Genomic DNA, 57671 nt, shown 5'->3' on the forward strand with positions numbered 1-57671 from the left:
GGGCTGCGGGTGGGGCTGGCAATTTCTTTCTACACTGCGTTAGTGGCGGCTATGCTTCTGTTTATATTTCTGTACTTTTTTGGGCATGAGCTGGTAAAGGAGTACATAGCCGAGATGCAAACCCTGCTGGAGGCCACCCGAGAAGAAAGCATTAGCCTCTACGGGGAGGAGCTGTACGAGCAGAGCTTTAAGGAACTGGGTTCCATGAGCCTGAGTCGCTTAGCCTCCTTCGATTTTATTGCCCGCTTGCTGGTCGGCTGTCTGTTTTCTGTAGTTGCTGCCGTATTTTTCAGGAAATAACTTCATACTTTACGCTATAAATAACCATAACTATGATCGAAAAGCAACCTTCTGTAGCCAGTGTGGCTCTTAAATACGGCCTTGCCGGTGGCGTAATAGCCGTCCTGTATTCAGCCATACTCATGATTTTCGGGCAAAGCACCAACAAGTGGCTCGCATTTCTATCTTACTTTATTTTGGTAGGAGCCATGGTTGTAGCCATGCAACAGTTTAAAAAGGAAAACCAGGGTTTTATGTCGTATGGGCAGGGTCTTGGTTTGGGCACGCTGGTTGCAACTATCATCGGAGTTTTAAGTGGCGTATTTACAGTTATTTACACAACGTTTGTAGATCCTGACTATATGGCGAACATCATGGATCAGCAGCGCATGGAGTTGGAAGACCGGGGAATGAGCGATGAGCAGATAGATGCAGCCCTGGCCATCGGAGAAAGTATGTCAGGACCTTTTATGACCTTGGTTATGAGTATTTTTGGCTTTGCTTTGATCGGTCTTTTGCTATCATTGGTTATTTCGGCCATCATGAAAAAAAACAGGCCACAGTTTGAATAAATACATGCAATACGCTTACGATATTTCGGTAGTAGTACCACTTTTTAATGAAGAAGAGTCGTTGCCGGAACTGGTGCGGTGGATTAAGCGTGTGATGCATGCCCATGGCTATTCTTATGAAGTTATTTTAGTAGACGACGGCAGCACCGACCGCTCCTGGGATGTGGTAAACGAGCTAAGCGCCGAAGATAACACCGTGAAGGGCCTCAGCTTTAACCGGAACTACGGCAAATCGGCTGCGCTGAACGAAGGGTTTAAACGCTGCTCCGGCGAAGTGGTCATAACCATGGATGCCGACCTGCAGGACAGCCCGGAGGAGATACCGGAGCTTTACGACATGATCAAGCACCAGAAATTCGACCTGGTGTCGGGCTGGAAGAAAAAGCGCTTCGACCCGGTTTCTAAAACTGTTCCCTCTAAACTGTTTAATGCAGCCACCCGGAAACTGTCTGGAATAAACCTGCACGACTTTAACTGTGGCCTGAAAGCTTACCGGCAACTTGTGGTGAAGACCATTGAAGTTCATGGCGAGATGCACCGTTACATTCCGGTTATTGCCAAATGGAACGGGTTTAAAAAGATTGGGGAGAAGGTGGTGCAGCACCAGGAGCGGAAGTATGGCAAAACCAAATTCGGAATAGAGCGCTTTATTTTCGGTTTTCTGGATCTGCTTTCCATCTCCTTTGTATCAAGGTTCCGGAAGAGGCCCATGCACTTTTTTGGTACGCTGGGTACTTTCTCCTTTCTATTCGGGTTTCTGGTAACGCTTTGGCTTATCCTGCAGAAGGTGTTTCGGTTGTACTCCGATGGGCGCATTCGGGATGTGGTCGATCAGCCGCTTTTCTTTCTGGCGCTGGTGGCTGTTGTAGTGGGGGTGCAGCTGTTTCTGGCAGGTTTCCTGGCCGAAATGATTACGCTTTCAGCCAAAAACAAAAACGAGTACCTGATAAAAGAGCGTGTAGGCGTGCTTAAAAAGTAATATGGCAAGGCGGGTGGTTATTGTGGGGCCTGCACATCCTTTGCGGGGCGGGGGCATGGCTACTTTTAACGAGCGCCTGGCACAGGCATTCCAGCAAGCTGGCGATGAGGTGGAAATCGTGACCTTCAGCCTGCAATATCCTTCTTTTTTGTTTCCCGGCAAGAGCCAGTTCACCAACGAACCTGCTCCGGAAGGCTTAAGCATTAAGGTGCTTATGAACTCTGTAAACCCGATCAGCTGGCTCAGAACCGGCCATTACATCCGTAGTAAAAGACCAGATCTGGTTATTTTCCGGTTTTGGTTACCCTTTATGGGACCCTGCTTCGGTACTATCGCCCGGATTATCAGGGGAAACAAACACAGCCGTATATTGGCCATTACCGACAATGTGGTGCCGCACGAGAAACGCTTTGGCGATGTGCCGTTTACAAAATATTTCCTGAGTGCCTGCCATGGCTTTGTGTCTTTGTCGAAGGCGGTGCTGCAGGACCTCCAATTGTTTGAACCTGGCAAACCTTCCATCTACCTGCCACATCCGTTATACGATAATTTCGGGCAACCAGTCTCTAAAGCAGAAGCCTGTGCAGCGCTCGGGCTAGCGCCTGCTACACCCTATCTTCTTTTCTTCGGATTTATTCGGGCATACAAGGGGCTGGACCTGCTGTTGCGTGCTATGGCCGAGGAGCCGTTAAGGCAGTTACCGGAGCTGAAACTCATAATAGCCGGAGAGTTTTATGAAGATGCTGCACCCTACCAGGAGCTGATAGCGGAGCTAGAACTGGAGGAACGGCTGGTACTGCGTACCGATTTTATTCTGAATGCGAAGGTGCGTTATTACTTCTGTGCAGCCGACCTGGTGGTGCAGCCATACAAACACGCCACGCAAAGCGGTGTAACCCAGGTTGCCTACCATTTCGATAAACCCATGGTGGTTACCAACGTAGGCGGGCTGGCAGAGCTGGTGCCCGACGGTGAGGTAGGGCACGTAGTAGAGCCGGAGCCTACAGCTATCGCTAATGCTATCGCCGAATTTTACGGGCAAAATCAGGGAGAGGCTTTTTCCAGGAATATACAGTCTTATAAAGCCCGTTTTAGCTGGAGCAACTTTGTGCAGCAGGTGCACGCACTAGCCGATACCCTACGCACTTAGGCGTAACCACTCTTTCTCCCTTACTTACCCTTGAATCAAAAACAGCCAAAAACCTTCTGAAGGGTATTTTGATTAGCATAATTGGGTTCGGGCCTTCTCAGACTGCACCTTAAATTTCCAGAATTTCAATGTTGTAGGTCTTCGAGATATAGGAAACAAGTATTAAGATACAGGACGTAAGATTTCTCCTTCTAAAAAAGAGCAAGGACTTCAATGGCAAAATTTAAGATTTAAAGAGCAGTTTTGAAGCGTGCCGCTGGTAGAGGTGAGGCGTATCTTCGATCGTGGTTAAAAGTTATTTAGCGTTGACTTGAGAAAATAAATATTGCAGAGTTTTTATAATATTTTTCTAATTTAATATAGAATTCGAAAGTTAATTTGTTCTTTTGTTTAAACAATAACCTTGCTTTCTGCTATATGCGTGTATCCTTAGCTCGTGTGGTATTTCTGCCGTTGGTATTTTTTATACTTGTTGTTATAGCTGCTGTTCAGCCGGTACAGGCACAGGTAGTGCAGCACGATACAGCATTTGTAGGGCTTGCTACTACCCAGGCCATTCAGGTTTACCGAAATGCCGTCGAAATTAATGCCCACCTCTACACTGGCGTTGAGTATTTCGATTACCGGAAGTTCCTGCGTGAAGGCCATCAGTTCTGGGAGACAGATGAGGTTCGGAAAGGAAACATATTGTATGAAGGTATCTGGTACGAAGACGTGCCCATGCTCTACGATATTGTGAAAGACGAGGTAGTGATCAGGTTAGAGAACCGGGCGGTTCATCAGAAGCTCATCTCTGAAAAGATAAAACAATTTGAGCAGAACGGACATACGTTTGTGCGCCTTACCACCGATAGCCTCCAAACGTACCGTGCTGGTTTTTACGACTTGCTGATCAATAATCAGGTGCAGGTGCTGGTGCACAGGGTCAAAATAATTGAAGAGGTTCCGGAGAATAACCTGATAAAAATGGTGTTCCGACCCGCCGATACTTACCTCATTTTTAAAGAACAACACTACCAGCAGGTTACAAATAAACGATCGTTCTTCGCTGTTTTTAAAGATCGGAAAAAGGAGCTTCAGAGATATTACCGGACCAACAACCTGAAATTCAGAACCGATAAAGAAAGAACGATTGTAGCCTTAGCTGCCTTTTACGAAACACTTTAGGTAAGGCCATCGCTAATTATTTGAATGAAAATGCCCTTCCGAAGTAAAAATGGCATTTTGGTGCCAAGGGTAAAACCAGCGTAATGCTGAATGTGCGTAATCGTAACAACTTCCAATACAGGTCTTATGATGCAATTTTACAGGCTGTGCTTTTTAGTACTGGTCTTTTTCTGGTTCGTTGTTCCGGGAGGGCATGCGCAGACAGGCCATAGCAACCTGGTTAATGGCGATTTCAGGAACAGCAGGTTCGGTGAGTTTGTAGAGGCCGTAGAGGCCGCAACGGCTTACCATTTTTATTACGACAATGCCGCCCTCGATACCATGGCTGTAAACCTGCAGGTGCAGAACCAACCCTTGCAGGATGTACTGCAACAGCTGCTCCAGCAACAGGACTCAGCCCTGAAGTTTACCATAACGGCACAACAGGAAGTTTTTATTTCGAGCGGGAGGCCCTTTCGGGAGAACCTTCCGGCAGATTTCTTTGACCGTACGGCACCAGATCAGGTCGAACCGGCACTTGCGGACGTGCCTTTTCTGGCCGAAGAACAAACCCGGAAAAAAGCCTCTTCTGACATAAAGCTCTATGAAATAGGGCTGAAATCTGAGAGAACGACCGGAAAAGCAACCTTAGCCGGGCACCTGCGCGATGCCAAATCCGGAGAACCGATTATTGGTGCCTCTGTGTATATCGAATCGCCGCTAATCGGCACTACCTCTGACCAATACGGCTACTATGCCCTCACCTTGCCACTAGGCAAACACGAACTAAAGATTAAAGGCATCGGCATACAAAACTCCCGCCGCCTGCTGCTGCTGCACGCCGATGGCAAACTGGATATTGAGATTCTGGAGGATGTGCGGACGCTGAAGGAGGTGCTGGTAGAGGCGGAGAAAGACCGTAACGTTTCGGGGCTGCAGATGGGCCTGGAGCGCCTCGACATCCGGACGATAAAGCAAGTGCCCACTGCCTTCGGCGAAACCGACATACTGCGTGTTATGCTTACGCTGCCCGGCGTAAAGTCTGTAGGAGAAGGTAGTACCGGCATGAACGTGCGGGGCGGTTCCACCGACCAGAACCTGATTCTCTTTAACGATGCCACTATTTACAACCCCTCGCACCTGTTCGGCTTTTTCTCAGCTTTTAACCCCGATATTATTAAGTCGGTAGAGTTATACAAAAGCGCAGTGCCAGCCAGGTACGGCGGGCGCTTGTCGTCGGTGCTTGAAATTACGACCCGCGATGGCAATAAGAAACAACTGGCTGGCTCAGGTGGTATCGGGTTGCTGACCAGCAGGCTTTCGCTGGAAGGCCCAATTGTTAAAAACAAATCATCATTTCTGCTTGCCGGTCGCACGACCTACTCTAACTGGTTGCTGCGGGAGTTGCCAAACAAAGACTACAACCAAAGCACCGCCTCCTTTTATGACCTGAATGCCCAGATTACGCATGAGTTCGACAGCAAAAACACTGTTTACCTGACCGGCTACACCAGCAACGACAAGTTTAAGCTAGGCTCCGATACCCTCTACAGTTTTTCGAACTACAATGCCAGCGTTAAATGGAAGCACATTTTTCAGAATAAACTCTATAGTGTGCTTACAGGTGCCTACAGCCACTACGATTACACCATCTCCAGCGATCGGAACCCTGTAAATGCCTCTGAACTCACATTTGGTATAAACCAGGCAAACTTCCAGGCCGATTTTAACTATTTCCCGAGTTCAAAGCACACGATTGATTTTGGCGGAAGTACTATTTTATATGATGTTGACGCTGGCAGTTTGCAGCCACTCGGGCCCGAGTCACTTATTATGCCAGACAGGCTGCAACAGGGGCGGGCTTTGGAGAGCGCACTCTACATATCGGACCGGTACGATATAAGTCCCCGGCTTTCGGTGTCGGTGGGGCTGCGCTATTCTTTCTTCCAGGCCATGGGGCCGCGGCAGGTGCTGGTATACGCACCGGGCATACCGAAAACAGAATACACCATACTCGATACCTTGCAATATGGCCGCAGCGATCGGTTTGCTAATTATCAGGGGCCTGAGTATAGGGTTTCGGCGCGTTTAGGTGTTTCCGATAACTCATCTGTTAAAATCAGCTTTAACAGAATGCGCCAGTACCTGCACATGCTCTCAAACACCACGGCCATTTCGCCAACAGATATCTGGAAACTGAGCGACTCCAATATTAAACCACAGGTCGGTGACCAGTTTGCATTGGGTTATTACCAGAATTTCAGGGCGAACACAGTAGAGTTCTCGGTGGAGGGCTACACCAAAACCATGCGCGATTTCCTGGATTATAAAAGTGCCGCTACGCTCTTTATGAACCACGACATAGAGCGGGATGTGGTAAATGCCGAAGGCAAAGCCTATGGCGTGGAGGTGATGCTGAGAAAACTGACTGGTAAGTTAAATGGCTGGATAAGTTACACCTACTCCCGTACCCTGGTGCGTGTTAACAATCCTACTCTTTCGGAGGTTATTAACAACGGCGACTACTATCCCAGCAATTTCGACAAGCCGCATGATCTTACGCTTATCGGAAACTACCGCTTTAGCCAGCGCTTCAGTACCTCGCTTAACTTTACGTATAGCACCGGCCGCCCTATAACCTTACCCATTGCCAAGTACTTCGACGAAGGCGGTGTGCAGCGAATTTTCTACTCCGACCGAAATCAATACCGCGTTCCAGATTTTTACCGGGCAGATGTGGCTCTTAACATAGAAGGCAACCATAAAGTGCAGAAGCTTGCCCACAGTTCCTGGACCCTGGCTGTGTATAACCTGACTGGCCGCAAGAACCCTTATTCTGTTTATTTCAGGTCGGAGCAGGGTCGCATAAACGGGTATAAGCTTTCTATTTTCGGGCGGCCTATTCCTACTATTACCTACAATTTCAGATTTTAAGGATGATGCGCAGACAATATTCCGCTTATAACTATTTTTTCTGGCTTCTGCTCTTCTTGTTCCTGAGCAGTTGCGAAGAGCCTTACATGCCCAAAGAGATTGTTGCTCCTAACAGGTTTCTGGTGGTAACCGGTTTTATAAATACCAATGGCGCCACCCGCATTAATCTGTCCAGAACCCAGAACCTTTCCGATGCCAGTGCTCCACTGGCCGAAACTGGCGCAACCGTTTGGGTAGAAGGCGAAGGCGGCGGCACCTTTACATTAGAGGAAACAACAGCTGGCACATACGAGCACAGCGGCTTCGATGTAAGTAGCTTCAGGCAATGCAGGCTCCGTATTAGGTTACGAAACAAAGAGTATGCGTCGGAGTACATCTCTATTAAACAAACACCTCCTATAGACTCTCTTACCTGGCGAGCAGACGCAACAGGCCTTGATATTTTAGTGAACACCCACGATCCGCAAAACCAGACCCGCTATTACCGGTGGGAGTATGACGACGCCTGGGAGTACCTGTCGCAATTTTATGCCGATCTGGAATACGTAGATGGTCAGGTAAGAGCCCGGGACCAGAACAGCCCTGAAATTTACAGATGCTTCCAGTTTGGCAAGTCTACAGATATAAAGCTGGGCAACACCATAAAGCTAAGCGAAGACCGGGTGCATGAAGCCTTGCTGCTGCGGCTGCCCTCTAACTCGGTAAGGCTAAGGTCGAGGTACAGTATGCTTGTGCGTCAATATGCGCTTACGAAAGAAGAGTTTGAATACTACGATATTCTCAAACGTAACACAGAGAACCTTGGCACCCTGTTCGACCCACTGCCATCGCAGCTAACCGGTAATATCAAAAGCTTATCGGACCCCACCGAAATTGTGATCGGGTATATAGGGGCGCATTCGGTGCAGGAAATGCGGCTTTTTATAAGTGCTCCGGAACTACCGGGGCGGTGGCGAAGGCCACCGTCTGGCTGTGTCTTGGATACTATCGGCGTGAGTGAGGTGCCTTTTTTCCTGGATCGTGGCGTTAACTTACCAGTGGCGGAGTTTGTGGAGTTTGGTAGAGTTTCCGGCTATACCATTGCCGATGCCCCGTGTGTAGATTGTCGTTTTTATGGTACAAATGTAAGGCCGTCTTATTGGTAATGGGCATGGCAAAAGAACAACATCAGGAAAGAGCGAAGATTAAACCGGCTGTAGTGCGTTATCTTGTAAAGCTGACCCTTCTCTGCTGCCTTTGGGCCGTAGCAGTTTCTGCTGCGGCCCAATCTGGCGGTCTGGCAAGCCTGCTAACTAGTTTTAAGCAGTACAGGCAACAGGCACTTCAGGAAAAAATATTTCTGCACCTCGACAGGCCCTTTTATACAGCGGGCGAAACCATGTGGTTTAAGCTTTACCAGGTAGATGCTACGCTGCACCGCCCGCACCACATGAGCAAAGTAGCGTATGTAGAAGTGCTGAACGAGAAGCAGCAACCTGTTCTGCAAGGTAAAATACATGTAGCAGAAGGAATGGGTAAAGGTTCTTTTGTACTGCCGCTTACGCTAGATGCAGGGCAGTATGTGGTACGAGCTTACACTAACTGGATGAAAAACTTCAGCCCGGATTTCTATTTTGAGCAGCAGGTAACCATTCTTAACACTTATAAAAAGCTTGACCTGAAATCCGAACCGGAGGCACCTGCCTACAGTCTGCAGTTTTTCCCGGAAGGTGGTAATCTGGTGCATGGCTTAGAGAGCAAAGTTGCTTTTAAGGTTACAGATGCCAAGAGCGGCAAAGGACAGGCAGCAACAGGAGAAATCAGGAACAGGGCAGGGCAGGTGGTACAAACTTTTCAGCCAGCCAACAAAGGTATCGGTTACTTTACCTTCACCCCCGATCGCACCGAAAAATATACTGCTGTTATAACTATTGCGGACCAACAGGTACTGACGCAGCAACTCCCTATGGTGCATGAGCAGGGGTATGTCCTGCAAGTACAGCAAACAGCACCACAAAACCTGAACGTAAGCATCCGGAGCACAGGCCAGCAAGCCGAACAGGTGTACCTGCTTGGCCACGCACGACAAATGGTTTCGGTAGCAGCCACCGGTACACTGGTGCAGGGCAAAACGCATTTCTCTATCTCTACCGATTCGCTGGCAGAAGGCATTACACATTTCACACTTTTCAGCAGTAAGAACCAGCCGGTGTGTGAACGGTTGTATTTTAAGCGGCCAACTCAAAAACTGGATATAGAAACGGTTGTAGCAAAAGACGCTTTTTCGCAGCGGGAACAGGTAGAACTGCAGTTACAGACCCGATCAGAGGCAGGGAATATGATACCTGCCAACCTGTCGTTGGCAGTGTATCGCCTCCACGAAGGCCAGGCTGCACCTGTTGCAGATATCAGTTCGTACTTGTGGCTAACATCAGAACTGGCAGGTGAGGTAGAAGATCCGGGTTATTACCTACACCAACCCGAAGCCACTGCCGATGCAGGCCTCGACAACCTGATGCTGACGCATGGCTGGAGCCGGTTTAAATGGGAAGAAATTCTAGAAAATGAACCCTTTTCCCACACCTATACACCCGAATATGATGGCCACCTGATCAGGGGAAGGCTAACACATGCAGTTTCAGGTCGGGCTGCACCGGGTATAACTACCTTTTTAGCGTCTCCTTCCAAATACATCCGGCTTTACACTTCCGAAAGCGACTCAAACGGGGAGGTGCAGTTCGAGGTAAAGAATTTTCTGGGGTCAAAGGAGATTGTACTGCAAACCGATTTCAGGAAAGACAGCACCTATCATGTCGAGGTGTTCAATTCTTTTTCTGAAAAATACGCTGCCCGTCCGCTTCCTGCCTTCTATGTGCCGGAGCCGTGGCAGCCTGCTCTCGCTTTACGGCATCGCGAAGTAGAAGCCCAGCAATTATACTTTGGGGCCTACCGTAACCTGTTTAGGGCAGCAGGCGCAGATAGCATTGCTTTTTATGGCCAGCCAGACCAGCAGTACTACCTGGACGATTACACACGGTTTAAGGTGATGGAGGAAGTAATGCGGGAGTATGTGTCTGGCGTTATGGTACGGAAACGCAGAGGCAGTTTCCATTATCTGGTGGTGAACAAACCTTACAAGACCTACTTTAAAAACGATCCGCTGGTGCTGCTCGATGGAGTGCCTGTTTTCGACATTGACAAAATAATGGCTTTTGATCCACTGGCGATAAAACGATTAGATGTTATAACCGGTACCTTCTTGCAGGGAAAAAACTTACACGAAGGCGTGGTGAGTTACGCCACCTATAAAGGCGATCTGGCAGGTTTCCCGTTAGATACCCGTGCTTTGCTTTTGGAGTATGAAGGATTGCAAAGAGAACGAGAATTTTATGCACCCACCTATATTACTCCCGAACAAAAGCAAAGCCGGTTACCTGATTTCAGAAATCTGCTGTACTGGAACCCGGAGATCGAAACCAAAGCAGACGGAAAAGCACAAGTGTCTTATTTTACCTCCGACAGCGCGGGTTCCTATGTGGTGGTGGTGCAGGGCATAACCAGCAACGGACTTTTTGGAAGCAAAACCATCAGGTTTGAGGTAAAACAGCCGTTGTAAGTTAAAAAATAATAAGCACGCACTTCCTGCTTTTGTACTTGCAGATTAAACTGAGAAACCCGCTGCATCTGTTGGTAAGCGAGGTGCAACGAGTTTTTAAAGTTATCAGGGCCTTGAACCTTTTTGACCAAAATGGCTTCTGAAGGCTATTTTCATTTAAATAATTGGTTTCAGGAGCGAAAGAACTTAGCGCTCCTAAGACCAATTTATACAAAAAAATGGTGGTAGCGTGCCTGATGTACAGCTACCACCATTTTTCAATTCCAGTTTAACAAAGCACTACCGGCCGAAGTCGTCTTGCACCCGTACAATGTCATCTTCATCAGAAGGCAGTTCTACATCGGTGTGTTGCCAGATTTCTGCTAAAATGCCCCAGCCTTTTAAACCAACCAGACGATGACGCTCGCCCTGATTTAAAGTGATCAGCTCACCAGGGTTCAGGGTTCTAACGTCACCTTCTTCGTCGGTGTCGCTGGTTACTACGCCAACTGTTCCTTTAACTACTTTCCAGATTTCGGCACGGCGGTGGTGGTACTGCCACGACAAACGTTTCTCTGGCGCTACCACCAATATTTTAGGGCTCAGTTTACCCGAAATGCGCAGGCTGTCAACAGACAGACCATCGAAGTAGGTATCGGCAAATTGCTGTGCCTGTTCTTCATTAATCACAAAAAAACCACCCCAGGGGCGGGTCGGGTCTTGCTTGTCGATGGTAAACCCTTGCTCGGTGAGCTGTTGCTCTATTTCTTTAAAAATGGATAGCTTCTCAGTTTCTAATGTCATTGTATTTTCAGTTTAGTAAATACTGGTTTTTGCCTACTCGAAATAGGCATTTTTAGGTGCAGCAATATAGCTATATTTTAGAAATGTAAGGAGGGTAAGGGCGTGGAATGAGCAAAGCAAGTAGGTAATCGGGCTGCAAAGGTGTATATTCGTTAGGGTGATAACGTGCAGGAGGCAGTATATGTGCAAAGAAGGATAACAATTCTGAGTCTACTGATAACGCAACTAACCACGTAATTATGCGTCCTAAAATCTCCTTATGGCTTGCGATAGTTGTTTGGTTTGCAGTAATAACGCAGTTCTGCCTAATGCTCGAAAACAGAACGGCCTCTACTGCCGAGACTATTATCCGGTTCTTCAGCTTTTTCACGATTCTTACCAATTCACTGGCAGCGATTTATTTTACGGTTCAGGCAGTTAAACCGAAGCTATTACACAAGGCAGGTGCTCTTACGGCCTTAACCGTTTATATTACCATTGTGGGTGCTGTATACCAGTTGTTGCTGCGGCATATATGGGAGCCTACCGGGTTACAGAGGCTCGTAGATGAGTTGCTGCACACCATTAACCCGTTGCTGGTGATTGGGTATTGGTATGTTTACGAAAAAGCAGGAGAGCTCAGGTTTAAACAGATCGGCCTCTGGCTGCTGTACCCTATGGCATACCTGATCTTTATTCTGGTAAGAGGTTCCTTCTCAAACTTTTATCCTTATCCTTTTATACATGTGGCAGAAATAGAAATAAGACAGGCCTTAACCAACAGCTTTATGCTGTTGCTGGTGTTTATAGTCACAGCAGCTGTATTTATTTTTGTAGGCCAGCGTACTAGCCGTAAACACTTGTGGAGGGAAGGTTTTTAAGAGCACTATCTGGTTTTAAAACACTTTTTAAAATTTTGTCACTAAATAATTCTATTAAGGTTAATAATTGAATAAAATATTTTATATTGTTTTACTCTATAATATAATTGAAAATTGCTGGCTGGTACAACTGGCACCTCCATCTATCATACAACATCGGCTATGAAGACAATTTTAACCTCTATAGTTCTGCTCACCTTACTTGTAGCTCCTTCTGCTGTTAAAGCCCAGGAAGCCGATAGCAATATAAAACGTAATACTGTTTATGTAGAACTTCTAGGAAATGGTGGCTTTTACTCCCTTAATTTTGATCGGATTTTAGTAAACAGAGAAAACTGGAAAATAGCCGGGCGGGTAGGCGTTACGTACTTTAACCATTTCGATAACTACAGCTCTCAAGTTGCTGGAGTTCCATTAGAACTATCTTACCTGCGAGGTAAAGGTAACCATTACTTTGAAGCGGGTTTAGGTCTTAATCCGGTTTACAGATCGCGGTATAACTTTAACAAAGAACTCGGTAAACAGCATGAGTTAAATATTTGGGCCAATGCCAGGCTAGGCTATAGGTATCAGAAGAGAGAAGGTGGTGTATTTTATAGGATTGCCTATACACCTATACTTAGTAAAACCATATTTTCTAAAAATGAGTCTCATCCGTCATCCACTAGTTGGGCGATGCCTGTTTGGTTTGGTCTGAGCATTGGTAAGACATTGCAATAACAGAAGGAGGCTAATTATTCTAATGAAATCAGCCTTCCAAAGCCTTTTGAGGCACTGAAGCCTCCAGGGTATAACATTCCTGGAGGCTTCAGTGCTTTTAAATTAAACCTACTCCGGTGTAGGAATATGGTGTAATTTGCTTCAGTTCGGCCTTTACCTCATCGCTCACCTCCAGTGTTTCTATAAAGCTGCTGATGGTTTGTTCTGTTATTTTTTCGTTTTTACGGGTCAGGGCTTTCAGGGCTTCGTATGGTTGTGGGTAGCCTTCGCGGCGCAACACCGTTTGAATGCCTTCTGCTACTACAGCCCAATTGTCTTCCAGGTGCTGCTTCAGGGCGGCTTCGTTCAGTTCTAACTTGCCGATGCCTTTCTCCAACGATTTTATAGCTATAAGTAAATGTGCCAGTGGCACACCCACATTACGCAGCACCGTAGAATCGGTGAGGTCGCGCTGCAGCCTCGAAATTGGGAGCTTAGCCGACAGGTGCTCCAGCAGCGCATTGGCAATGCCTAAGTTCCCTTCGGCATTTTCAAAATCTATTGGGTTTACTTTGTGCGGCATGGCAGAAGAACCTACTTCGCCGGCCTTAATCTTCTGCTTAAAATAGCCCATCGACACATATTGCCACACATCGCGTGCGAAATCCAGCAGAATAGTGTTCAGGCGTTTGAGACCATCGAAGTAAGCAGCCAGGTTGTCGTAGTGCTCGATCTGGGTGGTGTATTGGCTGCGGCGCAGGCCCAGAACCTGCTGCACAAACCGGTTGCCGAACTCAGGCCAGTTAGTGCCGGGGTAAGCAACATGATGGGCATTAAAGTTACCGGTAGCCCCACCAAACTTTGCCGAAAATGGCACCTGGCGCAGCAGGTCCAGCTGCCGCTCCATGCGTTCGGCAAACACCATTATCTCTTTGCCAAGGCGGGTAGGGGAGGCAGGTTGCCCGTGCGTGTGTGCCAGCATAGGTATGTCTTTCCATTGCTGCGCCAACTCCACCAGCTTCTGGTGCAAGCCTTGGTAAGCAGGGCTGATCACACGCTCATCAGCCTCCTTTAGCGTCATCGGGATGGCCGTGTTGTTAACATCCTGCGAGGTAAGCCCGAAATGTATAAACTCTTTCTGCTCGCCTAAACCCAGAGCATCAAACTTATCTTTTAAAAAATACTCAACAGCCTTAACGTCGTGGTTCGTGACTTTCTCAGTCTCCTTAATTGTTAAGGCATCCTGCTCTGTAAATTGCTCATAAATAGCCCGAAGCTTCGGGAAGATGGCAGGAGAGATACCCTGCAGCGAAGGAAGCTGCTGCTCACAGAGCGCAATAAAATACTCCACTTCTACCAGAACTCGATAGCGTATCAGGCCAAACTCAGAAAAATAGCCGGCGAGTTCAGTGGTAAGTCTGCGGTAACGGCCGTCAACCGGCGATATAGCGGTAAGTGTGGTTAAGTTCATGCAAAAATGGTCTTTGACTCAAATATAAGCATGATTCATATACGAAGGAAAAAAAACATAGCACAGCTATATGCGTACGTCAGCGGGCAGCAAGACGATGTGCAGCAGAAGGAGGTAAAGGTTAACACCTAAACCAGCAAAATCTACAGCAGATAAGTGTGCAACAGAACAGCCTGATACCCTGCTCGCTGCAAAATGGCAGGTTTACAAAACTTGTACACATCAAATCCAGGCTTCTGCCGTATGTAGAGGAGATTATAGCAAAGAACTTATATTTGTGCCTGCCATACTGCCAGGGCTTGTATATTGCAGCTTGCTTTAGTATTATGGTTAGTGGCAAAAGCAACTGAGTATGCTGCATAGTGGTAGGCAGTCTAATGAATAGAAGACCATTTTAGGAAGAAATTAAAACGTATTATCTACATAATTTATTTCGTCGAGAAATAATTTGAACCCTTGAATTTTGGACCCTCGTTTAAAAAAAAGAATTTTATGGGGTGCTGGTGGTATACTGGCCCTCTTTTTTGTTCTGATTATTGCGCTGCTTATTTTTAGAGGTAAGCTTCTGGAATATTCTATTGCCCGCGTTACCCAGAAAGTAGAGCGCCGTTACCCGGTAGACTTTACCATTGGCAAAGCTGAATTTACAGATTTGCGCTCTGTGGTGCTGAGCAACATCACACTGGTGCCACACGGCCGCGATACACTATTTACCACCGACTCGGTGAGAGCTTCGGTTAGCCTGCGGTCAATTTTTAAAGGACGAATCGTGTTCAGGCGGCTGGAGGTAGCCAATGGCTACATTACTGCCCGCCGCGACTCTACAGGCAACAACTTTTCATTTCTTTTGAAAAGAGACGAGAGCTTGCCAGCCGATACCTCAGAAAAAACTACCCGAAATTACGGTAGGCTACTCAATAACCTCATCGAAACTGCCTTCGACAACGTGCCGGACCAGGTGTTTTTCCGGAACCTGAACGTATCCTATGTATCGACAAATCGCACCATAGATGTACGAATGCCTTACCTGACCATAGATGATGGCGAAATAGATTCGCAGGTTTCTATTCAGGTAGACACACTCCGCAACAACATGCGCGTACACGGAGCCATAAACCCCAGATCTTATGTTATTTCAGCCAGCTTGTTTGCTTTCGATGAAAGAGGAATTAAGGTGCCGTACGTGAAGTCAAAATTTGGGGGCGAAATTTCCTTCGATACGCTCTATGTGAGCCTCACCGATAAAACGTTTAAGCGCGATATACTGACCGTGAAAGGTGCCGCCATGGTAAACGACCTGTTTGTGAACCACGAAAGGCTGGCTACAGAAGACATACATGTAAACGAAGCCGCTATCGATTATTCTGTTAGTATCGGCCCGAACCTGTATGTGATTGATAGCCTGACAGAGGTGCGGGTAAATAAAGTAAAAGCCAATGTTTTTGCCTCGTATAACAAAGGTGAGCCCAACATTATCGATCTGAAAGTAAAAACAAAAGATGTGCCGGCCAACGACTTTTTCGAATCGTTGCCGACTGGTTTGTTCGAAAACCTGGAAGGAATAAAGGCAGAAGGCTTGTTGAAATATAAAATGAGCTTCCATCTGAACATGGACAGCGTAGAGGCTGTGCGGTTCGACTCTGACCTGGATGCCTCCAAGAACTTTAAAATTGTAGAATACGGCAGCACCAATCTCGAAAAAATTAACGGCTCTTTTTCACATACGGTTTATGAATATGGCAAACCTGTCAGAACATTTACCGTTGGCCCGGCCAATAACTTTTATACGCCCATCGATCAGATTAGCCCGTATTTGCGCAATGCCATTTTAACTGCCGAAGATGCCTACTTCTACAGGCACAAAGGGTTTCATGAAGAGGCTTTCCGGCAGGCTATTGCCAAAAATATCCAGGAGCGCGACTTTAAGCGCGGAGGGAGCACCATCTCCATGCAGCTCGTTAAAAATGTGTTTCTGACGAGGCAGAAAACAGTTACCCGCAAAGTGGAAGAAGCCATAATTGTTTGGCTCCTAGAGAACCAGCGCCTTGTGTCGAAGCACAGAATGTTTGAAGTATACTTAAATATAATAGAATGGGGCCCCGAGATTTATGGTGCTAAAGATGCCTCCAGGTTCTATTTTGGAAAGCAACCTTCCGAACTCACACTGGCCGAAGCTATTTTTCTTACCAGTATTATTCCGAGCCCAAAGCGGTACCGCTCCTCTTTCGATAGTGCCGGCAACCTGCGAAGTTATAAAGCAGGCTATTACCGTTTAATTGGCGGGCATATGGCACGACGAGGTTTAATAAGTCAGGAAGAGTACGATAACCTGTACCCGAACGTGCGGCTAAGCGGACGGGCAAGAGACATTATCGTGACTGCTCCGGATACCACTGAAGAAGACCCACGCGATTTTGAGCTCGAAACCATAGACATGCTTGGGTTTTAAGTAGGCACTATAAAGTAATAAGAAGCGACTTTTGTAACATGTTTACAAAGGCCGCTTTTTTCGTTTAGCCAAGGGTTGCTTTGTAAAAATGGGCTTTCATTTATTCTCTGAATTTCTTCTATACAACCATTACATATTACTTATTTTTGACATGGCGCAAACATAGCGTCAGGAAGTTAAACAAACATTACCTATGCAAAAAGAAAAGGCAGAACACGAAGCACAGAAAGCAGTTGGGTTAGTACCACGTGTAGGCGCTTTGGCAGCCAGGGTAGGCTTAGATTGGTTTTTGCTGGCCCTGTTGGCCATGATTGGTTTGGCTTACCTGTGGCCCGAGTTTGGCATAGACCGAGAACCAGTTTCTTTAGGAGATGTGGCGGGGTATGGTGTTTCGCTTATCTTTTTCTTCTATGGGTTGCGGCTGAGCTTAGAGAAACTGAAGGCTGGCCTTAGTAGCTGGCGTTTGCATATGGTGGTGCAGCTTAGTACTTTTCTGCTTTTCCCCTTGCTGGTGCTGCCCCTGCACAGTTTTTTTGAAGGTACAGAGTATGAACTGCTTTGGCTGGGTTCTTTTTATGTGGCAGCACTTCCTTCTACGGTGTCATCGGCTGTGGTGATGGTAGCCATAGCAGGCGGCAACATGCCAGCGGCCATTTTCAACGCCAGTATTTCGAGCATTTTAGGCATTTTTATTACACCGCTCTGGATGGGCTTGTTTCTGTCGGCAAGCAACACCGCTGATTTTGAGATGGGAGATGTGCTTGGCAAGCTGGTACTGCAGGTGCTGGTGCCTGTTATTTTAGGTATTTTGCTGAATAGCCGCTGGGGAAGTTTCGCTGAAAAACACAAAAAAAAGCTGCGTTACTTCGACCAGATCATTATCCTTACTATTGTCTACACCTCCTTCTGCGAATCGTTTGAACGCGATATGTTCAGTGCCTTTGGCTGGCAGGATATCTTGTTGTTGAGCATCGCCATGCTCCTGCTGTTTTTCCTGGCCTTTCTGTTAATTAACCTCCTGAGCCGCCTCTTTGGCTTTAAACGCGAAGACAGAATTACAGCTATTTTCTGCGGCTCCAAAAAGTCGCTGGTGCACGGCACCGTTATGTCGAAAGTGCTTTTCCCAGATGCCAACATGGTCGGCATCATACTGTTGCCGATAATGGTGTACCACGCGCTGCAGTTGCTAGTTTCGAGTATGATGGCACAACGAATGGGTAGGGCGGAAGTTAGAGAGTTAGAGAGTGGCTCCTAACCCTTGACTTAAAAACTTTGAAATAGCTTTGGAAGGGCATTTTGATTAGAATAATTCGACTCTCCTTAAGCTGATTTTCTGCTGTGGCTAAAAAGCAAAAGCGCGGGCAGATTTGCCCGCGCTTTTAAAAGTACCTCTATAAAGTATAGTCTTCACTTAAAAAAACTGAATGTTTAGACTAAATACAATTCCTGCAGGTTGAGTCTTACATATATTGTCAGAAAGGGACTAAGCAACTTTCTTTACCGCCTCCCTATTAAGGGCTTGCTCTTCCTCTTTCAGTTTGCCATCTATCAGGAAAGGCCCGAAAGGGAATAATGAAGCCAGAAGTGAGATAACGATCTTTTTGAAAGACCAATTATGCTCCATGGCAGCCTGCATGACAGCTCCTATGTAAAGCACGAACAGCAAGCCGTGTGCCCAGCCGGTGTATTTAACAGCCTCCGGAATACCAGCCATATATTTTAGTGGCATGGCAATGCCCAGCAACAGCAGAAACGAAAGACCTTCCAGAATGCCCACTGCACGCAGGCGACCAATTGGCGTGTTCGAAAAATTGTTTTTCATTATTGAAGTGAAATTAAGTAGCTATAGAACATGGACAATCTCAATCCCGAAACTGTTCCCGCTTAGTAGTATTTACTTTAGACTTAGCCAGATTCCATGGGAGTTTCAGGAGTTGTAAAGGTAAGCCATCAGGGCATACTTCCCAAACCTCGGTATTGCTGTTCTGATGTTAGATTCCTAAATAGTGGAGGAAACAAACTGAAAAACAATTTATCAATCAGCAACAGACAATCAGCAATTATTCTAATGAAAATGGCCTTCTGAAGCTAAAATCCTGTTTTTGTGCCAAGGGTTAAACAAAGCATACTCCAAAAAAAAGCGAAGCACCTTTCCAGAAGATGCTTCGCTTTTTAAATAGAACCAGGCTAAGCCTAAAAAGGATTTACTAAGAAAGCGACTCTGCTTTAGATTTAGTAGTGTTCGTTGCCAGAATCTCATTCTGAACACCCATAGAGTGCTGGTGAATGGCATCGAAAATAGCTCTTACAAAACTCTCTTCCAGACCTGTTTCGCTGGCTACACGCATTCTGTTTTCTACCATCTGGTTCCAGCGGTCTGCCTGAAAAATATCGAGTTTATTGGCTTTCTTGTACTCCCCAATTCGCTTAGAAACGTCTGAACGAAGGAACAGCACATTAATCAGGTCTGTGTCCAGCTTGTCGATGAGGTTACGCAGTTCCTGCAATTGCTCCGGGCTGGCGACGTGCTCCGTGTCTAGGTCGAGCGAGGTGAGCAGCGTATCGAGGCCGGCTGGTGTTACTTGCTGGGAGGCATCACTCCAGGCAACGTCCGGGTTGTTGTGTGTTTCGATCATCAGACCATCTACACCTAAGTGCAGGGCCTGCTGGCTTACTGTCTGCAGCAAATCACGACGACCAGCTACGTGGCTCGGGTCGCAAAGCAACGGCACACCTGGCAGCAAAGCTTTAATTTGTTTAATAGTTTCCCATTTCGGGTGGTTGCGGTAAGGCTTGTTGTTTGGCGTAGAGAAACCTCTGTGAATCAGGCCAAGGTCGGTAATACCTGCCTGGTTCAGGCGCTCCAGCGCACCCACCCACAGCTGAATATCAGGGTTCACCGGGTTTTTAACCATCACCGGAATATCAACACCACGCAGTGCATCAGCAATTTCCTGAACTGAGAAAGGGTTTACTGTGGTGCGGGCACCTATCCAAAGAATATCCACACCATATTTAAGAGATTCTTCTACGTGGTTGGCATTCGCTACCTCGCAGGTAGTTAACAGACCCGTTTCCTGCTTCACAGTATTAAGCCACTCCAGACCAACTGTGCCGATACCTTCGAACATACCAGGGCGCGTACGAGGTTTCCAGATACCTGCTCTGAAAACAGATACTCGGTGATCTTTCTTTAACTCACGCGCAGTCTGGAGCATTTGCTCTTCGCTTTCTGCGCTGCACGGACCAGCGATAACCGTTGGCAGTGGGCCTCCATTTAAAATCTTGGTCTTAGTTGCTAGCTGAAGGTTTGGATTGTTTGAACTCATGGTTAATTTAAAATTATGGTGTGTTGTTTTATTCTTTTAATTGATTCTTCTAATTGAGCTACCGGAACGCACAGCGATACACGTAAGTAGCGGTCTCCCTGGCTTCCGAAAATTTTACCCGGTGTCAGAAATACGCCTGCCTGGTACAGTATATCGTCCAGAAAAGCTTCTACGTCGGGTATGGAGTCGGGCACTCTGGCCCATACAAACATGCCAACTGTAGCAGGGTTGTAGGTGCAGTCCAGCATGTCGAGTAGCTGGTGCGCTACCTGCTTGCGTTCGGCATACACCTCGTTTCGTTCTGCATGCCACTCATCAGAGTTCCGAAGTGCCTCAATGGCCGCATGCTGTACTGCCTGGAACATACCTGAATCGATGTTGCTTTTCACTGTCAGGATCGTATCGAGGTAATCTTTACGGCCCAGGATCATGCCTACGCGCCAGCCTGCCATGTTGTGCGACTTGCTCAAAGAGTTAAGTTCGAGGCAGCAATCGAGGGCGTTTGGTTGCCTTAACAAACTGATTGGCGGTGTATTAGGTAAAACCAAACTGTATGGGTTATCGTTCACCAGCAGAAACTTATGTTTGCGTGCAAGGGCTACAAGCTGTGCAAAGGTATCGGCGGTAGCCTCTGCGCCGGTAGGCATGTGCGGGTAGTTCAGCCACATCAGTTTTACCCCCTGGCTTGCATGCTGCTCCAGTTCCTCCATGTCGGGCAGCCAGTTATTTTCGGCGGTCAGGTTATAGAAAACAGGCTCGGCACCAACCATACGGGCGGTGGTGGCATAGGCAGGATAACCTGGGTTGGGCACCAGCACTTTATCGCCTGGGTTCAGGAATGCCATGGTAATATGAAACACACCTTCCTTCGATCCCATCAGGGGCAACACCTCTGTATCCGCATCGAGTTGCACCTGGTAGGTGCTGCTGTACCAGTCGGCCATGGCTTTGCGAAGCGTTGGCAGCGAGCGGTATGGCTGGTACCCATGGCCCGAGGCCTGGGCAGCCGAAGCTGTAAGTGCAGCAGTGGTAGCTTCGGAGGGAGGGAGGTCCGGGCTTCCGATACCCAGGTTTATCACCTGCTTCCCTTGCGCATTCAGGGCAGCTACCTCAGCCAGCTTTTTGGCAAAGTAATACTCCTGAATCTGGGCCAGTCTATCGGCCTTAGGTATAATCATGGTTTTATGAGTTAACAGAAGTGGATAGTTCGCCTTCGCGGCACTCTTCTAATTGCTGTGGCGTCAGGGCCTTTTGGTACAGCCCGAGCAGTTGCAGGTCTTCCACCATCGGCTTTAGTTCTTCTATGGCATGCAGCAGCCTGTAGTAATCGTCACACTCCAGGTCTATAGCTACGTTGTGGCTCGTGTTACCTGCCGGTGCCGGAATAGATTGGATGAGCGGAATATTGATATCTTCGGTATACAGTTTATTGATCACAGCTCCGAGCCAGCTGCCCACATGCGGAATCTGTACGATAAGCGAGGCCTTGTTGGCTGTTGGCTTAGGTGCTTGTGCCTGTGGTTGGCTCGATAGCACCAGGAAGCGGGTATAGTTGTCTTTTCGGTCGGCAACGTGCTCCTGCAGCATCTCCATGCCATACAGTTCTGCGGCCTGGCTACTGGCAATGGCGGCTACACCTTTCAGACCTTTAGCGCTGATTTCGCGGGCGCTGTCGGCGGTGTCCTGGCGTTCTTCGGTAGGCAGGTGGTGCTGGCGCAGAAAAAGCCCGCACTGCAACAGCGCCACCGGATGCGAAATAACGGTTTTAATGTCTTCCAGCCGCTGGCCTGGCAATGCCATCAGGTTCTGATCTATCGGCAGCCACAGCTCCCCGATAATCTGGAAGTGCTGGTACTCCTGCAGCAAGGTGTAGTTCGTCAGGATGCTGCCCGCCAGTGCATTCTGAATGGCCATTACGCCGTAAGTTGCTTCGCCCAGGTGCAGTTGCTCACACAGCTGATCAAACGAACTGCAGGGCAGAATCTCTGCCTTTTCAGGTGCGAAATACTTACGGGCTGCTGTATCGTGGAAAGAGGCAGCGCCACCCTGAATTGCGATTTTAATTTCTGTTGCCATAGTATATTTAAACGAAAAGCCCCGCTTGCGGCGGGGCTTTCAAGATTTTGCTGTATGTTTTATAAACGCAATAGCATTACCTCCGGAGCCCCTAGTGGGTACCAAAAAAGTAAAAGCTAAAGTAAAATGCGTTGCTTAAAATCATGTTTTTATTATTATGCTGTAATATTAAGGAAACTCTTAATAACCGTCAAACTTTTTTGCGAAATTTTTTTTCCAAATCTTTTTAACGAAGAATTCAAAGGTATTTAATTTCTTGTTTAATGAGGTTATTGCCCATGCAGCCTGGTACTACATATAACTTTTCTATATAAGCTAGAACACTGGTTGGGAGGAGGAGGTTCAAAAAATGGCTGCTTAACTAAAAAAAACTTTCGAAGCTGCTGCTCGCCCTTACTTCCTGCTGCTGATATAGGCAATTCTACTTCGGGGTTAATTACAAAGCGAGCCGGCTTTACATCACCGGCTCGCTTTATCGTTAGTTACAAATTCAGTATCAGGAGCCCATATCGGCGTACAGGTGAGTTTGTGCATACTGTTTGCGCACCTCCTGAAAGACTGTTTTTACAAAGTCTTTGTTTATGCCGAACGAGTTAGCCTGCTTCAGCAGTTTCTCCAGCACGTCGTCCCAGGCTTGTTGTCTGTCTAAGCTGCATTCGTCGGCTTTTAAATCTCCGATCTGGGCAGAAACCAACGAACGGCGCGCCATCAGGTCGAGGAGCTGGTCGTCGAGGTGCTCAATTTCTTTGCGCAGTTCTTCCATCATCACACCTTTTCGGGTTATATCTTCATCGGTATGGTTCAACTTCAGCGATTGCAGGAGCATGTCTAACTCCTGCGGCATAAGCTGCTGTTGCGCATCGCTCAGGGCCATTACCGGGTTGTGGTGCGATTCAACCATTAAGCCATCGTAACCCAGGTCGAGTGCACGCTGGCTAACCGGTCGTAACAGGCTTCTGCGGCCCGCTATGTGGCTGGCATCGCAGTAAACTGGCAGGTCCGGCAGCATGTTCTTCAGTTCTACCACATGGTCCCACTTCGGGTGGTTGCGGTAAGGTGCATTGTCTATGGTAGAGAAACCTCTGTGTATAACCCCCAGGTCGGTTATGCCATTCTGGTCGAAACGCTCCAAAGCACCCAGCCACAGCATAAGTTCGGGGCTAACCGGGTTTTTTACGAGTACCGGCACAGAGGCACCTTTAAGCGAATCTGCTATTTCCTGCACCATAAAAGAGTTAACGGTGGTGTGGGCTCCAATTATCAGAATATCTACTCCCTGTTTCATAGCTTCGGCTACATGGCTGGTGTTGGCTACCTCGCAGGCGGTACGTAAACCGGTTTCCTGCTTTACGGTGCGCAGCCACTCGAGGCCAATACTGCCAACACCCTGGAAACTACCCGGACGGGTACGCGGTTTCCAGATGCCAGCCCTGAAAATAGTAACACCCTGCAGCTTTTTCAGCCCCTGGGCTGTTAGCAGCATTTGTTCCTCGTTCTCAGCACTGCAAGGGCCGGCGATTACAACAGGGCTCGACGTTTTGGCCAAGGTGCTGGTTTCTTTGGCCAGGTGCAAGCTAGGTGTGGAAGTTCTCATAATTTACTTTTTTAATCTATTAAGTAAGTTTTGTCAAAAATAAGAAAGCCCCGCTTGGGGCGGGGCTCTTCTGGTTTATCTTTCCATTACTATTAACGCAAAGCTTCTGCCATTAGCCCCTTATACAGGTGCAAATAGATTTCAGATTTTGGGCTTGTACGCAGACTAATAACATGGTTCTTTCTTTTTAGGATGTGTAAATGTAATCTTAATTATTTAAATACCAAACGTTTTTTAATTAAAATATTGTCAACAAAAACAATTTATTATTGTGAAAACTAATATAACTTCTAAATTTTAATTCTAAATATGCAACGTTATGCTGTTGTTGCTATTGATTTGGTTATTTTAGTAATTCTGTTTTAAATACTTAGCTATTAACGCTTTACCCTGTTATACCAGGTCAGGTGGCGGCGGCAGCGAAGAGTCTTTTTTGGGGTACAGCAGCGAGGCTACAACAGATATTGTCAGTATAGCTCCAACTACCAGTAGGGCATAGCGCATGTCTATTTCAATAATATCGCTCAGGAGAAGTTTGGCCCCAATAAATACTAATATTAAGGAAAGCCCATAATGGAGGTAGTGGAACAGTTGCATTATGCCGGCTAGTGCAAAATACAGCGCCCTTAGCCCGAGCAGCGCAAACACGTTGGAGGTGTACACAATAAATGGATCTTTTGAGATCGCCAGAATAGCCGGAATAGAGTCTGCTGCAAACACCACATCGGTGCTTTCTACCATTATCAGCACCAGAAACAAGGGCGTGGCATACATTTTACCATCTATTTTCACAAAAAACTTACCACCTTCAGCTTTTTTGGTAAACCGAAGTTTCTGGGTTATCCACACAATAAGCGAGTTCTGCTCGGGGCGCAGCTCGTTGTCTTCGTGGCTGAAGGCCATTTTTATTCCGGTGTATACCAGAAAAGCTCCCAGAATATAAATGATGAAGTGGAACTTAGCTATAAGGGCTACGCCTATTACAATAAAAAGCGCCCGAAGCACCAGTGCTCCTATAATGCCCCAGAACAAGATTTTGTGCTGGTACATGAGGGGCACCTTAAAGTAGTTGAATATCAGGATGAAGACAAACAGGTTGTCGACACTCAGCGATTTCTCGATGAGGTAAGCCGTCAGGAACTCAAGGGCGGGAGCAGGGCCTTTCCAGAAATAAATAATACCGTTAAAACACAGTGAGAGCACCACCCAGAACAAACTCCAGAGCAGCGCCTCTTTTATTTTTACCTCGTGCGCCTTTCTGTGAAACACGAACAGGTCGAGCCCCAGCAGCAACAGCACAAACGCATTAAACAGAATCCAAAAGACAATAGAATTATCCATAATCAAGCCTGATGACTTATTTTTTTAAATGCCAAAGGTAAAGATACCTGAATAATTATTGCCCATACACAGGAATAGCTGATAAAATTTAAGCTGTCTTTTGTTGTGTTACTTTAGCAGGAGAAAATTTAATTTAATAGCGGTCGAAGTGACGGAAGAAGCTCCTGATTTTCATTTTTAGCACCCCCAGCACCGCCTCCTTAAATATCCCTTTCGACATTTTAGACTCGCCTTTGGTACGGTCGGTAAAGATGATGGACACCTCTTTTATTCTGAAGCCATATTTATAAGCTAGGAACTTCATCTCGATCTGGAATGCATAGCCTACAAACCGAATCTTGTTGAGCTGAATGGTTTCCAGTACTTTGCGGCGGTAACACTTAAATCCTGCCGTAGTGTCGGCTATGGGCATGCCGGTAATTAAGCGCACATAAGAACTGGCAAAGTATGACATCAGCACCCGGCTCATGGGCCAGTTAATAACATTTACGCCCTGGCTGTAGCGGCTGCCAATAGCTACATCGTAGCCCTCTTTGGCACAGGCGGCGTAAAGACGTACGAGGTCTTTGGGGTTATGCGAAAAATCGGCATCCATTTCAAAAATGTATTCATAGCCATGACGCAACGCATATTTAAAACCGTGAATATAGGCGGTGCCGAGCCCAAGCTTGCCTTGTCGGGTCTCCAGGTGCAGCCGCTCCGGGTACTCCTGCTGTAATGCCCGCACAATGGCTGCGGTGCCGTCCGGAGAGTCGTCGTCTATAATAAGCAACTCAAACGGGTGGCTCAGTGACATCACCTTCCTGACCATCGCCTCGATGTTCTCTTTCTCGTTATAGGTTGGGATTATCACCAGAGAATCTTTCATGGCTCAAATATAGAGCTAATTAACTATTAGGTGCCAGCGCTCCAGCCATTTTTATTCAATAAAAGGCCGTATTCCGGTAGCAGAGGCACTATAGGCTCAGTATCACGCCTGATCTCCCTATTCTCCTTCCTACTGTAAACCCACCACAACAACTTGTGCCACCAGACCCTTGACTCTTTTTTGTCAGAAAAGCTTTTGGAGGCGTTTTTTATTTGAATAATCTGGAAGAGGAGATGGTTACAGCACCAGCCTTAGTAGCCTAGGGTTGTTGCTTCTTAAGATTGCTGTACTAAATTCAGCCTGTCAATTATTCTAATGAAATGGCCCTTCCGAAGAATTTTATACAATTTAAAGCCAAGGCCTTAGACTGAAGGACCAATTAAGATGACAGGCTTTGCTAAAGAAAGCCTAATTTTAGAGCTGAAATAAAGGAAGTGTATGCAAAAACAAAAATGTGTATTTCTGGACCGCGATGGCGTGCTGAACCGCGAGATGGGCGATTACACCTATATACTGGATGCCTTTGAGGTGCTGCCGGGAGTTCCGGAAGCTTTACAGCTGCTCAAAAAGCAAGGCTATTTACTTATTGTTATCACCAACCAGGCTGGTATTGCCAAAGGCCTCTACAGCCGCAACGAAGTTCTGGCGTGCCACCAGAAACTACAGGAACATTGCCAACTCCAGCTAGATGCCATTTACTTTGCGCCCGGTCACCACACTATTTCAGAGTCGCTTTCGCGGAAACCGGATAGCCTGATGCTGGAGCGTGCCATGGCAAAGTACAATATTGATCCGGAGTTATCGTGGATGGTGGGCGACACACCCCGCGACATGGTAGCAGGTGCAAAAGCAGGAGTAAAAACTATTCTGGTGGGGGAGCACCATCCGGAACAGGCACACCCGCTTCAGGCTAAAGACTTGTTAGGAGCCGCCAACATCATTTTGGAGAGCACAAAAAAACCGGCCCAATAAGCCGGTTTCTTCTATATCGTGCAGTTTATCTGGTTAACAGATTAACTGTTGGAGCCATCCGTTGCTGACGCTGAGGCAGACACAGACACTGTAATAGTTTCAGGGGCTGTGTTTAAATCTGGCTCTACGCTGCTATAAGCAGGGCAATATGTTTTGCAGGAAGCCATACCCAGGGCCAGGCATAAAGTGCCGTAAAGTACTAATTTTCTCATTTCAAATAAAGTTTAAAGACAAAGGCGTTTTCAAAAATAAGCTTTTTCCCTGCAAAAACAAAACTAATACAATTTTAAGACAAGGTATTACACCTCATAACCTAAAATCTTCATCATAGCCTCGCTAGTCTGCTCCGGTGCAAACTGCCAGTCTACCAGTTCCCCGTTCTCGTCGCGATCGATAATCACGTGCTGAGGTGCTGGAATAAGGCAATGCTTTATGCCGCCGTAACCGCTAAGCGACTCCTGGTAAGCACCTGTATGAAAGAAGCCGATATAAAGCGGCTGGTCTTTCGGTATTTTCGGTAAAAACACCTGAAACGAGTGCATTTCGGAGTTGTAATAGTCCTGGCTATCGCAGGTAATTCCGCCTAATTGAATCTTACGGTATTCTTTGTCCCAATGATTCACGGAGAGCAAAGGCCAACGCTGGTTCAGAGCCCAGGCATCGGGCAGGTTAGTAATGAAAGAACCGTCTATCATATACCATAACTCTTTGTCGTTCTGTAGTTTATGGTCTAAAATAGAGTAGATGGTAGCACCACTTTCGCCTACGGTAAAGATGCCAAATTCTGTAAAAATGTTTGGTTCTTCTACATTTTCTTCTTTACAGATACGCTTAATGGTGCGGAGAATCTCCTCGATCATGTAGCGGTAATTGTAATCTGCCTGAATAGAGGTTTTAATCGGGAAGCCACCGCCAATATCGATAGTGTCGAGTTCAGGGCATACCTTTTTAAGCTCGCAGTATTTGTGCACAAAGCGGCTAAGCTCCGACCAGTAATACGAGGTATCTTTAATGCCGGTGTTAATAAAGTAATGCAGCATTTTGAGCTCAAACTTCGGGTCGTCTTTTATCTTGGTTTCGTAGAGCTCAATTACATCGTTGTAGCGTATGCCCAGGCGCGAGGTGTAGAACTCAAACTTCGGTTCTTCATCAGAGGCCAGGCGCATGCCAACTTTGCACTTCTCCGTTACGTGCTCCTTGTAGTACTCAATCTCATCGAGGTTGTCGAGTATAGGCATGCAGTTTTTAAAACCCTCGTTAATAAGCTCCGACAGCCAGTGTTTGTAACGCTCCCGCTTAAAGCCGTTGCATACTATATAAGTGTCTTTCGAGATCTTGCCTTTATTATAAAGTGCCCGTACAATCTGCATGTCGTAGCCCGAAGAAGTCTCGATATGGATGTCGTTCTTCAGCGCCTCGTCGAGCACAAAAGAAAAGTGCGACGATTTGGTGCAATAGCAGTACGTGTAGCTCCCTTTGTAATCGAGTTTCTCCATCGATTCCTTAAACAGGAGTTTCGCCTTCTGAATCTGAGAACTTATTTTGGGTAAGTAGGTTAATTTTAAAGGAGTGCCGTATTTGTTGATGATATCCATAAGCGGAATACCGTTGAAATATAGCTCGTTGTTCTCTACTTTAAATTCATCTGTCGGAAAATCAAACGTTTGATGAATAAGGTCGGTATATTTATCCATTGAAGGTTGTTAAGGGTCTTTGTGAAAACATGCAATATTCTCTGTATTTTACAACCTTTGCAAAAACTTTGTTCAAATTAAATGAAAAAAGTAAAGCTAATTGAAGTAAGATCGGAACTGGGGGCCGGTACAAGGGGCGCAGGCATGGGCATAGATGCCCTGAAAGTAGCGTGCCTCGACAAAGCGTCTGATTATTTTAAGCGCTTTAATTCTATTGCCGTACCCGATCTTAACTACACGCTTTTCGATAAAGACTATTTCCCAACGGCCCACCACATCGATAGTATTCTGGCAGTACTCAAAAGTGTGAGCAACACGGTGTCGCAAACGCTGGAGTTCGGCATGTTCCCGCTCGTGCTGGCCGGCGACCACAGCAATGCAGCCGGTACCATTGCCGGCATCAAAAAAACATACCCCGACAAGACTTTGGGCGTAGTCTGGATAGATGCACATGCTGATATACACTCGCCCTACACCACTCCCTCCGGCAACGTGCACGGCATGGCCATGGCCATTGCCCTGAACGAAGACAACCCCGACTGCCGTAAAAACGACCCGGCTCCCGAAACTATCTTTTTCTGGGAGTCGCTGAAGCGGGTAGGCATAGACGGGCCGAAGCTAAAGCCGGAGCACCTGGTGTATATTGTTGTCCGCGATACCGAAGGAGAAGAAAACTACCTCATCCGGAAACTGGGCATTAAAGCTGTTAGCTACAAAGAAGTAAGAGTTAAAGGCGTGAAAAAAGTAGCGAAGGAGACACTGGCGCATCTGAAGGACTGCGACCTTATTTATGTATCGTTTGATGTGGACAGCCTCGACTCGAAGTTTTCGAAAGGAACCGGCACCCCCGTAGAAGTGGGGCTAACGGTAGAGGAGGCAAAAGACCTTTGCTGCGAACTGGTGCACGACCCCCGCGTGTGCTGTTACGAGATGGTAGAAATTAACCCGACACTCGACACTGAAAACACGATGGCCGAAAACGCCTTCGAGATTCTGGAGTCTACCACCAAAGCCATTCTGGATAGGGAATCGAAGAGTGAACCGAAATTATTCTAATGAAAATGGCCATAGCTGAAGGATCTTGCCCATAAGATCCCAAAGGGATGACAAAGGTGGAAAAGTAAAGGAGCATTATTACAATCGACCACCAGCAGATAGCAATTATTCTAATGATTTTGCCCTTCTAAAGCTTTTTTCTGCTGAAAGAGGTCAAGGGTCTGTTATATATTTTAACAGCCTTTCCAGAATAAGCGCTAAATTTGCAGCTTCAGCCGAAAAGAGACACATTACGTTCATGCAATTACAATACACCATCAGCCAACGAATCAGTGAGGCGCTTCAGGCGCTGTTCCAGGTGTCCGTTGATGCTTCCCAGATCAGTTTACAGCCGACCCGCAAAGAATTTGCCGGCACCTATACCTTCGTTACCTTCCCCTACACCAGAACTGTTGGCAAAGGGCCGGAGCAGATAGGAGAGGCCCTGGGCGCTTACCTGAAAGAAAATGCTGCCGAAATTAAAAACTTCAATGTGGTAAAAGGCTTCCTGAACCTGGAGATACAGGACGAGGTGTGGCTGCAGCTCCTGCGCGATATTATGCAGAACGCTGATTTTGGCAGAGCAGCTGCTTCCGGTAAAAACGTGATGGTAGAGTACTCATCGCCTAACACAAACAAACCGCTGCACCTGGGCCACCTGCGTAACAACTTCCTGGGCTACTCGGTGTCTGAAATCCTGAAAGCTAACGGGCATCAGGTGCTAAAGGCAAACCTCGTGAACGACCGAGGCATCCACATCTGCAAATCGATGCTGGCGTACCAGTATTTTGGAAACGGCGAAACACCTGAAAGCAGCGGCCTGAAAGGCGACCACCTGGTTGGTAAATATTACGTGCAGTTCGACAAAGCGTATAAAGAGCAGATAGATGCACTGGTGGCAGAAGGAGTAGACAAAGAAGAAGCCAAGAAAAAAGCTCCGCTCATGCTGGAGGCGCAAGCCATGCTGCATAAATGGGAGCAGGGCGATGAAGAAACCGTTGCCCTCTGGAAAAAAATGAACAATTGGGTGTATGCCGGTTTCGATGAGACTTACCGCAACATCGGCGTTGATTTTGATAAATATTATTATGAGTCTGGTACCTACACGCTTGGCAAAGAGCGGGTAGAAGAAGGGCTGCAAAAAGAAGTATTCTTTAAAAAAGAAGATGGCTCTGTGTGGGTAGATCTCACCGACGACGGACTGGACCAGAAGCTCTTGCTTCGCTCCGACGGCACCTCGGTGTACATTACCCAGGATCTGGGAACAGCCGAGCTTAAATACAACGATTTCCCGTATGATCAGTCGCTGTACGTAGTAGCCGATGAGCAGAACTACCATTTCCAGGTGCTGAAATCGGTGTTGAAGAAGCTTGGCAAACAGTATGCAGAAGGTATTTACCACCTCTCTTATGGCATGGTCGATCTGCCATCCGGTAAAATGAAATCGCGGGAAGGAACTGTGGTTGATGCCGATGAGCTGGTAGCCGAAATGGTGGATACAGCGCGTCAGCAAACCGAGGAACTGGGCAAGATAGAAGGCTTTACGCCGGAGGAGGCGCAGCAGTTGTACCACACACTGGCCATGGGTGCACTCAAGTACTTCCTCCTGAAAGTAGACCCCAAAAAACGCATGCTGTTCAATCCGCAGGAATCTATAGACTTTAGAGGGCACACAGGTCCGTTTATACAATACACGCATGCGCGCATCTCAGCCATTCTGCGCAAAGCAGCCGACATGGGCATAGGAGTAGACGCCACTTCGTTTAGCAACCTTACACAACTGCACGAAACTGAGCAGGAGGTAGTTACACTGCTGGTGAACTACCCTGATGTGGTAAAAGAGGCAGGAAATTTATATGCTCCTTCTATTATAGCGCAGTATGCTTATGACCTGGCAAAGGCCTACAACCGGTTCTACCAGGAAATTTCGATCTTTAACGAAACCGATGAACAGGCGCGTAGCTTCCGCATCGCCTTGTCGGCCATGGTAGCCCGTTTTGTACGCGAAAGCATGAGTTTGCTAGGCATTGAGGTGCCGGAGCGTATGTAACTGCAAAAAGCCTTGCACTACATTGGGCATCTGCCTGTATAAAGTTTCGTAAACAATTTTCTACCATACTGGTTTCAGGTACACAGTTAACATCAAGTCAAAAATGAAAAAGGCATTATTCTCTATTGCATTGCTGGCAGCCGTTGTTTTTGGCTTTGCCTGTACACCATCTACTAAAGGAGCAGAAAACAAGAAAAACATGGAAACAACAGCACAGACAGAAGCTCAGAAGCAGGAAGGCTTCTATGGCTTCAGCATGAGCACCTTAGACGGGAAAGAAATTGACTTCTCGCAGTACAAAGGCAAAAAGGTAATGTTGGTGAATACAGCCTCTGAGTGCGGCTTCACTAAGCAGTACGCCGACCTGCAGCAACTGCACGAGCAGCACGGCCAGGAAGTGGTTATTTTAGGTTTCCCGGCTAACAATTTTGGCGGTCAGGAGCCAGGTTCTAACGAAGAAATTGCCTCTTTCTGCCAGAAAAATTATGGCGTTAATTTCCAGATGTTCGAGAAAATATCGGTAGTAGGCGATGATCAGCACCCACTCTACACCTGGCTCGAGCAGAACTCCCCGAACAATGACAAGCCAACCTGGAACTTCTGCAAATACCTGGTAGATGAGAATGGTAAGGTTGTAGCTTTTTACCCATCTAAAGTAAAACCAACAGACGAGGTAGTGCTCGCCGCCATCAAGAAATAAGGCACCAGATGCAAGGCTTTTTCAAGAAAGGAAGTATACTTTAGAAGTTGGAGTTAGAAATTTTTGAATTTTGAATGAGAGGATGAATGATTGAGAGAATGGATGAAGAGTTCTTTCTAACTCTAAACTCTTAACTTGCAACTCTTAACTCTTAACTCTACTAAAGGGCCCTTGACTATAATTAGGTTTAAATATGTTGGAAGGCCTATTTCATTAGAATAATTTGGAAAAAGCAGGACCTTAATTCTCAGAATGCTTAGATTTGGTTCTTCATTCGCCTGCAGTTTCAAATTCTTAAATATTTACATGTTGGATACTTCAACACAACAAACCAACCCGAATCCAGGCCTCTTAAGTGCCTGGATTTCGGCTTTTAGGCCCCGCACATTGCCGCTGGCCCTGTCGTGCATCGGGATGGGCGGCTTTATGGCAGCCGCAAACGGTGTGTTCGATAGCACTGTTATAGCACTTTGCGTACTCACCACGCTGTTTCTGCAAATTCTCTCGAACCTCGCCAACGACTACGGCGACTCCAAGCACGGTGCAGACAGCATACACCGCGAAGGGCCGAAGCGGGCGGTGCAGGCGGGGCACATTACTGCCGAACATATGAAAAAGGGCATGATCGTATTTAGCCTGCTCTCGCTGCTATCGGGTTTGCTGCTGCTCTGGGTGGCTTTTGGAACAGAAGGACTGCTGCTCGCGCTGCTGTTCCTGGTGCTGGGCCTGGCTGCCATTTGGGCTGCTATTAACTACACCGCCGGTGATAAACCCTATGGTTATGCCGGCCTCGGCGATATTTCGGTTTTCATTTTCTTCGGATTGGTGGGCGTATTGGGTACTTACTTTCTGCAGGCGCTGGAGTTCAATCCGCTGGTGCTGCTGCCTGCTTTTATTTGTGGCTTCTTCTCCACAGCCGTGCTCAACGTCAACAACATCCGCGATATCCACTCCGATAAACTGGCTGGCAAGTATTCTATTCCCGTTCGCCTCGGGCCGAAGCGCGCCCGCATTTACCATATATTATTACTGGCAGGTGGTGTAGTAAGTGCAGTGGTGTATGTGGCGCTGAACTTTTACTCTGCCTGGCAGTTTCTGTTCGTGCTGGCCCTGCCACTGGTTATCATCAACGGCAGAAATGTGTGGCAAAAGCAGACTTCTGCAGAACTGGACCCTTACCTCAAGCAAATGGCGATGACGACACTGGCGTTTGTGTTGCTGTTTGGAATAGGGCAGGTGGTGTAGTGGGGGAGGTCTATGTTGGAATGAAAATTCTTGCAAAAAGCTAATGAAGAAAATCAAGCGACAATGGAAGGTAACCTATTTGAGTATTTAGATAGTATTCTGCACGAAGAATGTTTCCAGAAGAGGGGTAAAAAGATCTGGTTTAGAAAAACAGATAGTACGATTCTGATTTGTGAAGCACAAGTGTCACGATACTCAAACGCATTTTACCTGAACTTTGGTATTGTTTTCCCAGAACTTGTGAATGGCAATAAAATGCCAAAGTTAAGCATCGATAATTGGCACGTAAGGGGGAGATTCGAAGAAATAATTAAAGATAGAAAGTTTATAGGTTCATTTCCTTTCGAGATATCAACAAAAGATCAGGTGCAACTTAAAGATTATCTTAAGGAGAACATCAAAAGTTGTGTTGTTCCTTTTCTGCTTAAGTACTCGTCTGTAGAAATGGTGAAAAGAGAAATAGCTGAAAATGTTTTTGACTACGGCAGAATGCTTACTTCAAATCAAGTATAATATGCATTCTTCATCCGACAGTGTAGAAGAATTTTTCAAGGCTCTTTGCCAAAGGTCCACCCAACTCCATCGCTCCCTCAAATTATTCTAATCAAAATTGCCTTCCAAAGCAAAAAGCTGCCTCCGCATGTCAAGGCAATTGCACCTCAAAGAATTAGCACATTAGCACATTACAAACTACCTTTGCTTCTATAACCAAACCTGAATTCCGTCATGGCCTTACTTGCTTTTGTGATCACCATTTCGCTGATGCTCGTGGTAGTAATCGTGGTGGTGTATGCCGAGCGGAAGGTGGCGGCCTTTATGCAGGACCGCCTCGGTCCCACAGAAGCAGGGCCTTACGGCACGCTGCAGCCTCTGCTCGATGTGCTCAAGCTGCTGCAGAAAGAAGACATTATTCCGGCTGCCGCCGATAAGAAACTGTTTGCTGTAGCGCCTATCCTCATTTTTGCAGCTGTTTTTGCTGGTTTTGCTGTTATTCCGTTGTCGCCTACGCTGGTGCCGGCTGGTGTTGGTATTGGCGTATTTTATTTGTTGGCTATTATCTCTTTGGATGTCATCGGGCTGCTGATGGCAGGCTGGGGCTCCAATAACAAATACGCCATGTTGGGTGCCATGCGCTCGGTTGCCCAGATCGTGTCATACGAAATTCCGGCTGGTCTGGCGCTGCTGTCGGTGGTCATGATCTGCCAGTCGCTCGATTTTCAGGAGATCAGTTACCAGCAGGGCGTGCTGATGAACGCTTTTCCGGGGCTGGAGCAGGAGCAGAACTGGTTGTTTGGCATACGATCCTTGGGCTTCGAAACCACCACCGTAGGCGGCCTCACAACCTGGAATATTTTTAGGGCGCCAGTGTTGCTGGTGGCTTTTATTGTTTATTTTATCGCCTCGCTGGCAGAGTGTAACCGGGCACCCTTCGATATTCCGGAGGCAGAGTCGGAGCTGGTGGCAGGTTTTCACGTGGAATATTCAGGGTTCCGGTTCGCTACGTTCTTTCTGGCCGAATATGCCATGATGGTGTTGGTATGCCTGGTAGCAGTCATATTGTTCTTAGGTAGCTGGAACACGCCCTTGCCCAACATTGGCCCGATTGCCCTGGCCAACTGGACAACCGGAGCACCCGGAGGCATAGCCAGTGTAGTCTGGGGAGGCTTCTGGCTGATCTCGAAAACGCTGGTGCTGCTGTTTGTGCAGCTCTGGGCCCGCTGGACTTACCCGCGCCTGCGCGTAGACCAGCTTATGCACCTTTGCTGGAAAGTACTCACGCCTATATCCATTGGCCTGGTGCTGCTGGCAGGTTTGTGGCGCTTACTGATGATTTAGTTAAGTTAGAAACTTATAAAGTAGTAAATAGGTAGAAAGTTGTTTCGTAAAAGGTATAAACGCGTAAAAGATCAAACTAACGCCAGACCTGAACTAAACCTTCAAATAATACCTACACCTTCTAACTTTCTAACCCATTAACTCTTTAACTTTTTAACTCAACAGATGTCTGTAGTAAAACATAAAGTTGGTTTTCGGGATGTGGTGAAGTCGCTGGTGAGTGGGGCTCGCCTGACGCTGCACCACTTTCTGCATGCCGACAAACGCCGCAAGCCTGTCTACATCAGCGATGAATCTTACTTTGAGCAAAAGGAGGGGCTGGTAACGCTTACTTACCCTTACGAAGCATTGCCAGTGCCTGATAAAGGCCGCTACCGCCTGCACAACGAAATAGACGATTGTATTGTATGCGACCTTTGTGCCAAAGTCTGCCCCGTTAATTGCATCACCATCGAGTCTGTGAAAGCTACGGAAGATATCGGCGTAACCTCAGATGGTACTAAAAAGCGCCTGTACGCCCCAACGTTCGACATAGACATGGCCAAATGCTGCTACTGTGGCCTCTGCACTACCGTGTGCCCCACCGACTGCCTCACCATGACACCGGTATATGATTTCCCGGAGGTCGACATCAAGAACATGGTCTACCACTTCACCGACCTCAGCCCGGAGCAGGCACAGGAGAAAAAGCAACTCCTGGAGAAGCAACAGGAGGAAATGGCAGCCGCAAAAGCAGCAGCACTGGCTGCCCGGAAGCAGCAGGGGTGAAATAAGACACAAGATTTCAGACACAAGACGCAGGACTTTTTCCTGATGTTAAGTGAGTATATTTTCAGCTATTCAGAATTTATTAATTTGGTTCTAACGCATAAGTCTGATGGGCGTTAACGAGAAGAAAATCTTGTGTCCTGATACTTGTGTCTTAAAAAAAACCCATGCTTTTTTACCTCTTCGCCGCACTGGCCACCATTTCCGGAGCATACATGGTGCTGACGCGCAACCTGCTCTATGCCGCTTTTGCGCTGCTGCTCACGCTGCTGAGCATAGCCGGTATTTTTGTGATGCTGTTCGCCGATTTTGTAGCAGTTGTTCAGCTGATGGTTTACGTGGGCGGGGTGCTGGTGCTTATTTTGTTTGGTATCATGCTCAGTACCCGCGTGAAAGATAAATCGGTGATGTCGCAGAATGTGAACAAAAGCTGGGGCTCCATGGTGGCAGGAGTCGTATTAGTTGGCCTTTGCTACACTATTCTGCAAACAGATTATGCCACACTGCCATGGATAGAGGCTGCCAGTACCGATGTGTTAGGTGAGCAGAAAAGTACGGTGCAGGCCATAGGCGTTAAACTCATGACAGATGTGGTGTTGCCTTTCGAAATAGCCTCCCTGCTGCTCCTGATCGCCTTGATGGGCTCGGCCTATATCGCTACTGATAAACAGACAAAACTGTAAGACGAATGGACAGAATACCTTTAGAGCACCTGCTGCTGTTGGGAGCAGTTCTTTTTAGCCTTGGCTTATGGGCGGTTCTTACCAAGCGGCATGCGGTGGTAGTGCTCATGGGCATCGAACTCATTTTTAATGCGGCCAACCTGAACCTCGTCGCTTTTAGCCGCTACGACCCGCAGCTGATGCAAGGGCAGCTCTTCGCACTTTTTGTTATGGTAATAGCAGCCGCAGAGTCTGCTGTAGCACTGGCAATAGTGCTGCGGGTGTACCAGCATTTTAAAACGGCTAACCTGAACCAGATTGTAGGGGAGGAGTAATTGCTTTCTATTTGGCGTGGCAGAAGCGCTTTATTGCTTTGTTTATCACATTCACTTATATGCTTACTTATTTCAGGTTCAGAACCCATTGGCTTAGTTTCTCTATCATTTATATTTTTATTTTTTTGTTTTCTTGTCAATCTACAGTTACTGAAGCACAGGAAATTGATCCTGTATATGGGGAACCTCTAGATGAATTGTATAAAACAAGAAAAGTAAAAGAGGTATTTATAGAACGAGACCAGTATTATAATGGACAGTTATTGTATCAGAGATATCTTTTTCAATATTTCTTGATTGATGAGAATGGGTATAAAATCAGGCGTGAAAATTCTCATAACAACAGAATTAGCAATAGATTAGATATGGAATATGATGCAAAAGGGCATTTACTTGCCTCAACCTATTTCCAGGCAGCATCAGGAAAGGAGACAGCAGAAACGGATAGGAAGAATATTGTTTGGGTGCAGGCAACTCAGAACCGTTATGCCGCCCCAGGAAGGGAGAACGGCGGAGAATTTCGTTGGGATGCTATAAATAAAAAGTGGAATCAGATTTCGAAAATAAAAACTTGGGTGCAGAACGACACCACTTATACCGAGACACGCACCTCTTATTCTAACTCGTTTGAGCTAACTGAGGTTAGTCGTGATTTTCTGCTCGGAAAAGATAAGAATATACTGAGGCACGATTATATTAGCTTTTCACCAAAAGGGATGAGTGAAGCAAATTACTATTATACCAAGCTTGAAGACGAGAGAGTAGTGGAGTCTGGAAAGGTGGATTTTGAGATGGAGGTACTGACATTTCTTGAGCGGCATCCGGAGTACCAAAGGTTGTTATTTTCTAAAAATGGATTTAAACCAGTAGTAGATAAAGTGGCCCGGCAATCGGAAGGTACTTTAAAGCCGAATAGCACCTTTACATATAATGGCGCTGGTTTGCTGGTCGAAAAAAAGGAGTACAGTGAGCGAACAATTTATCAGCGGGATGCAAAGGGACGTGCTATTACTGAACGGTCAGAACATGAGGGAAGCGCTGGGAGATTGATTACATACTACTATAATGAATCTGGTTTGGTTGAGAAGGAGGTGAGAACCTATAGCAATGGTGCACCGGAAGAGACAAGGTTTTACCGTTATAGCTTTTATTGATTAATTGAGCTGTCAGAGTTATCAATCCAGATTATTCTAATGAAAAACCCCTTCCAAAGCATTTTAACAACATTTTGGTTCAAGGGTAGAAATGGTTTTTAAACTAAGCCAACGTGGAAGGGCATGAGAGCAGGTAACTCACTTTCCATTCTTCTTAGTTGAACTTTGCTCCATACTATTTCTGCCAGACATAATTCTTCTCTCCTTCGGCATAACATTTTAAAATTGTGTTATTAAAAGCGCAATATCCTTAACTTTGCCCCCTCGTTACAGGCTAAGGAGGTGCTTATCCTCTTTTTACGCTGTACTAGAGCTAGAACCTAAATTGTTGAACTAGAACTTGGAGCTTTCCGCGCTTATTGAGCCCCTGGCTGGCACACCCGAAACAAAGCTTGCGCTGGCAGTGCTTCTGCTGCCTCTTTTTGCTTTCCTGAGCCTGTTCTTCTTTGGCAAGCGACTTCCCCGCCAGGGCGATTGGCTGGGTATTGCGCTCACTGTTTTAGCCTTTGGCGCATCGGTTTGGCTGTTTTCTGCCACCTGGAACCATACCTCCTTTCACAGCCGCACCGTCTGGTTCAGCCTTCCTGCACTAAGTGCCTCGGTTACAAATTTCACAGCCGGAATTCTATTAGATAACCTCACGGTGCTGATGCTGGTTATAGTCACCTTTATTTCCACACTGGTACAACTTTTCTCGGTGGGCTATATGCACGGCGATGCGGGCTACAGCCGCTACTATGCCTTTCTGGGCCTGTTCACCTTCAGTATGCTAGGCATTGTACTTGTCGATAACCTGCTGCTGCTGTTTATGTTCTGGGAGCTGGTAGGCTTCTCGTCGTACCTGCTCATCGGTTTCTGGTTCGATCGGCCTGCGGCTGTGGCAGCCAATAAAAAAGCGTTCCTGGTAAACCGCGTTGGTGATATTGGGCTGCTGCTGGGGCTGTTCTTTTTCTACACCTGCTTCCGCACCTTCGACCTGGAGGCGCTGCGCACTTTGGTAAACGAAGGCAGCTGGATCGGTGGCAGTTTCCTGGTGTCGTTTCAGCTGCACGGCCAGCCCTGGGACCTGGAGCTAGCACCACTGTGGCTGACCTTGGCCGGTTTAGGTTTGTTTATGGGTTGTGTGGGTAAGTCGGCGCAGTTTCCGCTGCAGGTCTGGCTCCCCGATGCCATGCAAGGTCCTACGCCTGTTTCCTCGCTTATACACGCGGCTACCATGGTGGCGGCAGGCGTTTACCTGCTGGCCAGGTGCTATGCCTTTTTTACGGTAGATGCGCTTACGGTTATCGCTATTGTTGGTGCCATTACGGCCCTGCTTGGTGCTGTTGCTGCTCTTACACAAAACGATATCAAAGCTGTGCTGGCATTCTCTACTATTTCGCAGCTCGGTTACATGGTAATGGGCATGGGAACGGGCGCACACGATGCCTCGCTTTTTCACCTGACCACGCATGCATTTTTTAAGGCAGCGCTTTTCCTGAACGCTGGTATTATTATACATGCCATGCACCGGGGGCTGCACCACTCGCACCAGCCGGAGCACATCGATCCGCAGGATATCCGGAACATGGGCGGCCTGCGAAAAGCGATGCCGTTTACTTTCTTTACCTATGCCCTGGCAGCTGCCGCTCTGGTTGGCTTACCGCTATTTTCAGGCTTTTTATCGAAAGACGCGATTTTGGCAGGAAGTTGGGCCTGGGCGCAAACCATGAGTGCTAACGGCAATGCACTTTATTTCCTGGTGCCGGCTATAGGTTTTGCCGTGGTGTTGCTTACAGCTTATTACATGGGCCGCCACCTGTGGCTCCTGTTCTTTGGGGAGTTCCGGCTGCCATTCGATATAAAATCGCTGCGTTTTTCTGCTGGCAGGGAGGTGGAGCTGGTTATGCTGGTACCGGTGCTGCTGCTGGCGGTGCTGTCGCTGGGGGTGTTCTTTTCGCTTAATCCGTTAGATTTTGCCGGAAGCTGGCTGCTGCAGGGCCTGAACCTAGGCTTGCTGGCTGCAGATGCCAGGCCGCTGGCAGATGGTTTGCTGCAGGCTGTGGCGGAGCAGGACAAAGCCAACCATGTGGCGCATGTGCTCTTTGCCGTGTTGGCTGTGGCCCTTGGCGTGTCGGGGGTAGGGTATGCCATCATTAAGTACCGAAATAAGACAAAGGAGATGCTGTTGCAAGAGCAACCGCAGAGTGCTCTGGGCAGACTCTCTTACAACCACTTTTACCTCGACCAGTTGTACAACAGTGCTTTTGTAAAGCCAACGCTTTTGCTTGCGCGCAGCCTGTACCGCACCGATAAGCGTGTAATTGATTACCTGCTGAACAATGGCAGTATTATATTGGTGGTGCTGGCCAAAACAGTTGCCTGGTTCGACAGGTTGGTGGTAGACGGGTTGGTGTGGCTGGTAGGGGCACTGTCGCGGTTTGCTGGCAGATTTGGCCGTAACCTGCAGAACGGGAAGGTGCAATCGTATTTTGCCTACTCTCTTTTAGGATTTATTTTGATAATACTATACATAGTCCTGAAATGATAGTTAATTTTGCGGCTTGAAAAGTAGAGTGTTTCGCATAAGGTGTAGCTATAGCAAGCGATTGCCTGGCAAGCCCTGAGAGGCAAAAGACGATTTTTTCTTTGGAAGGCCATTTTTATTAGAATAATTGAAGCTGGTTCTAAAAATCAGTGAGTTTATAAGTTAACAGATGTTTGGCTTCTGCCCCGGCAATTAAGCCTTTTTACATAATCAACTATTCACCAACTGGATGAGTCTGATCTTAAGTAGCTTAGTTTTTACTCCTCTTCTGGCGGCGCTGGTCGTGTTGGTTATGCCAGGGCGCCTTCAAAAGCCGATAAAGGTAGTGGCGCTGCTGGGTGCACTTCTGCAAATGGGGTTGGCAGTATGGCTTTACACTCGGTTCGATGGGAGCGCCTTCGCCAACGGGCAAACAGGTTACCAGTTCGTAGAAAAACTTCGCTGGATTACTTTTTCGCTTGGTAACCTGGGAAATTTCCAGATCGAATATTTTTTGGGTGTAGATGGCATTAGCGTGAGTATGGTGCTCCTGACTGGCCTTGTGGGCGTAATTGGCGTTATTTCCTCCTGGACGATCAAAAAGAACATAAAAGGCTATTTTCTGCTCTACCTTCTGCTGCTCACCAGTGTAATGGGTTGCTTTTTGGCCCTCGATTTCTTTCTGTTTTACCTCTTCTTCGAGTTTATGCTGCTGCCTATGTACTTCCTGATCGGGATCTGGGGCGGACCAAAACGCGAATATGCGGCCATCAAATTCTTTATCTATACACTGGTTGGCTCCCTTTTCATACTAATCGTGATGATTGGGCTGTATACCTCTGTTATAGATCCGCAGGCTACAGCCTGGCAACTGAAGCTGGTGCAGGATGGTATGCCAGCCGGAACCGAAATTATATTACAGGTGCAGCAGATGCTGCAGGACAATGCCATACATGCCACCGACATGGTGCGTACGTTCAGTATTCCGGCCATGATGGAGGCAGACAATTTTGTTCCCGACAGCCTGTTGCATACACTCTCCGGCCATCAGCTCTGGAACCTGCCGCTGCGCTTCATCGCCTTTCTGCTGCTCTTTGCCGGGTTTGCCATTAAGGTGCCTTTGGTGCCGGTGCATACCTGGCTACCCGATGCGCACGTAGAAGCTCCTACACCCATATCGGTTTTGCTGGCTGCTATTCTGCTGAAAGTGGGAGGTTACGGACTTATCCGGATTGTATATCCTGTTTTTCCGGATGGAGCCGCTTATTTCTCGGTGCTGATAGGTGGTTTGGGTGTATTCTCTATTATCTATGGTGCGCTTTGTGCGCTGGCCATGAACGACCTGAAAAAGCTAATCGCCTATTCGTCGGTCTCGCATATGGGCTTTGTGCTGCTGGGGCTGGCCTCGCTTACTACAGAAGGTGTGAACGGTGCTATTTACATGATGTTCAGCCATGGCCTGATCTCGGCCATGCTCTTTTTGGTAGTTGGCGTAATTTACGATCGAGTGCATAACCGCATGATTCAGAATTTCAGAGGATTAGCTAATAAAATGCCGGCTTACACAACCTTTGTAGTAATAGCTTTCTTTGCCTCGTTGGGTTTACCTGGGTTTTCGGGTTTCATAGCGGAACTGCTGGTGCTGGTAGGTGGCTTTAGTGCCTCTGATGCAACAGGTATGCTGCCTCGCTGGCTTACGGTAGTAGCCGTTTTTGGTCTGTTACTGGCTGCCGCTTATTACTTGTGGGCCTTGCAACGCATGTTTTTCGGCAAGTTCTGGCTTTTCCCGGACCTGCGCGAAAAAGCTGTTATTACAGACCTTAATGCCAGAGAGTACCTGATGCTGGTGCCGCTGGCGCTGCTGGCGCTGCTGTTCGGTATTTTTCCGCACCTGCTTTTAGATAAAGTGGGTATAGCGGTAGCCGGGTTTACAGAGTTGGTACTGCAGAACGGGCAGGACCAGCTAAGTCTTATTTTGTCATCCATTTTTTAATTTTACGTGAACGAGCAGGGAGCTTTCTTAACCCAGTCTATTAACGCTATCCTGGAGGGGGCCGGCTCTTTGCTGCCCGAGCTCATGCTGGCGTTTTTTTTCCTGCTGCTCGTTACCCTTGATCTTTTCAGGTCGCAGGCTATTAAAAAGCTGCTGCCCTGGCTTGCTCTCACCGCCTTCTTTGCCACCTTGCTTATTCAGATACTGGGTGGCTACACCTCCGAAAGTGTGCAGTTTTTAAACCTGCTCCGGTCTGATGGGCTGGCGCGTTATGCCGGCATTCTTTTTAGTGCAGCCGGCATTTTCACGATTCTGCTTTCGCTGCAGAACAAGCAACTGGAGGAGCGGCAACAGGGGCAGGGCGAATATTACGCTTTTCTGCTTATGCTGGTGCTGGGGCTAAACCTGATGGCTAAGTCCATCAACCTGCTCATGGTGTTTCTGGCCATCGAAACGGTTTCTATTGCCTCCTACATCCTTACCCTCACCCTCAAAGAAAAAGGCCGTGCTATAGAAGCTGGCCTTAAATATATTTTGTATGGGGCACTGTCGGCGGGTATTATGCTGTATGGCATGTCGTTTTTTTACGGCCTCACCGGCTCGCTCAACTATACCAGCGGCGATTTTTGGTTTAGCTTGCTGCAGGCCAGCCCTTTGATGGTAACCGTAGCCGCTATTTTGGTTTTTGCCGGTTTCTTCTTCAAGATTTCTGCAGCACCCTTTCATTTCTGGACTCCTGATGTATACCAGGGCGCGCCCATGCCTGTTGTCGCCTTATTTTCTACCGGGCCTAAAATGGCAGGTATAGTGGTTATTTTACGGTTTGTGGCTGCTTTTTCAGATCCTGCCAACGCCACAGCCTTTGCCGATGTGCAGCTGTTTCTGGGTATTGCCGCGCTGGCGACCTTATTTATTGGTAATTTTACGGCTATCTGGCAGCAAACGGCACGCAGACTTATGGCCTATTCCTCCATTTCGCATGCAGGCTTTTTACTGGCTGGCTTACTGGCCTTTGGTACAAGCTATACCACCAGCATTCTGTTTTACCTTACCGTGCTGCTCTTCATGAACTTTGGGGTTTTCCTGTTTATGCAAGTGGCCGAAGACCATTTCCGTATAAAGCGCCTTGCAGATTTTGCGGGTTTCGGTAGAGCCTATCCTTATGTCGGGGTTATGGCGCTGCTGTTTTTTCTGTCGCTCACAGGTTTGCCGCCTCTGGCTGGTTTTATGGGGAAACTGCTTGTTTTCTCTAACCTCTGGGAAGCGTATGGTCTGAGCCAGGATAAGATGTTGCTGGCTTTGCTGGTGGTCGGAATTTTGCTAACCGGTGTGGCCTTATTCTATTATATCAAGATACCTTTTTACCTTTTCTTCAAAGGGAATTATACAGACAAAAATTTAGTTATTTCACTGTCGGATAAGTTGCTGCTGGCTCTCTTTGCTATGCCACTGCTGGTCTTCTTTTTTAAGCCTGACCTGCTACTAACCTGGATTGAGAAACTGTTAACAACGGTACGTTAAAGATTATATGAGCGATTCTATTAAGCACGAGTGTGGTATTGCCCTAATCAGGCTCAGAAAACCAATTGAATACTACGCGGAAAAGTATGGTACTCCCATGTACGGCATCAATAAGCTGTACCTGCTCATGCAAAAGCAGCACAACCGCGGACAAGATGGAGCCGGAGTTGCCAGTATTAAAATAAACGCAATGCCTGGTATTGAGTATATCAGTCGTTTCCGTTCTGTAAAAACCCGGGCCATCGATAATATCTTTAAAAAGATAGGGCAGGAGTACTCGGAATTGGAGGAAAAACAACCTGACCGGGTAAAAGATGTAAGCTGGGTTTGGGAGAATATGCCATTCTTGGGAGATGTGTACCTGGGCCACCTGCGCTATGGTACGCACGGCATTAACAGTGTAGACAACTGCCACCCAATGGTGCGCGAAAACAACTGGCGCAGCCGCAGCCTGGCGGTAGCCGGTAACTTTAATATGACCAACGTAGATGAGCAGTTTCAGAAGCTCATTGATCTTGGCCAGCACCCGAAACACAAATCAGACACGATTACGGTACTGGAAAAGATAGGCCACTTCCTGGATGAGGAGAACCAGCGCCAGTTTGATTTGCATAAAGCAAAAGACCATACGAACCAGGAAATTACGCAACTCATAGAGCAACACCTCGATATGCAGCGGGTGCTCAAGCGTTCTTGCCGCGATTTTGATGGTGGCTATGCCATGGCTGGCTTAACTGGTTACGGAGCTTCTTTTGTGGTCCGCGATCCGCATGGCATTCGTCCTGCGTATTATTACATGGACGATGAAATTGTAGTGGTAGCCTCTGAAAAACCGGCTATTAAAACTGCCTTCGATATTGAGTACAGCGAGATAAAAGAAATTACGCCTGGTTCCGCCCTCATCATTGATAAGTCAGGAGAGGTTGGCCTGAAGGAGATTCTGCCGCAAAAAGAAAAGACTTCCTGTAGCTTTGAGCGCATCTATTTCTCCAGAGGCAACGATCCTGAGATTTATACAGAGCGCAAGAACATGGGTAAGTTCCTTTGCCCTCAGATTCTGGAGGCCATTAACTACGACCTCAAAAACACGGTTTTCTCTTACATTCCGAACACTGCCGAAACCTCCTGGATCGGTATGATGAAAGGTATTGAGACCTACCTGCGCGACTACCGCAAAAAAGCCATTCTGGACCAGAAACTAACAGAGGAGCAACTCGACGAGATTCTGCAGTTTAAACCTCGAGCCGAAAAGCTGGTTATTAAAGATGCCAAGCTTCGTACTTTCATCAGCGATAACGATAGCCGCGATGACCTGGTAACGCACGTTTACGACACAACGTACGAAGTCGTAAAAAAAGGAATAGATACCATTGTAGTGCTCGATGACTCAATTGTGCGCGGTACGACTTTGGAAAAAAGCATCATCAGGATGCTTGACAAACTGGAGCCAAAGAAAATTATTATCGTTTCCTGTGCTCCACAAATCCGTTACCCCGATTGTTATGGTATCGACATGTCGCGCATGAAAGAGTTTGTGGCTTTCAGGGCAGTGCTGGAACTGGTGAAAGAATCTGGTGTGGATAGAGTACGCGAGGTTTATGACAAATGTGTGGCCGCAGCCGGTACGCCTGCCTTTAGTAAAATTAACTTTGTGCAGGAACTGTATGAGCCTTTCACGGCAGACCAGATTTCAGCAAAAGTGTCTGAGATTGTGAGAGCAACTGAGGTGAAAGCAGAAGTGCAGGTTATTTACCAGACAATTGAAGATCTGCACCAGGCCTGCCCCAACCATACCGGCGACTGGTACTTTACTGGTAACTACCCAACACCAGGCGGTATTAAAGTTGTGAACAGAGCCTTTATGAACTTTGTGGAAAACAAAGGCGGAAGGGCTTATTGATTTAGTTTTGAATGAGTGATTGAGTGGATGAGTGAGTTTATCTCATAGTTTACTAACATCATTTCTATAGTATAAGAGAGGGTGCTCGTAAGAGGGCCCTCTTTTTTTATGTAACTAAGTACATACAAGGAAGTTTTGCCGGAACGGTTAGACTTTATTCCTTACCAAGAATTTAAATTATTCTAATAGAAATAGCCTCCAAAAGGTTTTTCATCAGAATTTTGCCAAGGGTCTACCCGACATATTTTACTTGCATACACTTAGTTATGACACCACCTTCTTCTGCCGCAAGTTACGGCTGCGCATAAATACGCGGCATGAGAGGAGGCGTGGGAAAGTGTGGAGAATTCTACCTCTAAATAAAAAGCGAGAGGGCAGCCTGTGATAGGTGCCCTCTCGCTTTTTATTGTTTGTAACCTAATTGCGCTACACAGAAAAACTATCGCCGCAGCCGCAGGTGCGGGTAGCGTTGGGGTTGTTGAAGTAGAAACCTTTACCGTTCAGACCGTCAGAGAAATCGAGTTCTGTGCCGGCCAGGTAAAGGAAGCTTTTCATGTCAACCACAACTTTTACGCCTTTATCTTCAAACTCCTGGTCCATGGGTTTTACCTCATCATCAAAATCGAGGTTATAGGAGAGGCCGGAGCAGCCGCCGCCTGCCACAGAAGCGCGCAAGCGGAAGGTGTCGTCTAACTGAGCGTCCTGCTTCAGCTTAACAACTTTCTCTTTTGCTTTATCTGATACTGTTATCATACTGTTTATCGTCTAAGAGACTGGGTTGAGCACGATGCTGAAAACAGTGATCGTGTTCATGTCTCGGCCAAAATATAGTTTATCTAGGGCTTCGTACATGTGGCGGGCTCTAAAGTAAGAGGTGTTCAACTCTTTATCGTTGCGGGCCATCCACTGTATGGTGTACGAGCTTTCCTGGTCGCGGTAACGCTGCACGTACCCCAGCATTTTACGCAAGGTATCTAAGCGGTCGTAACCTTCTTCGGAGTGGAGCAGGAACGACTGGCTGTGGCGCGGGTTTACCGTAATAAGGTCTAATCGGGTCTTATTGTCGATTTGCCTGAATTCAAAAAGCAGATTGCCACCACTCATTCCTAAGTGGTTTTCAATCTGCTTCTGAAGGCGCACGCTCTCTAGATGTACATCCGTTGTTGACTCCATCTGTGAGTCCTGTGCCGTTAGTGATGTGAACTAGCCAGTTCTAGCGCTGGTAATCCATTTTTTACTCGGTAATCGTTGATCGCAGACTTAATGGCATCTTCGGCCAGAACAGAGCAGTGAATTTTTACAGGCGGTAAAGCCAGTTCTTCCACAATGTCCATGTTGTCGATGGCAAGCGCCTCGTCTACTGTTTTTCCTTTCAGCCATTCTGTAGCCAAAGAAGAAGAAGCGATAGCAGAACCACAACCGAAAGTTTTAAACTTTGCGTCTGTAATCACCTGGTTCTCGTCTACCTCAATCTGAAGACGCATTACGTCGCCACACTCTGGAGCACCTACTAAACCGGTTCCAACGTTTGTTTTTGCTTTGTCCAGCGTGCCTACGTTACGTGGGTTGCTGTAATGATCGATTACTTTATCTGAATAAGCCATAGCTTTTGTTTAATTAAAAATTATAAATTCAAAATTAGAAATTAATCTAAGTTACTTCGTCAAATTAAAAATTAGAAATTCAAAATTAGGTTTTATCTATCAACGTTAGTTGTTCAAAATCCCCAAACCATAATTTCTAATTTTTAATTTTGAATTAAATCTTAGTGTTCTGCCCACTCAATAGAGTTCAGGTCGATGCCTTCTTTAAACATTTCCCACAGCGGCGACATTTCGCGAAGTTTCGAAACTGCTTCTTTTACGTGGTTGATGGCATAATCTACTTCTTCGTCGGTGGTGAAGCGGCTCAGGCCGAAACGCAGCGAAGAATGTGCCAGGTCGTCACTAAGTCCTAATGCCTTTAATACGTAAGATGGCTCCAATGAGGCTGAAGTACAGGCAGATCCGGAAGAAACGGCCAGGTCTTTTACACCCATCATCAGGCCTTCGCCTTCTACATATTTAAAGGAGATGTTGCTTACGTGCGGCAAACGGTGCTCACGCGATCCGTTTACATAAGACTCCTCAATGGTGAGCAACTCTTTTTCCAGGCGATTGCGCATGGCAGAGATACGTGCTGTGTCAGACTCCATCTCCTGTTTTGCAAGCTCGCAGGCTTTGCCTAAACCAACAATGCCAGGCACGTTGAGGGTACCGGAACGCATGCCGCGCTCGTGGCCACCACCGTCCATCTGGGCAGTTACTTTAACGCGTGGGTTTTTACGACGTACATACATCGCACCTACGCCCTTAGGACCATACATTTTGTGCGCAGAGAAAGCCATGATGTCGATGCCATCTGCTTCCACATCTACCGGTATTTTGCCTACAGCCTGGGTACCATCTGTAAAGAAAAGAACACCATGTTTTTTGGCAATTCTGGAGATTTCACGAACCGGCTGAATTACACCGACTTCGTTGTTGGCGTACATCAGGGAAATAAGGATCGTCTTGTCTGTAATAGCTGCTTCCAGCTCCTGCAGGTCGATCAGGCCTTCTTCGTTTACATGAAGGTATGTAACCTTTCCGCCCAGCTTTTCGATATGCTTGCAGGTATCGAGCACGGCTTTGTGCTCGGTAGTAGCCGTAATAATATGGTTGCCTTTAGAGGCATACATCTCGAACACCCCTTTTATAGCCAGGTTGTCGGATTCTGTAGCACCAGAGGTAAAAATAATTTCTTTTGGAGAGCAGTTGATAAGTGATGCAATTTGCTCACGGGCATAATCAACGGCTTCTTCTGCCTGCCAGCCAAAAGCATGGTTACGGGAGGCTGCGTTTCCGAACATTTTGGTCATGTACGGCAGCATGGCATCCAGCACACGCGGATCTAGCGGTGTAGTGGCGTTATTATCAAGGTATATAGGTAGTGTTAGCATAGCACTGATTTTGTTCTTTTTATGTAACTGCTAAAATAACAGCGGAAAGAAAATATTAGTTTTAGATTTAGGGCAAATTTAGTAAAAAAAGGATAATAAGACTAATTCCATTTAAAATGAAGAATCTGGAGCACATCGGTATAGCTGTCAGTAATTTTAGTGAGGCTAATAAATTATACAGCAAGCTGCTTGGCGCAGAACCTTATAAAACAGAGTCTGTAGAATCTGAGGGCGTAAACACGTCTTTTTTTAAGGTAGGAGAGGCCAAGATAGAACTGCTGGAAGCAACCTCCCCCGATAGTGCCATCGCAAAATTTATTCAAAAAAAGGGTGAAGGTATTCATCATATTGCCTTTGAGGTAAAAGATATTGTGGCGGAGATGGCGCGCCTGAAGCAGGAAGGTTTTGTACTGCTGAACGAGCTCCCTAAAAAAGGAGCCGACAATAAGCTGGTCTGCTTTGTGCACCCTAAAAGTGCCAATGGTGTGTTGGTGGAATTAACGCAGGAGATAAAAGGGGAGGAGTAGCTTTTACGCTTAATCAGGTTATTTTTAAGTATAGGGTGCTTCTTAGCAGCAACTTTTCACCCGATTCATTTTAACCTCACCCACTTTTGTCATCCTGCCAGAATCTTGTGGGCGAGAGGCATCAGCAAAGGCCACTGGCTTTATGGTCTAAGTTCGCATAATAGCTTTTACTGCTGTGACAGCTAGTGAAGCTGTTTCATAGCTGAGGTCTTTGTTCTTTTTATCTTGATACAAAAAGAACCAAAAAAATCAAGACAATTTTGAACTCGCTGAACGCTCAGACAAAAAATTGTCATTGGGTGCACCTGGCAGAGGTCTTCCCTCTGTAGCTGCCTGCAGCAGTACAGTACTAAAAAATAGGAAGCTACCATTCCATCATGCCCTTCCGAAAGGAATTGAGATCGCTTAATAGACCTCGCAGCGTGCGCAGCTCCTGCGAGCGTCTCCTGAAATAGCCTCTCCATATTATCTGGTTTTGATTTTAGCTTAATTCTCAATTCCTCTAATAAAAACAGCCTTCCAGAGGTATACTTACATAATTTGGCTAAGGCCCTTATACGTTCGCTAGTGCGAGCTTGTAGCTCGTACTTCCTTTTCAATTATTTATCGGCTTGAGTGATACCAAATTATTAAAAGTTCATTCTTTACATTCTTTAGTTAAAAGAAACAAGGTACGAACTACAAGCTCGCACCAGCGATGAGAAAAAAACATTTTCTCTGTCATCTATTTAATACCTACCCAAAGCAACCATTTAAAAATTAAACTATTTTCAATCAACAACTAACAACTCAAATTATTCTAATGAAAATGCCCTTCCAGAGCTAAACTGGCTTAAAATTGCCAAGGCTTTATTATCTGAAACTCATTCTTATCAGGCTTAGACCCTTGACTCAAAATAGCTGATTTACCTTCCGAAGGCCAATTTCATTAGAATAATTTGCAATTGCCTCATTAAAACTCCAGCCTGTAACTCGCAAACGGAATCAGGGTGAGCTGGTATTTCTTTACCAGTTCCTTTTTGTTGGTGTCGTAGTAGGTGTAGGCCAGGTTTTTCTGGTTGGTGGTGTTCTGAAGGTCAAGGGAGATGGTGCGGGTATAGCCCTGCTTGTTTTTACGGAAGCTGATGCGGGTGTCGAGGCGGAAGTAGTCGGGCATTTTTTCGCTGAAAGCAAGGCTCTCCTGGTACACGGTTCTACCTGCTGCCTCAGAGCGGGCCACATCGATAGGCGTTTGCCGCAGTCCTCCCAGCCACAGCACGCGGGCATTTATGTTGAAGCTTCTGGCTGCATCGCGTTTTTGTTTCTGGCCAAACTCTTTACCGGTGGTGAGGGTAAAGGTGTAGTTGCCGTTAAATTGCGTGTCGCGCCAGGTGTTGTCGAGGTTCTGGTAAAGCGAGTTGTACACACTGCCAGTTGCCAGCGCATAAAAGCCTCTCTCCAGTAACCGCTCCGCCGATACCTCCACGCCATAGTTCCGGCCTTTGCCCTGGTTCACCAGCTGATCCGGCACAAAAAACTCCAGCTGGTTCAGAGAGCTGTAGGTAGAGGCGCTGTTGCTACTGATGGGCACGTTATACAGCTCCTGCCAGTACAAAGCCGTTTTAAACAGATACTGGTCTTTAAAAGCTGTGTTCTGCTCCAGCGTGTAGTGGTCTGCCTTCAGAAAATCGAGGTTCCGGTTGCTGGCTAAAGTCAGCGACTGGAAACTCGGCAATTGGCTGTGCCGGCCATAGGCGAAGCTGATGTTCTGGTCCTGGCGGTAGCTCCATTTAAGCGATGCGCGTGGCTCTAGCGAAGAAATATTGTTGAAGGAGAAGGTACTGTAATGCAGCCCGTAGTTTAGCGTGAGCGCCTGCGACAGAAAGTAAAAGCCGTTCAGGTAAGGCTGCAGCAACAGTCCACTTATGTTGCCTTCGTTATAGTTAAGGATGATCCCGCTAATGTCGGCTGGCCGTTCGTAGCTACGGTTGCTGAAGTAAATGTGGTTAGCCGTAATACCCGGCTGAAACAAATGCCTGCCTGTACGGAGGCTGCCGTAGGTATGAAAGGAGTGCCGTTGGGTATTTATCTGATCGAACTCAATTTCCTGTTTTGCAAAATCACTGAAAAGATATTCACCAGTTCTGCCGGTTGTTAAACCCGACAGCGCATAAGCCGACCTGATGGAGAAGCTGGGGGAGAGCTTAATTTGGTGCGTGATGCCCAGCGCGCCCATATCGTTATAAAAGTCGATGTCGTTGCGGTCTTTCTGGTAAATCCATTGGGTGGTGTCGCGTTGTGCCTCGAAGCGGGTAATGCTTTTACCGCCCATCCCGAAAATAGTAAAGTCACCGGCCCTTTTAGTCGGCAGCGATACATTAAAAGACAAATCCTGAAAATTTATTTCTTCGTCGCCAAGCGGTACGCCCATAGCACCCAGCAAACCGATGGTGGAGTAGCGGTAGTTCACCAGGTACGAGCCTTCGTAGCCTTTGGCAATGGGGCCTTCAGTGGCCAGGTCTATGCCAATCAGGCTGAGTTGAAAGGTATGTTCGCGCTTCTGGTTGTTGCCCTTCCGGAGGCGCATGTCGAACACGCCGCTAAGTGCATTGCCATAACCCGCCGGAAAAGCGCCATTCAGGAACCGCGAGTTGGCGAGCAGCTGCGTGCTGAGAATATTAACGCCACCTCCGTTCTGAGTGGGCCTGTCGGAGGCTGTGCCGGCATTGGTCAGGTGGTTCGGGTTTACAATGTCGAGGCCCTCCAGGCGCCAGAGCAGGTTGTTGGGGCTGTTGCCGCGCACGCTGATGTGGTTTGCCTGGTCGTTTGCCGTAACTACTCCCGGAAAAGAGGCAGCCAAACGAGCCGGATCATAAAAAGTGGCAGCATACCGCTGTGTCTGCTCCATGGTAATGGTGCGGGAGTTTATTTCCTGCAGCTCTATTTGCTCACCGGTGCTTACTGTTAGCTCCGGCAGTTGGCGGGCCGTTTCTTCCATCCTGATGTCCAGCACAGTTTCTTTCCCGGCAATGTGCAGCACCTGCACCGTCATGTTCTGGTAGCCGAGGTACGAGATCTGCAGCGTGTGCCGACCAACCGGAACCTCGGGCAGCAGGAACTGACCAGCAGCATTGGTGGTAGTGCCCTGCGGCGATGGCAACGAAATAACCGTAACCGTGGCAGCAGGCAGGGGAGAGGCCGATAGCTGTTCCCGCACCGTACCTCTAATAGTTTGGGTCGGCTGGGCCAGTAGCTGTAACGACACTAAAAGAAACGTAACAATGAGTAATATTTTCTGCATATAATAAATTCGTAAAAGCCTGTTTCTGGTAATTTAAGTTGTGCGGTAGCAACTAGTTTTTTATTTCTACTGCTCCACTTTTTGTCATCCTGGAAGGATCTTGTGGGCAAGAGCCATTAGCAAACGCTATTAGCTTTTTAGTCTAAGTTCGCATAGCTGCTGCTAAGGTGTTAGCTGTAGCTATGTGTTGCATAGCCCAAGTTCTTGTTCTTTTTGTCTTGCTTCAAAAAGAACCAAAAAAATCAAAATCGAAGGCCTCTTCCCCCACTCGCTGAACGCTCAGACAGTTTATTTTCAAGCTGTGCACCTGGCTGCCTTTTCTGCTCTGTTGTGCCCTGTCGCAATACTTTGTGTATGACTACTATCACGTAACACATAATACCAATTTTTCTAATGAAAACATCCTTCCAAAGCTTTATAGTTAAAATTGCCTCAAGGGTCAGGATTACATAGTTAACTGCTTCTAACTTGAACTTGATGATTAAGGTGCTTTCGCAGATCTTTTGGCTTACGAAATAAGGGTAGTACTTTGCGCAATTTTACCGCCTTTGGCTATTAAGTCGGCTTTTGCTTTTTCGAAGCCTTCCGGTGAGATAGGGCGGCAGGCATCTTCAACCAAAATCGTTCGGAAACCTTCTTGCAGAGCATCTTTGGCCGTGAAATACACACAGTAATCGCCGGCGAGTCCAGCCACATACACCTCCTGCACCTCTTTGCCTCGCAGGTAATCGGTGAGGCCGGTGCTTTTTAAGTGGCCATTGTCGTAAAAGCCGCTGTAGCTGTCTACGCCGGGAACCATGCCCTTCCGGAAAATAGCCTCCACCTGCTGCTGCTGCAGTGCTTCCGAAAATTCGGCTCCTGCAGTGCCCTGTACACAATGGTCGGGCCATAGCACCTGCTCCAGCCCCTGTAGCTTTATCAGGTCGAACACCTTTTTGGCGGGGTGCTGCGAAGCGAAGCTTTTGTGGTTGGGCGGGTGCCAGTCTTGCGTTGCCACCACGAGGTCGAAGTGCTGCTGCAACTGGTTGACAATGGGAATTATCTCATCTCCTGCGGGAACTGCCAGGGCTCCACCCGGTAAGAAATCGTTTTGGATATCTATTAAAATAAGGGCTTTCATGTTTGCTGTTTCGTGGTGCTGGCGCAACAGGCAGTTTGCCTTACGCCTCCAGAAAAGCAAAAATAAACAATGGTGCCTATTGTGCCAGCACCTGCACCATTTTAATTACCTCCCGATTTCTGTTCACCGCCTCCGGATTGGTCGTCGTTGCTGATGCCTCTTTTTTTGCGGGCAATATCGCCTTTCAGCTTACCAAACCGGTAGTTAAACGAAATATTGAAACGGCGCATATAGAAATAACTCTCCGACATCTGGTAAAAAGCAGGATCGTTAATTTCAGAGAACCAGCGCCTGTTTTTCTGAAACGGACTGGAGATGGAGCCGGTGATGGTGGCCTTATTGTCTTTCAGGAACTGCTTGCTCAACGAGAAACTATGGTAGGCGTACCCACCCGATCTGCCCTGTAGCATTACCCTGGGCGAGTTCAAACCAAAGTTACCGCTCAGTCGCCAGTTCTTCTCAAACATGTAGCTCGCGTTGCTGTAGAAGTTAGCTGTTAAGCCCGAGTTTCTGATCAGGTTTCCGGCCAGCATGCTTTCCAGTTGCACATAGTTCAGGGTCCCGTTCAGGTTCATGCTCAACTTCTTAAAGAAGGTGGAGTTGCCGCTCAGGTAAAGCCCGGTGGTGCTGTTCTGGCCGATATTGCCAAAGGTGGTGCGGGTAATCCTGTCGTCGCCTAAAGTAGTGTACTGCTGAATGGAGCTGTTGGTGAAGGTGTGGCTCAGGCTGGCATTAATGGAGGAGCCTTTTACAAAGGTATTATAGGCTAAAGTAAATACATTGCTGGTGGCAGGGAGCAGGTACGGGTTCCCAAAGCTTATGTTCGTAGAATCTATTACATTGATGTATGGGTTGATGTACCAAAGGCTTGGCCGCTGGATGCGCTGTGTGTACGAGAGTTTAACCGAGGCCATTCCTTTTAATTTACGCGAAAGCGTAACGTTCGGAATCAGGTTGAAATAATCCTGCTCGGCAAAGGTGCCGGAGGTCTCGAAGTTGGCCGCAACTTTTGTTTGTTCCAGGCGCGCTCCCAGTTTTAAGCCCCAACTGTCTTTGCGGAGGCTCACAGAGGTATAGGCCGCATAAATATCCTGGCTATACTCAAAGCTGTTGCTAAGTGCCGGCACCTCCTCAAAAAAGCCGCTTTCCTGCCTGATGCGGTAATAGTAGTCGCTGCTGTTGTCTCTCAGGATGGCTTTTATGCCGAGTTCCACTGTCTGTTTCTTAATTGGGTGCACATAATCGGCCTGCATTGTTTGCTCCCTCGCTTTACCATCGTTTTCGGTGGTGCTGAAAGAGCTGGTATAGTTCTGAAGTGCCTGGTTGTCGATATCAGCTAAATTACCGTCGCGGCTCGTGTTCAATTTATACGAAAGAGTAAGCAGCTGCTCTTTGTGGCGCTTAAAGGTGTGTTGATAATCAAGGCCTAAGTCGCTCCCGCTCCAATTATACTGGCTGTTAATATTCCGGGAGTAGGCCTGTTCCAGTTGCCCCAGGCTGCTGCGCCAGTCCACATCCAGAAAAGAGAAGTTACTGCCATTGCTCATGTTTGTACTGAAGCTGGCTGTAAGCAGGTTGAGGGTATCCGGCTCGTAACTCAACTCGGTACTCAGGTACTGAAAGGTGCCTTCATTCTGGGTGGTACCTATTTGCTCCAGTTCTGCCAGCGATGCTTCGCGGCGCAGCATATAGCTTCTGTTGGTCGGGTTGCTGTAGTAATTGTTTCCGTAATAAGCCGAAAGGCCGAACTTATTATGCTTCGCCGTTAAGTACCCTCCGGCATTGGCATTCTGCGGACTGCCCAGGCTGCCATTCAGGGAGCCATTGTAGCCGTTAATGCTTTTTTTGTGCGTAATAATATTAATGATGCCTCCTACACCTTCTGCCTCGTACTTGGCTGGCGGATTGGTAATTACTTCTATACTCTTAATGGAGTTGGCAGGCATGCTCTTGAAAACATCTTTGGGGTTGCGCACAAACAGTGAGGAGTTCTTGCCGTTTACCAGCACTCTGTAGCTGCTACTGCCATTCAGCTGGATGTTGTCTTCGGCATCTACCGTGAGTAGAGGTACTTTACGCAGCATATCGAGGGCCGTCATGGTTTGGTTCTCCGGGTCGGCCTCCACATTATAAGTCAGTTTATCGATGTCCTGTACAATCAGCAGCTTTTCGGCAGTTACCTGTACCTCCTTCAGCTGGTTTGCCGATGAACTTATAAAGAGTTTCCCAAGATCTATTTTCTGATGCGCCTCTGTTAGCTCGGCCAGTGGAACCAGCTTATTCTTGAAACCAACCGACGTTAACAGAATTTCATACTTGCCAAACGCCAGGCCTGTAAACTCGAATGCGCCATTATCGCCGGAGAAGGTGCTTTTTAACGGCTGCTCCTTGCCCTGCTCCCGTAACAGCACCGTTACATATGGCTGTGCTGATAAGGTGGCAGAATCCTGAACTATACCTTTAACGGTACCATTGGCAGCCGTAGGTGCTTGCGCTGCCAGTTTAAAAGAAAAGTAAAGGCATAGCAATGCCAGGAGTACTGCGTGTTTCATAGCCGGGTTATTAAAGGTAATTCGATAATATGGTACTTAAAGCAGATATAAGCTTCAGCTTTTGCGCTGCAGTTAAAGCTGGCTTCACACTCTTTTACCACATGATGCTGCTAGGAGGCTTGTGAAAAGTTTTGCCAAAACCCCTCCTACGGACCTTTCGCTTACTAAAACAGAAGGTAAATCATGCTAATAGGTATAAAAATAGTACTGGTAAATGGCCGCTAAGAGGCGGCAGCAAGAGGTAGTTTATTAAATAAGTCAAGGCATTTCGTTCAGGCGTGGGGGAAACAGAAATGGAGCATCAGGCATCATTATATCTTATAAAGTCCTAAAAATATATAATTTCTTTGAGTAAATGTTTAAACTATTATAAAAATTTGTTAAATAATTATTAAATCTATTAAATAGCCTCTTTTAAAATTTTCTTCGAACTAATGTTGATTTAGTGCTAGTAGAACTTTAGTATGAGAAGCAACATGAATTAATATATTAGTGATTAGGAGATTAAAACAAACATTCATTAGTGTTGTTGAGATAAAAGCTTGCCTTAATTCAGAAAAATGTGCTTGTATTATTTTGTGGAGTAAGAAATAATAAAAGGACAGGCACCTCCGATGCACCTTCAGCTGCTTACTGCCACCTTCACCTCATAAGGAATAGTAGCAGAAGACTTAGCTCGAATTATTTAAATAAAAAAGCCCTTCCAAAGCCATAAA

Annotated in this window: 46 protein-coding genes; 28 read left to right on the top strand and 18 right to left on the bottom strand. The window is 47.0% G+C overall.

The window, feature by feature from the left end:
- The 8 genes from FVR03_RS07825 to FVR03_RS07860 form a co-directional block, all read left to right on the top strand.
- A partial coding sequence (locus FVR03_RS07825; RefSeq protein WP_147921189.1) for a DUF4199 domain-containing protein occupies positions 1-300 on the top strand: 300 nt, incomplete at its 5' end.
- 32 nt (positions 301-332) lie between these two features.
- Positions 333-851, top strand: coding sequence for a DUF4199 domain-containing protein (locus FVR03_RS07830; RefSeq protein WP_147921190.1), 519 nt, complete (start codon positions 333-335; stop codon positions 849-851).
- Positions 852-855: 4 nt separating this feature from the next.
- Positions 856-1830: a glycosyltransferase family 2 protein gene (locus FVR03_RS07835; RefSeq protein WP_147921240.1), complete on the top strand. Its 975-nt coding sequence runs from the start codon at positions 856-858 to the stop codon at positions 1828-1830.
- 1 nt (position 1831) lies between these two features.
- Entirely contained in the window at positions 1832-2980 is a 1149-nt protein-coding gene (locus FVR03_RS07840) for a glycosyltransferase (RefSeq protein WP_147921191.1), read from the top strand.
- Between the two features lie 417 nt (positions 2981-3397).
- On the top strand, positions 3398-4147 hold the full coding sequence (locus FVR03_RS07845; protein ID WP_147921192.1) for a hypothetical protein: 750 nt from the start codon (positions 3398-3400) through the stop codon (positions 4145-4147).
- Between the two features lie 126 nt (positions 4148-4273).
- The gene (locus FVR03_RS07850) at positions 4274-7060 is read left to right on the top strand and encodes a TonB-dependent receptor (protein WP_147921193.1); all 2787 of its coding nucleotides are present in this window, start codon (positions 4274-4276) and stop codon (positions 7058-7060) included.
- A 2-nt stretch (positions 7061-7062) separates the two neighbouring features.
- Positions 7063-8205, top strand: a complete 1143-nt coding sequence (locus tag FVR03_RS07855; RefSeq protein WP_147921194.1) for a DUF4249 domain-containing protein — start codon at positions 7063-7065, stop codon at positions 8203-8205.
- Between the two features lie 5 nt (positions 8206-8210).
- Positions 8211-10655, top strand: a complete 2445-nt coding sequence (locus FVR03_RS07860; RefSeq protein ID WP_147921195.1) for a hypothetical protein — start codon at positions 8211-8213, stop codon at positions 10653-10655.
- 279 nt (positions 10656-10934) lie between these two features.
- Here the strand turns inward: FVR03_RS07860 and FVR03_RS07865 are convergent, their stop codons facing one another.
- Positions 10935-11438: a cupin domain-containing protein gene (locus FVR03_RS07865; RefSeq protein ID WP_147921196.1), complete on the bottom strand. Its 504-nt coding sequence runs from the start codon at positions 11436-11438 to the stop codon at positions 10935-10937.
- A 308-nt stretch (positions 11439-11746) separates the two neighbouring features.
- Between FVR03_RS07865 and FVR03_RS07870 the strand changes: the two genes are divergently transcribed.
- Both FVR03_RS07870 and FVR03_RS07875 read left to right on the top strand, forming a co-directional pair.
- On the top strand, positions 11747-12298 hold the full coding sequence (locus FVR03_RS07870; protein WP_255474121.1) for a Pr6Pr family membrane protein: 552 nt from the start codon (positions 11747-11749) through the stop codon (positions 12296-12298).
- A gap of 162 nt (positions 12299-12460) precedes the next feature.
- Positions 12461-13018 carry a hypothetical protein gene (locus FVR03_RS07875; protein ID WP_147921198.1) on the top strand — a complete coding sequence of 186 codons (558 nt, stop codon included), beginning with the start codon at positions 12461-12463 and terminating at the stop codon, positions 13016-13018.
- Positions 13019-13115: 97 nt separating this feature from the next.
- Here the strand turns inward: FVR03_RS07875 and purB are convergent, their stop codons facing one another.
- A complete protein-coding gene (purB, locus tag FVR03_RS07880; RefSeq protein WP_147921199.1) occupies positions 13116-14468 on the bottom strand; it encodes an adenylosuccinate lyase in 1353 nt (450 codons plus the stop codon).
- A 463-nt stretch (positions 14469-14931) separates the two neighbouring features.
- On the opposite strand from purB, the gene FVR03_RS07885 reads away from it, so the two are divergent.
- Together FVR03_RS07885 and FVR03_RS07890 are read left to right on the top strand one after the other, a co-directional pair.
- Positions 14932-16917 (top strand): biosynthetic peptidoglycan transglycosylase, encoded by a 1986-nt coding sequence (locus FVR03_RS07885; RefSeq protein ID WP_147921200.1) that lies wholly within the window; start codon positions 14932-14934, stop codon positions 16915-16917.
- Between the two features lie 193 nt (positions 16918-17110).
- Entirely contained in the window at positions 17111-18172 is a 1062-nt protein-coding gene (locus FVR03_RS07890; protein ID WP_147921201.1) for a bile acid:sodium symporter family protein, read from the top strand.
- 228 nt (positions 18173-18400) lie between these two features.
- On the opposite strand, the gene FVR03_RS07895 is transcribed toward FVR03_RS07890, so the two are convergent.
- The 7 genes from FVR03_RS07895 to FVR03_RS07925 all read right to left on the bottom strand — a co-directional run bounded on the left by FVR03_RS07895 (position 18401) and on the right by FVR03_RS07925 (position 26125).
- A complete protein-coding gene (locus tag FVR03_RS07895; protein ID WP_147921202.1) occupies positions 18401-18739 on the bottom strand; it encodes a DUF3817 domain-containing protein in 339 nt (112 codons plus the stop codon).
- Positions 18740-19124: 385 nt separating this feature from the next.
- Entirely contained in the window at positions 19125-20246 is a 1122-nt protein-coding gene (locus tag FVR03_RS07900) for a chorismate mutase (RefSeq protein WP_147921203.1), read from the bottom strand.
- A gap of 2 nt (positions 20247-20248) precedes the next feature.
- Positions 20249-21424: a pyridoxal phosphate-dependent aminotransferase gene (locus FVR03_RS07905; protein WP_147921204.1), complete on the bottom strand. Its 1176-nt coding sequence runs from the start codon at positions 21422-21424 to the stop codon at positions 20249-20251.
- Between the two features lie 4 nt (positions 21425-21428).
- Positions 21429-22322 carry a prephenate dehydratase gene (locus FVR03_RS07910; RefSeq protein ID WP_147921205.1) on the bottom strand — a complete coding sequence of 298 codons (894 nt, stop codon included), beginning with the start codon at positions 22320-22322 and terminating at the stop codon, positions 21429-21431.
- Between the two features lie 496 nt (positions 22323-22818).
- A complete protein-coding gene (locus FVR03_RS07915) occupies positions 22819-23916 on the bottom strand; it encodes a bifunctional 3-deoxy-7-phosphoheptulonate synthase/chorismate mutase type II (RefSeq protein WP_147921206.1) in 1098 nt (365 codons plus the stop codon).
- Positions 23917-24309: 393 nt separating this feature from the next.
- A complete protein-coding gene (locus FVR03_RS07920; RefSeq protein WP_147921207.1) occupies positions 24310-25257 on the bottom strand; it encodes a TerC family protein in 948 nt (315 codons plus the stop codon).
- 133 nt (positions 25258-25390) lie between these two features.
- A complete protein-coding gene (locus FVR03_RS07925; protein WP_147921208.1) occupies positions 25391-26125 on the bottom strand; it encodes a polyprenol monophosphomannose synthase in 735 nt (244 codons plus the stop codon).
- Positions 26126-26563: 438 nt separating this feature from the next.
- Between FVR03_RS07925 and FVR03_RS07930 the strand changes: the two genes are divergently transcribed.
- Positions 26564-27097, top strand: a complete 534-nt coding sequence (locus tag FVR03_RS07930) for a D-glycero-alpha-D-manno-heptose-1,7-bisphosphate 7-phosphatase (protein ID WP_147921209.1) — start codon at positions 26564-26566, stop codon at positions 27095-27097.
- Between the two features lie 41 nt (positions 27098-27138).
- Here FVR03_RS07930 and FVR03_RS24335 read toward each other — a convergent pair whose 3' ends face one another.
- The gene (locus FVR03_RS24335) at positions 27139-27309 is read right to left on the bottom strand and encodes a hypothetical protein (RefSeq protein ID WP_187270087.1); all 171 of its coding nucleotides are present in this window, start codon (positions 27307-27309) and stop codon (positions 27139-27141) included.
- 87 nt (positions 27310-27396) lie between these two features.
- On the bottom strand, positions 27397-28791 hold the full coding sequence (locus FVR03_RS07935) for a type III PLP-dependent enzyme domain-containing protein (protein WP_147921210.1): 1395 nt from the start codon (positions 28789-28791) through the stop codon (positions 27397-27399).
- A gap of 81 nt (positions 28792-28872) precedes the next feature.
- Between FVR03_RS07935 and rocF the strand changes: the two genes are divergently transcribed.
- The 14 genes from rocF to FVR03_RS08005 all read left to right on the top strand — a co-directional run bounded on the left by rocF (position 28873) and on the right by FVR03_RS08005 (position 46496).
- Complete coding sequence (gene rocF, locus FVR03_RS07940; RefSeq protein ID WP_147921211.1) at positions 28873-29847, top strand: arginase; 975 nt, start codon at positions 28873-28875, stop codon at positions 29845-29847.
- Positions 29848-30085: 238 nt separating this feature from the next.
- A complete protein-coding gene (gene argS / locus FVR03_RS07945) occupies positions 30086-31876 on the top strand; it encodes an arginine--tRNA ligase (protein ID WP_147921212.1) in 1791 nt (596 codons plus the stop codon).
- Between the two features lie 103 nt (positions 31877-31979).
- The gene (locus tag FVR03_RS07950) at positions 31980-32576 is read left to right on the top strand and encodes a glutathione peroxidase (protein ID WP_147921213.1); all 597 of its coding nucleotides are present in this window, start codon (positions 31980-31982) and stop codon (positions 32574-32576) included.
- Between the two features lie 306 nt (positions 32577-32882).
- Positions 32883-33821 carry a 1,4-dihydroxy-2-naphthoate polyprenyltransferase gene (locus FVR03_RS07955; protein WP_147921214.1) on the top strand — a complete coding sequence of 313 codons (939 nt, stop codon included), beginning with the start codon at positions 32883-32885 and terminating at the stop codon, positions 33819-33821.
- Positions 33822-33884: 63 nt separating this feature from the next.
- Complete coding sequence (locus FVR03_RS07960; RefSeq protein ID WP_187270088.1) at positions 33885-34334, top strand: DUF4304 domain-containing protein; 450 nt, start codon at positions 33885-33887, stop codon at positions 34332-34334.
- 213 nt (positions 34335-34547) lie between these two features.
- Positions 34548-35657, top strand: coding sequence for a complex I subunit 1/NuoH family protein (locus FVR03_RS07965; protein WP_147921216.1), 1110 nt, complete (start codon positions 34548-34550; stop codon positions 35655-35657).
- Between the two features lie 165 nt (positions 35658-35822).
- Entirely contained in the window at positions 35823-36425 is a 603-nt protein-coding gene (locus FVR03_RS07970) for a 4Fe-4S binding protein (RefSeq protein WP_147921217.1), read from the top strand.
- A 167-nt stretch (positions 36426-36592) separates the two neighbouring features.
- A complete protein-coding gene (locus FVR03_RS07975; protein ID WP_147921218.1) occupies positions 36593-37108 on the top strand; it encodes an NADH-quinone oxidoreductase subunit J family protein in 516 nt (171 codons plus the stop codon).
- Between the two features lie 5 nt (positions 37109-37113).
- Positions 37114-37422, top strand: coding sequence for an NADH-quinone oxidoreductase subunit NuoK (nuoK, locus tag FVR03_RS07980; protein WP_147921219.1), 309 nt, complete (start codon positions 37114-37116; stop codon positions 37420-37422).
- Between the two features lie 59 nt (positions 37423-37481).
- On the top strand, positions 37482-38576 hold the full coding sequence (locus FVR03_RS07985) for a hypothetical protein (protein WP_187270089.1): 1095 nt from the start codon (positions 37482-37484) through the stop codon (positions 38574-38576).
- Between the two features lie 340 nt (positions 38577-38916).
- Positions 38917-41103 (top strand): NADH-quinone oxidoreductase subunit L, encoded by a 2187-nt coding sequence (gene nuoL / locus FVR03_RS07990; RefSeq protein WP_255474122.1) that lies wholly within the window; start codon positions 38917-38919, stop codon positions 41101-41103.
- A gap of 229 nt (positions 41104-41332) precedes the next feature.
- Entirely contained in the window at positions 41333-43075 is a 1743-nt protein-coding gene (locus FVR03_RS07995) for a complex I subunit 4 family protein (RefSeq protein ID WP_147921221.1), read from the top strand.
- Positions 43076-43081: 6 nt separating this feature from the next.
- Positions 43082-44596 (top strand): NADH-quinone oxidoreductase subunit N, encoded by a 1515-nt coding sequence (locus FVR03_RS08000; RefSeq protein ID WP_147921222.1) that lies wholly within the window; start codon positions 43082-43084, stop codon positions 44594-44596.
- A 7-nt stretch (positions 44597-44603) separates the two neighbouring features.
- Positions 44604-46496, top strand: a complete 1893-nt coding sequence (locus tag FVR03_RS08005; RefSeq protein WP_147921223.1) for an amidophosphoribosyltransferase — start codon at positions 44604-44606, stop codon at positions 46494-46496.
- A 426-nt stretch (positions 46497-46922) separates the two neighbouring features.
- Here the strand turns inward: FVR03_RS08005 and FVR03_RS08010 are convergent, their stop codons facing one another.
- The 4 genes from FVR03_RS08010 to FVR03_RS08025 all read right to left on the bottom strand — a co-directional run bounded on the left by FVR03_RS08010 (position 46923) and on the right by FVR03_RS08025 (position 49476).
- Positions 46923-47249, bottom strand: coding sequence for a HesB/IscA family protein (locus FVR03_RS08010; protein WP_147921224.1), 327 nt, complete (start codon positions 47247-47249; stop codon positions 46923-46925).
- A 12-nt stretch (positions 47250-47261) separates the two neighbouring features.
- A complete protein-coding gene (locus FVR03_RS08015) occupies positions 47262-47669 on the bottom strand; it encodes a hypothetical protein (protein ID WP_147921225.1) in 408 nt (135 codons plus the stop codon).
- A gap of 17 nt (positions 47670-47686) precedes the next feature.
- The gene (iscU, locus tag FVR03_RS08020) at positions 47687-48100 is read right to left on the bottom strand and encodes a Fe-S cluster assembly scaffold IscU (protein ID WP_147921226.1); all 414 of its coding nucleotides are present in this window, start codon (positions 48098-48100) and stop codon (positions 47687-47689) included.
- Positions 48101-48261: 161 nt separating this feature from the next.
- Positions 48262-49476 carry an IscS subfamily cysteine desulfurase gene (locus FVR03_RS08025; RefSeq protein ID WP_147921227.1) on the bottom strand — a complete coding sequence of 405 codons (1215 nt, stop codon included), beginning with the start codon at positions 49474-49476 and terminating at the stop codon, positions 48262-48264.
- 116 nt (positions 49477-49592) lie between these two features.
- Here FVR03_RS08025 and mce point away from each other — a divergent pair, with 116 nt between their 5' ends.
- The gene (mce, locus tag FVR03_RS08030; protein WP_147921228.1) at positions 49593-50003 is read left to right on the top strand and encodes a methylmalonyl-CoA epimerase; all 411 of its coding nucleotides are present in this window, start codon (positions 49593-49595) and stop codon (positions 50001-50003) included.
- Between the two features lie 952 nt (positions 50004-50955).
- On the opposite strand, the gene FVR03_RS08035 is transcribed toward mce, so the two are convergent.
- The 3 genes from FVR03_RS08035 to FVR03_RS08045 form a co-directional block, all read right to left on the bottom strand.
- The gene (locus FVR03_RS08035; RefSeq protein ID WP_147921229.1) at positions 50956-53283 is read right to left on the bottom strand and encodes a TonB-dependent receptor; all 2328 of its coding nucleotides are present in this window, start codon (positions 53281-53283) and stop codon (positions 50956-50958) included.
- Between the two features lie 508 nt (positions 53284-53791).
- A complete protein-coding gene (pncA, locus tag FVR03_RS08040; RefSeq protein WP_147921230.1) occupies positions 53792-54403 on the bottom strand; it encodes a bifunctional nicotinamidase/pyrazinamidase in 612 nt (203 codons plus the stop codon).
- Between the two features lie 101 nt (positions 54404-54504).
- A complete protein-coding gene (locus FVR03_RS08045; RefSeq protein WP_147921231.1) occupies positions 54505-56955 on the bottom strand; it encodes a TonB-dependent receptor in 2451 nt (816 codons plus the stop codon).
- Positions 56956-57671: the final 716 nt, after the last annotated feature.

Source organism: Pontibacter qinzhouensis (assembly GCF_008017455.1).
Classification (GTDB): Bacteria; Bacteroidota; Bacteroidia; order Cytophagales; family Hymenobacteraceae; genus Pontibacter; species Pontibacter qinzhouensis.

Excerpts from the sequence above, each read along its gene's own strand:
- FVR03_RS07830 (WP_147921190.1), top strand. The coding sequence starts at position 333 with ATGATCGAAAAGCAACCTTCTGTAGCCAGTGTGGCTCTTAAATACGGC.
- FVR03_RS07835 (WP_147921240.1), top strand. The coding sequence starts at position 856 with ATGCAATACGCTTACGATATTTCGGTAGTAGTACCACTTTTTAATGAA.
- FVR03_RS07840 (WP_147921191.1), top strand. The coding sequence starts at position 1,832 with ATGGCAAGGCGGGTGGTTATTGTGGGGCCTGCACATCCTTTGCGGGGC.
- FVR03_RS07845 (WP_147921192.1), top strand. The coding sequence starts at position 3,398 with ATGCGTGTATCCTTAGCTCGTGTGGTATTTCTGCCGTTGGTATTTTTT.
- FVR03_RS07850 (WP_147921193.1), top strand. The coding sequence starts at position 4,274 with ATGATGCAATTTTACAGGCTGTGCTTTTTAGTACTGGTCTTTTTCTGG.
- FVR03_RS07855 (WP_147921194.1), top strand. The coding sequence starts at position 7,063 with ATGATGCGCAGACAATATTCCGCTTATAACTATTTTTTCTGGCTTCTG.
- FVR03_RS07860 (WP_147921195.1), top strand. The coding sequence starts at position 8,211 with ATGGCAAAAGAACAACATCAGGAAAGAGCGAAGATTAAACCGGCTGTA.
- FVR03_RS07865 (WP_147921196.1), bottom strand. The coding sequence starts at position 11,438 with ATGACATTAGAAACTGAGAAGCTATCCATTTTTAAAGAAATAGAGCAA.
- FVR03_RS07870 (WP_255474121.1), top strand. The coding sequence starts at position 11,747 with ATGCTCGAAAACAGAACGGCCTCTACTGCCGAGACTATTATCCGGTTC.
- FVR03_RS07875 (WP_147921198.1), top strand. The coding sequence starts at position 12,461 with ATGAAGACAATTTTAACCTCTATAGTTCTGCTCACCTTACTTGTAGCT.
- purB (WP_147921199.1), bottom strand. The coding sequence starts at position 14,468 with ATGAACTTAACCACACTTACCGCTATATCGCCGGTTGACGGCCGTTAC.
- FVR03_RS07890 (WP_147921201.1), top strand. The coding sequence starts at position 17,111 with ATGCAAAAAGAAAAGGCAGAACACGAAGCACAGAAAGCAGTTGGGTTA.
- FVR03_RS07895 (WP_147921202.1), bottom strand. The coding sequence starts at position 18,739 with ATGAAAAACAATTTTTCGAACACGCCAATTGGTCGCCTGCGTGCAGTG.
- FVR03_RS07900 (WP_147921203.1), bottom strand. The coding sequence starts at position 20,246 with ATGAGTTCAAACAATCCAAACCTTCAGCTAGCAACTAAGACCAAGATT.
- FVR03_RS07905 (WP_147921204.1), bottom strand. The coding sequence starts at position 21,424 with ATGATTATACCTAAGGCCGATAGACTGGCCCAGATTCAGGAGTATTAC.
- FVR03_RS07910 (WP_147921205.1), bottom strand. The coding sequence starts at position 22,322 with ATGGCAACAGAAATTAAAATCGCAATTCAGGGTGGCGCTGCCTCTTTC.
- FVR03_RS07915 (WP_147921206.1), bottom strand. The coding sequence starts at position 23,916 with ATGAGAACTTCCACACCTAGCTTGCACCTGGCCAAAGAAACCAGCACC.
- FVR03_RS07920 (WP_147921207.1), bottom strand. The coding sequence starts at position 25,257 with ATGGATAATTCTATTGTCTTTTGGATTCTGTTTAATGCGTTTGTGCTG.
- FVR03_RS07925 (WP_147921208.1), bottom strand. The coding sequence starts at position 26,125 with ATGAAAGATTCTCTGGTGATAATCCCAACCTATAACGAGAAAGAGAAC.
- FVR03_RS07930 (WP_147921209.1), top strand. The coding sequence starts at position 26,564 with ATGCAAAAACAAAAATGTGTATTTCTGGACCGCGATGGCGTGCTGAAC.
- FVR03_RS24335 (WP_187270087.1), bottom strand. The coding sequence starts at position 27,309 with ATGAGAAAATTAGTACTTTACGGCACTTTATGCCTGGCCCTGGGTATG.
- FVR03_RS07935 (WP_147921210.1), bottom strand. The coding sequence starts at position 28,791 with ATGGATAAATATACCGACCTTATTCATCAAACGTTTGATTTTCCGACA.
- rocF (WP_147921211.1), top strand. The coding sequence starts at position 28,873 with ATGAAAAAAGTAAAGCTAATTGAAGTAAGATCGGAACTGGGGGCCGGT.
- argS (WP_147921212.1), top strand. The coding sequence starts at position 30,086 with ATGCAATTACAATACACCATCAGCCAACGAATCAGTGAGGCGCTTCAG.
- FVR03_RS07950 (WP_147921213.1), top strand. The coding sequence starts at position 31,980 with ATGAAAAAGGCATTATTCTCTATTGCATTGCTGGCAGCCGTTGTTTTT.
- FVR03_RS07955 (WP_147921214.1), top strand. The coding sequence starts at position 32,883 with ATGTTGGATACTTCAACACAACAAACCAACCCGAATCCAGGCCTCTTA.
- FVR03_RS07960 (WP_187270088.1), top strand. The coding sequence starts at position 33,885 with ATGGAAGGTAACCTATTTGAGTATTTAGATAGTATTCTGCACGAAGAA.
- FVR03_RS07965 (WP_147921216.1), top strand. The coding sequence starts at position 34,548 with ATGGCCTTACTTGCTTTTGTGATCACCATTTCGCTGATGCTCGTGGTA.
- FVR03_RS07970 (WP_147921217.1), top strand. The coding sequence starts at position 35,823 with ATGTCTGTAGTAAAACATAAAGTTGGTTTTCGGGATGTGGTGAAGTCG.
- FVR03_RS07975 (WP_147921218.1), top strand. The coding sequence starts at position 36,593 with ATGCTTTTTTACCTCTTCGCCGCACTGGCCACCATTTCCGGAGCATAC.
- nuoK (WP_147921219.1), top strand. The coding sequence starts at position 37,114 with ATGGACAGAATACCTTTAGAGCACCTGCTGCTGTTGGGAGCAGTTCTT.
- FVR03_RS07985 (WP_187270089.1), top strand. The coding sequence starts at position 37,482 with ATGCTTACTTATTTCAGGTTCAGAACCCATTGGCTTAGTTTCTCTATC.
- FVR03_RS07995 (WP_147921221.1), top strand. The coding sequence starts at position 41,333 with ATGAGTCTGATCTTAAGTAGCTTAGTTTTTACTCCTCTTCTGGCGGCG.
- FVR03_RS08005 (WP_147921223.1), top strand. The coding sequence starts at position 44,604 with ATGAGCGATTCTATTAAGCACGAGTGTGGTATTGCCCTAATCAGGCTC.
- FVR03_RS08010 (WP_147921224.1), bottom strand. The coding sequence starts at position 47,249 with ATGATAACAGTATCAGATAAAGCAAAAGAGAAAGTTGTTAAGCTGAAG.
- FVR03_RS08015 (WP_147921225.1), bottom strand. The coding sequence starts at position 47,669 with ATGGAGTCAACAACGGATGTACATCTAGAGAGCGTGCGCCTTCAGAAG.
- iscU (WP_147921226.1), bottom strand. The coding sequence starts at position 48,100 with ATGGCTTATTCAGATAAAGTAATCGATCATTACAGCAACCCACGTAAC.
- FVR03_RS08025 (WP_147921227.1), bottom strand. The coding sequence starts at position 49,476 with ATGCTAACACTACCTATATACCTTGATAATAACGCCACTACACCGCTA.
- mce (WP_147921228.1), top strand. The coding sequence starts at position 49,593 with ATGAAGAATCTGGAGCACATCGGTATAGCTGTCAGTAATTTTAGTGAG.
- FVR03_RS08035 (WP_147921229.1), bottom strand. The coding sequence starts at position 53,283 with ATGCAGAAAATATTACTCATTGTTACGTTTCTTTTAGTGTCGTTACAG.
- pncA (WP_147921230.1), bottom strand. The coding sequence starts at position 54,403 with ATGAAAGCCCTTATTTTAATAGATATCCAAAACGATTTCTTACCGGGT.
- FVR03_RS08045 (WP_147921231.1), bottom strand. The coding sequence starts at position 56,955 with ATGAAACACGCAGTACTCCTGGCATTGCTATGCCTTTACTTTTCTTTT.